We start from the raw sequence: 57671 nt of genomic DNA on the forward strand, positions 1-57671 counted from the left end.
CACCAATTATATATTCAACCCCGTCAACGGGTTTGAATTGTCGTTTAACACATCAGTGGGCAACAAGATCGTCAAACGCAATAACCAGATACTGGACCTGGAAGACCCTGCCGATCCCGGGTTTGACTTCGGTAGTTTATACGATACGGTTCTTACCAAATCATACCAGGTGCGGTCTGTGTTAGCTGCTGCGCGGTATTTCCCGATCGGCAAGGCGCAGCGCAGCACGATTAAAGCAGCCATTAACGGCGGCTATATTTCCGGCAGTAATATCTTCAGGAACGAGTTGTTCCAGATCGGTGGATACCGCTTACTTCGCGGGTTCGACGAACAAAGCCAGTTCCTTTCTCAATATGGTTTAGGCACTTTGGAGTATCGGTACCTCGTTGGAGAAAATTCTTATTTCAATGTATTCTCAGATGGTGGCTGGGGAAAGAATGCCAGCAGAGGGAACAATACCAGTTACACTTATATTTCAGGCGGACTGGGATTGGCATTCGAAACCAAAGTGGGGCTATTTAACCTGGCATGGGCAGTGGGAAAGCGAAACGACAACAACTTCAACCTCAGGCAATCCAAAATACATTTCGGCTTCGTTAATTACTTTTAAGGTCATCACTTTATTTTTGCAGCAAATTTTTGTTATTGGCCAGGATCGTTTTAGCAATATGGATTTGTTTTCTCGGCGTGCAGCACATCAGTGCACAGCCATTGGCCAGCGACAGCCTTAATGCGAACGTCGCCCGCCCCGCTGTGGCCAAGACAGACGCTTCATGGGCGCGTAACAAACTATCCAGAACGATACTCGAAAAACATCCGTATATCAGGTTGTATGAAAAACCCGGATATCCTCCTTATGTCAAAAAGCACCCTGCTCCAGGCAAAGAGCTTTATTTCTATATTATCGCAGCGCTTACATTACTTTTTGCCATTTTCAAAGCAGGTTTTGAAAAATATTTTTCTGACCTGACCAACCTTTTTTTCCGGCGGAGCTTGAAACAAAGGCAATTAAAAAAACAGGTGATTCAAAACTCGTTGCCCTCCCTGTTATTCAATATCTTTTTCGTGATCACGGCAGGGTTCTATCTGTCGCTGCTTGTTGAACGAAGTAGACCTTCGCTCGATCTGGCGTTCTGGCAGTTGTTTGCCTACGCCACCTTGCTGGTCGCTGTGGTATACCTGCTAAAGTACGCCGTACTCAAATTCATCGGCTGGGTTTTCAAGGTCAACAAATTAGCGGACGATTACACCTTTCTGATTTTCCTTGTTAATAAAATATTGTCCATATTATTATTGCCCCTTATCATCGTTATTGCATTAACGGATACCAAAGCGAGCACGATTGCCTGGACCTTGAGCTGGATCCTTATCGGTGGTTTTATTTTGTACCGCTACATATCTGCCCTGGGCTTGGTAAGGAAAGAAAAGAGTATCAGCTTTTTTCATTTCCTGTTATATATGAGCGCTTTCGAAATTCTGCCAACGATTGCTTTATATAAAGGAATCGACACGTTTTTAAAATAATAGCGTACTTTTGCAACCAATTTTAGGAATTGCTAATGTTAAATGAAGTGAATAAATCAGGAAGCAAGTCAGCAGCAGACAAAATTAAAAACATACTTATTACACAGCCCAGGCCGTCGAGTGAAAAGTCACCGTTTTTCGAATTGGAACGGAAATACGGGGTAAAGCTTGCTTTCGAACCGCTGATCAGCATCGTTCCTATTTCGGGTAAAGACTTCAGACAACAAAAGATCAATATTCCCCGCTTCACGGGCGTGATATTTACCAGCCGCAACGCTATCGATCATTTCTTCCGTACCTGCGAAGAAAGCAAGATCACAGTTTCCCAGGACACTAAATATTTCTGCATTACAGAAGCAGTAGCGCTGTATCTTCAAAAATTTATTTTATACAGGAAACGCAAAGTTTTTTACGGAGCCGATGGCACCAACAAGAGCTTGTTCGACGTGATGAATAAACACAAGGAAAACCTGAGCTTCCTCTATGTTTGTTCCGAAAACCAGCAGGATAGCGATATTGTAAACTGGCTCAAAAATCACAACTGCGATTTCGAACTGGCGTTCATGTACCGTTCGCAAAGCAACGATGTAAAAAAATCTGTGGGAGACAAACAGTTTGACGTAATATGTTTCTTTACACCCTCCGGCATCAAAAGCTGGTTCAACAACTTTCCTAAATTCAAACAAAATGGCGTGGTTGTAGGCACGTTCGGTGACAATACCAAGGCCGAAGCCGTGAAGTCGGGACTAACGCCGGAAATCGTGGCGCCCAAGCCAAAATCGCCAAGCATGATCACCGCACTGGATCATTTTTTGGCCGATCACATTAAAAATGACTGATTCTCAATCAGCTGATTTTGAGGATGCCTGGTTTAAGGGAAGGGGTTCATTCTTTACCAAAACCTTAACTATCACTTATTTATACAGGTCATAATTTTTGGCAACATTTGCCGCATTATGGTTAACTTTGCAAACTTTATGAGATTTGTAATCGCTATTTTTTTAGTAAGCTTTTTGGCGTCTTGCGGTCCGGGTATGAACAAGATCCTGAAGAGCAAGGATCCCGCCTACAAATTAAAGATGGCGGATCAGTTTTATGCTAAAAAGAAGTGGATGAAAGCGCAGACGATCTATGAAGATGTGCTGCCTTATTACAAAACCACGCCGCAGGCTGAAGATATTTATTACAAATATGCTTACTCTGCCTATAATCAGAAAGATTATATCAATGCGGAAAATCTCTTTAAGAATTTCCTGGAGGGTTACCGGAACAGCCCGCGTGCGGAAGAGATCGAATACATGCGCGCCTACACGTTCTTCCTTCAATCTCCTAAAGCAGAATTGGACCAGACCAATACTTATAAGGCGATCAGCAACCTGCAGACATTCATCAATACGCACCCCCAATCGGTACGGAATGCAGAAGCCAACCGCCTGATCGACGAGTTGAGGAAGAAGCTGGAGACCAAAGATTATAAATCGGCCATGCTGTATTATAACCTGGGAGAGTTTAGAGCTGCGGGTGTAACATTCAGCACGCTGCTGGAAAACTTCCCCGAGTCAACGGTAGCCGATGAATATAAATTCATGGCGGTAAAATCTTTTTACCGGGCGGCAGACTTAACCGTTGTTACAAAAAAAGTAGAACGTTACAGAGAGGTGATCGACTTAGCCAATGATTTCCTGGAGCGTTTTCCCGAAAGTAAATATCGTAAAGATGTAGAAGGCTACATCGCATCATCAAATACACAAATACAAAAATTTAGCAATAATGAGCAAGTTAAGACGACAACTTAGCGCCGGCATTCCCGCTAACGTGGAAACAAAGGACCTGGGAAGCATCAAAAGCAAAACGGGCAACCTTTATGAATCCATCGCCATCATCGCTAAAAGAGCGAACCAGGTAAACATCTCCATTAAAGAGGAGCTGCACAATAAGCTGGATGAATTTGCCAGCCATACCGATTCTTTAGAAGAAATTCATGAAAATAAAGAGCAGATCGAGATTTCCAGGGCATATGAAAGGATGCCTAACCCTTCCCTGTTAGCGACGCATGAGTTCCTCGACGACAAAGTGTACTTCAGGAAAGCAGAAGACGAACTGTTTAGCTAGTCGTTTTGGCGTTAAGTAATTTAAAACCACAGTAACATTTTAAATGGCTGTGGTTTTTGTGTTTTAAATATTTTTGCCGGAAGCTGCGCATGCAGGATCGTTCAGGATCGGTAGAACATTAATGATTCGCGCTCCTGATCAACGCACCAGAGCGGCTAACTATAAAACAAATGATGTTAGAAGGAAAAAAAATACTGATTGGCATTTCGGGCAGCATTGCAGCCTACAAGATCGTTCATCTCGTACGTTTACTGGTCAAACAAAGTGCAGAGGTAAAAGTCATCATGACGCCTGCGGCAAAGGACTTCGTTTCACCGCTGGTACTGTCAACGCTGTCGAAAAACGAAGTACTAAGCGATATTTTTGCGGAGAACACCTGGGCCAACCATGTGCAGCTGGGGCGCTGGGCCGATGTAATGCTGATCGCACCGCTGAGCTGTAACACCTTATCCAAAATGGCCAACGGATCCTGCGATAACCTGCTATTGTCGGTGTATCTATCCGCCACCTGCCCGGTGATCGCTGCGCCCGCCATGGACGAAGACATGTGGCACCATCCTTCAACAAAGCGAAATATTGCCCTCATTCAAAAAGACGGCGTAACGATCATCCCGCCCGGTAATGGCGAATTAGCCAGCGGCCTCTTTGGGGATGGGCGCATGGAGGAGCCGGAACATATTGTCACTTACCTGCAACGCTTTCTTCAAAAGAACCCTGACAGCCTTTCAGGCAAAAGGGTGCTGGTGACAGCAGGTCCCACCCACGAAGCTATTGACCCGGTACGGTTTATCGGCAACCACTCTTCCGGGAAGATGGGCATTGCTTTAGCCCAAGAGTGTCAGGCGCGTGGCGCAGAAGTAACGCTGGTGCTGGGCCCTGTGGCGCTGCCTGCTTCTTACGAAGGCATTACCGTAATCAAGGTGAATTCTTCCGAAGAAATGTATAATGCCTGCCATGATCATTTCAAAAATTGCGATATCGCTATCATGGCGGCGGCCGTTGCCGATTACAAACCTGAAACAGTATCAGATCAAAAAATAAAAAAGACTGAGGCCGGTAGCACACCTGATCTGAAACTGGTGAAGACAAAAGATATCCTGAAAAGCCTGGGCGCCATCAAAAGCGCCGACCAGGTGCTGCTCGGATTTGCATTGGAAACGAATAACGAAAAAACCAACGCCCTGGAGAAACTGAAAACTAAAAATGCAGACTTTATCGTGTTAAATTCTCTTAACGACGGAGTGGCTTTCGGCAGCGACACCAATAAGATCACCATTTTCACCAAAACGGGTGATGAGATACCATTTGAGGCAAAAAGCAAACGTGAAGTGGCTGCCGATATTGTCGACACCATTTCCCGATATTCTTCAACTATAACCGTTTGATATGTGGCGTTATCTAAATATTTTCTTATTGACCATCTCCTTAGCCGCTTGTTCAGGAGCCAGCGAAGACGACATCCTGCCGCCCAAAAAAATGGAAAAGGTACTGTGGGATGTGGCACAAAGCAGTGAGTTTCTCAATGGTTTCGTGTATTATAAACATCCGGAGCAGAACCGGGTACTTATCAATAATGCGATGCTGGACAGGGTATTTAAAATTCACAAAATCACGCGCGGGCAATTCGACAAAACGCTCGAATATTACCGGCAACATCCTGAAGATTTGAAAGTAATGGTTGACTCTATTACGACCCGGCAGAAACGGCTGAACCTGCCGGACACCGCATCGACGCCTCCGCCGCCTGCCGCCACACCAACGCTTTAGCAGAATCTAAAAAGCCAGTATGCACATTTGCTATAACGGACGCTTCTTCGACGAACAGGAGCCTATTTTACAAGCAAGCGATAAAAGCTATCGGTATGGAGATGGCTTTTTTGAAACGATACGTGTGAAAGACGGGAACATTCTGCTGGCGGATTACCATAGTGAACGAATCAAAAAAAGCATCCAACGGTTACAGTACACCTGGCCGTCACATCTCACTACAGAACAGGTCTTCAAAAATATTCAGGCGCTTTGCAGCAAAAATAATTGCCGGGCTTCTGCACGAATCCGGCTATCCTTCTCGGGTGGTCAGGGCGGTTTGTATGATGGCAGAAATCAACTCAACTACCTGATTGAAGCCTGGCCTTTAGATCCGGCGATAAGCCAGCTGAATGTCAACGGGATCGTTACCGGGTTCTGTCCGCTTGTCAGAAAAAGTTGCGACCAGCTGTCTGACTTAAAGTCCGCATCAGCATTGATCTATAGCGTAGCTGCGCACTATGCACAACAGCAAAAATGGAACGACTGCATCATCTGGAACCAACATGAACGAATCTGCGAGACCACCATTGCCAACCTGTTTTGGATCAAAAGAGGCGACATTTATACCATACCATTAACAGAGGGCTGTGTAGAAGGCGTCATGCGCTCCTATTTGATCAAGGCGATCGGTACCGTGATCGAAAAGCCCTGCCTCGCAGGGGATTTGCTGGAGGCCGATGAGGTTTTCATCACCAATGCGATCAGGGGTATCCGGTGGATTCAGTCGGTAGAAGAAAAGCATTACGCCAACCAGGTGACTGCCCAATTGCAAAAGCAATACATTCAGCCGCTTTCATAACCTACTGCACGTTTCTTACATGCTATCGTCCATGGTCTATAGACTATGCACTACATTCGTGGCATATTTTCTGTCTATACATCACCGATTAAAAACGACCGAAGATTGAAAAAAGAAAAGGTAAGTTTATTTTGGTTTCGCCGCGATCTGCGCCTGGATGACAACGCAGGTCTGTATCACGCGCTTAAAGGCGGCCACCCGGTTCAGCCGATCTTTATTTTTGACACCGAGATCCTCGATGAGTTATCCAATCCTAAAGATCAGCGGCTGGTGTTCATCTACGAAGCACTGGAAAAAATACAAGAACAGCTTAAAGACTCAGGCAGCACACTGGATGTCAGACACGGCAAACCGATGGAGGTCTTTCAACAACTGGAAAAAGACTACGACCTGCAGGCCATTTACCTGAACAATGACTATGAACCTTATGCCAGGAAACGGGACAACGAGGTTTACGCCTATTTCAAGAAAAAGGAAATACCAGTAAAAGGCTTCAAAGACCAGGTGATCTTTGAAAAAGGCGAGGTGGTAAAAGACGACGGCAAACCTTACACTGTGTACACGCCCTATTCTAAAAGATGGATGTCATTGCTTACCGATTTTCAGTTGAAGTCTTATCCTATCAGAAAATATGCAAAGCATTTTCATCAGCAACGGCCCATCAAAATGCCGTCCTTAAGCGAAATAGGATTTGAAAAACTGGAAGTTTCTTTTCCAACGCCCTATCCGGCCAACGACCTGCTCAAGGATTATGACAAGACAAGAGATATTCCCGGTATAAAAGGCACCAGCCGGATAAGCGTACATTTAAGATTCGGCACGACCAGTATCCGAAAGCTGGCTTCAAAAGCAAAGGAGTTAAACGCCACTTACCTCAAAGAGCTGATCTGGCGCGAGTTTTACCAGATGATCCTTTTTCATTTCCCCAAAGTGGTTGACACATCATTCAAGGAAGCCTATGATAAAATACGCTGGCGCAACAACGAGAAAGAATTCAAAGCCTGGTGTAACGGACAAACCGGTTATCCCGTTGTAGACGCGGGGATGAGAGAGCTGAACGAAACCGGTTTTATGCATAACCGCGTGAGAATGATCACGGCGTCTTTCCTGACGAAGCACTTGCTGGTGGATTGGCGATGGGGCGAAGCTTATTTTGCTGAAAAATTGCTGGACTACGACCTCGCTTCCAACAACGGGGGATGGCAATGGGCTGCGGGCAGCGGCTGCGATGCAGCTCCGTACTTCCGGATATTCAACCCTTATATCCAGACCAGGCGATTTGATCCGGACCTTACATATATTAAAAAGTGGGTACCTGAATGGGAAAGTGAAGATTACCCTGCTCCCATTGTCGACCATGCGGCGGCAAGGGAACGATGCCTTGAAGTGTATAAAAAGGCGTTGAGAAATAAGTGAGGCAATAAAGCAAAGAGTAGCGGAGAAAATACAGTTACATATAATCAGCTAGTGGTAAGTTAAAACGTAAGATCAAGTATTGTTAAATCCTTATCATAATTGTTGCCTTTCGTGTTTTAGGACAGCGTAAAATTAGATTTGAATATCTAGATTTTAACTATCCGATATCAAAAATTAAAAACTTAACGAGACGCAGATTGCACCGATTTTAAAGCAGTATGAAGGTGGCCGCTAGCCTATGGAATTATGTGAGGAATTCAGTATTTGTAGGTAATACTATACAACTGGCGTAAGAATATACTGACATGGATTCCAGTCACATCAAAGATGAGTAGAAAAGATAATGATCCCATTATAGATAGACTTACTTCATTGGCGGAACGTTGTCCTACGCGTGGTTTTAATAATATGCTCTTATTCGAAACGAAGGAAACAAATGAACCCGGGCACTGCGGCGTGCCCGTGAAATGAAGCTATCAAGACATCGAAAGCATAAGAGACGGCTTCCCGCACGCATCAGATGCCACTTGAAAAACAACTTTTTCCCAACCAAAGCTACAGGACTTATGTGTGACAGCCTAATGAGCAAAATTGTAAAAACGAAAACAAAAACTCCCGAGGCTTACGGGCATGTTACGGCATAAGTATTAGCTCTACATATTATTATACATAACATATTTGTATATATTTAATAAAAATGTTATATTCGGCTGATTGCATTACTAAAAGCTTTAATTATGAAAAAAATTCAACTGATTTTTGTTCTCCAAATTCTTTTTTTGTTTTTTGCCTTTTCGTGTAAAAAAGAGAATAACCTTTTTGAATCTGGCAAGACCTCAGAAAGAGCCGTCATTGAAAATGAACTTTCCCTAAAACTTTTTAATATGACAGATCTTAAAGGACAAAACTCTTTAATACCTAAGGTAGAACGATATAAACTTTTGGTGAAGTTTAACGCTGATTTTCTCTTAGATTTTGACGATCAGAAAAAGCCGATGTTAAAAGTCGAAAAGCTGCTGCCATTAGAGATAACGGATGCGCAGCAGGCGATTATAGACCTGATGAACACACTTCATTATAAACAAGCTATCCCATTCAGCGCTCTTGAGAAAGCTTCTCTGAGGCGAGCGGTTGTTCCTAAAGTTGCGGCCGGTAAATTTAACATCTATAAATTTAGAGGTTGGGCATACGTAGAGGAAGCATTGCAAATGAGCGGTCAAGAAGTGTTGCAACTAGCGAATGATCTTGAAAAGCTTCCTTTTGTAGAATATGCGGCGATGGAAGCTGATGTCAAAATACCACCACCAAGTACCACGCCTGATTTTATTGACTATCAAGGCTACCGTTTACCATTAAATCCAATGGGTGGGGGCGAGTTAGTGTCCAACCCTTTTTATACCTCTGCTAATAGGTTTGTGCCTGCTCAAAGGGGGATTGATGCTGAATATGCGTGGTCGATTGGTATTACAGGACAAGGGGTTCGTGTTGTTGACATGGAGTATGAAGCAAATATTGATCACGAAGACCTTTCCTCGCCGAAATTTAGGTACATAGTAGGAGAAGACACTTATAGTATCAATGCTAAATATGCTGATCATGGTACTGCCGTAATGGGCGTTTTAGGTGCAGTAGACAATGGCTTTGGAATGAAAGGAATGGTGCATGGTGCAGATAGTCTGTTTTTTGTGCAGGAAACCAGATTGGGTAGACCCGCCGGCATTGCTAAAGGACTTACTCATCTAAGACCTGGTGATGTGTTTCTGTATGAAATGCAGGAATACGGCCCTAACGGAGGTTCAAACTACGTTCCAGCAGATTACAATCAAGCGGTATGGGATATTACTAATGAAGCCAGTAATGTAGGTATTATTATCGTGCAAGCCGCTGCAAATGGGGGAGAAAACCTTGACGGCCCAGAGTTCGCAGCATACAATAACCGGGGAGATAATGGATCCATTATAGTCGGCGCAGGCAACCCTCAGCAAGAAAGAACTATTTTTTCCAATTATGGAAACCGGGTAAATCTTCAAGGGTGGGGAGACTGGACGGTGGCCTCCACAGGTTATGGATCTTTTCATGACGGAGGTACAAACAAAGACTACACTTCTACCTTTGCGGGAACTTCTTCTGCCACCCCGATTGTAGCATCAGCAGTGGTAGCCGTGCAGAGCTGGTATAAGCAAACCCATAATGGAAATGTTCTTTCTCCTTTAGCAATGCGAACTTTACTGATTAATACAGGTACTCAACCATTATCAGGTGCTGCCGATATCGGCAAAATCGGACCCTTGCCTAACATTCGTACAGCGATTGAATCGTTGAATAATACCACTGGAATCTTAGGAACTCAACTTGGAAACTAAAGGATGTGATCAAATTTTGGTGAAAACGATAAAAATTTACCACAATTAATTCGGGATGTTCAATTGAAATCAACTTCGATTGAACATCTTTTTTAACCGCATATTGGAAGTTTCATTTCGCTATTTGTATAAACTCCATCTTAACACCTTCCACCCCTACCTTAACTTGGTTTAAGTTCGCCACACTTAAGTCACCTTGTCCATCTGAGAATGTCTGTTTGATTATTGCGAAAAGTTAACTACCCTGAGTCACATTCGAAAACTTTATATGCGCTGTATGTGGGTGTTTAAACAGGAATGGTTGTTATTCTCAACTTGAGTACGCAAACGCAATAGAAGAAAAGGCCGGACCTGGATAGGAAGAGGTTAGAGCAGCAGTTTAGTTTTTATTACAATAAAAAATTTGTCTGGCCGTTGATATTTTATTTTAACGATATCAGTACTGCTATTGATAATGGAATGCGTGCTGAAACAAAAAATGGATGACGTGTAAAATATTGACACCGGAACTGGCAGACGAGCTAAGGCCTGGATACGGAATGATATATTTAAATATCATTAACCTGTAAAGCTTAACTACTTTAAACCCTGCTTCGATGCTTAATCATTATTGTCTGATATACTACTTTCCATCTTGAGCCTTAATAAGTATCCGCTTCCTTCTGCTAACACAGGTTGTAATTTTAGAACTGGCCTCTAAATACCATACCATGCATTTTTTTGAAGATGGTATGGTTAATACTTTGCCGTTATGCTCAAAATCAGCAGCCTTCGTCAGCATTTTTCCACTATTAATAGAAAAAGGATTAAGATTCATATCAGCTTTATACCATCTGTATTTTAGTAATGAATCAGGATTTACTACGGCAAGTATTATTGAATCTACATTTAGCTTTTGAATTTTAACCTGTGGTTCACTAATCTCTTTTAGCACATTTATCACCACCTTGGTTCGCATTGTTTTTTTATTACCGAAACTTGCCTCTAAATAATAGGTGGTATTCCTATCGAGTTTTGGGCTAACAAAAGTCATTCCCGTAGCAAGAGGCCTTTCGGCGGTTCTACAATCGTACCATTTATAATTGATATAGGTAAATGGATCCTTTACTGTTAAAATGGCGTTACCGTTGTAGCATGTTTGTACCGTATCTCCATATTTTAGTTTAGGAATTGATAGGTCTACATCCTTTTTACTGATAATCTTCCAGGAAGCCTGATAAAACTTAGGGTCTTTCTTCAGATAAGTGGCTGTATCACTTAGCTTAATGGTTAACGTGTTTTCGCCAACAGCTAATATACCCTGGTCTAAACGCAATGAATCAGAGTGGGTGGCAATAATTTTTTCATTTAAATACCATTTTATGTTTAAGGTATTGGGATCGGGAGCAGCCAGTTGAATGCGATAAAGCTTTGTAGAATCGGAACTTATGGGATTTTTACTTTGCGGGATCGTACGCAATATAGGGTTAGCTATAGAATATATTTTTTCGATGATAGCTTCTGAGCAAACCGCGCAAAATGGTGCCACCAAATATTGCATTTTACAATATTCGTGGGGCCTACTCCAAACCGATTCAGGGCTCGAGGCACCATAGCTGTAAACCCCTATCCCTTCGACTCCAATCCACCTTTTCCATGGCACTAAATCAGGAGAGGTAAATTGGGATCGGTTGGCACTTTCGTGCAAAAATTGTATACCCGACCAATATTCGTCGGCAAGGTTAGCAAATGAATGCCCCAATTCATGAATAGCAATATCGTTACTTGCCATATTTGTTGTTGCTGTTGGAATAAGGCCACCAGAACCACCGTAATAAGGCGAATTGACCAAAATCAATGCTTGGTTATAGTCTGGGAAATTTTTTTCCAAAACCTGCTTAACCAGGTGTTGATTTTTTTGCTCAACCAATCGGTGTATACCAAGATTATCGAAACTGCTACCGAAATAATTATTAGGATTCGATTTGGGTATGGGTACTCTTTTGTCAAGTTTATTCCCCGAAACTGCTACCGAATCATGCGGAATTCCTTTTGGACAATCAGCTGTATTATTTGCATGCTTCGCACCAGACTCCAGCGAAGTCACCCTAATTAAAAAAAAATTAAATAAGTTTTTATACCGACTAAAAGGATGCTGGCGAAAAAAAAAATTTTTAAATGCTTTTGCATCGGTAACAAATTTGGCAAGTTCGGCACTGGTATACCCATCGCCAAGGACAACGAGATTAACAATATTTTTTGTTGTGCCTTGATATTGAATGGTATCTATATCAAATTTTTGTGCTTTTAAATGATAGCTTAAGAGTGTTACCAACAACGACAGCAGGTATTTTGGATATTTATGCATCTGATAATATAAAAAATAGCAAGGAGGAAAACAATCATTTCGTTTTCAAAAAATGATCGTTTTCCTCTTTTGTGAAATTAAGGATCAGGGGTTTTGATCTTGTTCCGTCAGTGCTATATTGGCATTAATTTCTTTTTGAGGTAACTTAAATACCCACCTTGGATCATCAGGCTTGATGGTAACCTGATGCGGATGATTTCCTGACCTGGTGAAGGTTTTTCTTAAGCGCTTATAATCAAAGTACAACCCGCCGTTTTCACCGTACATTTCCTTACTTCTTTCTAACATTATTGCATTAATAACTTCCTCTTTGGTTGAGGTAGGAGGCATTTTTATTGCTAGAGGATCACGTAGACTCTGCAAATCATACAGCTTGTTAATAGCATTCCGAATCTCTGCTTTTTGGGCATAGGCCTCAGCTTCAATCAACAACAACTGAGCTGATCTGATTAAAAGGATATCTCCCTCCATATACCCCGCTGTACGTGATTTAAACTTGTTGGTGTACCTCTGGTAAGTTGGGTATGAGGTCACATCGTAGCCGGGACTTATCAAGAGCGAGCGTCTTTCGTCTGTAGCGGAATAAGAATTATATAATGCAACATTTGCGTATATATTTTTATAATATCCATTAGCCTGATCGAGATACGAATATATTGAATAAAAGGTAAGGGATTGATCAGAAGGGACCGGCAACCCCCATATCCATTCTGGATTGCTCACATCATTAAACCCGGATTTGTATTGAGTATTGCTCATTAAAGGATAGCCTTGAACAGCTTCTTTTGCATTGCTTATTACCTTATCCCATAACGCCGGCTCTGACATGGCCAGTTCCTGGTAAATCATAGAGGCAATTGCTTGAGCTACATTAAGATTTATCCTATATTTTTCAGGGCGCGATGTGGTAAGATTGCTCGAAGCAAATTCAATATCCTCTTTAATTAAGGCATACACTTCCTTTAGGCTTGCCCTTTTACTTCCTCCGGCGTCCTTATTTGCCGGCTCTACATATAATGGCACAGCAGGAGCGTCGGGATCAGCGGCATAGGTTTTTTGATAGACCCTTGCAAGCCAAAAGTAGCTGTAGGCACGTAGCGCCTTCGCTTCGGCAATAAGTTGCCTCTTTTCTGCATCACTTGCATCAGTTAAACCAGGAACATATTTAATTATGGCGTTGGCATTATTGATTACCTTAAAAAACATATCCCAAATTTGTGGTGTTCTTGCTCCATTTGCGTCCCGATTATAATAACCCTCTTTCCATGTAGCCTCGTTGCCCCAGTAGTAGGTGCCGCCGTAAACATCTAAAAGATCATTCCCTTTTACTTCAAAATGGAACATGGTGGTTTGTAGGCCTCGATTGGTAAGGTAACCCGGTCCGCCGCCAGCGTAGCCGTTATAGTTTTCGCTACGAAATATCCAGTAACACCCCGTTAAAGCGCTTATAGCCCCTGCTTTGGTAGAGAAGACAATATTATCTGTCAAGTCGCCATTTTTGGGTGTTGGTGTGTTCAGGAATTCTTTTTTACAGGCCAAAAACGACAATAGTCCAATAACGATATAAAATCTTTTAATTATTTTTTTCATGATCTTTTTTTTAAATCCCAATGTTAAATCCAAATGAAACAAATTTGTTCGGTGTGGTATTGCTATTCGATGCCTCTGCATCTATGCCTGAATCCGGGTCGGCTCCTTTAGGCGCATTTGGGAAATACGTAAAAGCATTTTGTACGTTCAAATAAACACGGGCATTTCTGAGATGGATTCTTTTAAGAAGTAGCTCCTCAAAATTATAGCCCAGTGTAATGTTTCTAATCCTCACAAATGTGTGATCAAATAAGAAACGGGTAGATGAACTATTGGCGTGGTTATCTTCTGTTTTCAAAATAGGAATGTTACCAGACCCGGGTTGAGAGGCACTTTGCCAACTATTAAGCAGGTCAGTTGAGGCATTGCTTCCCGTTCCTCTTATGCCATTCATTAATATCTGATAATTATGGTCATAAAAATCACCTCCAATTCCAAAGGAAGCCAAAAATGAAAAGTCAAAATTCTTATAGGTCATGTAAGAAGAAAGACCACCGGTATAATCCTGAAGTCTATTCCCAATGTTTATAAGGGTTGCATCGCCATATACCTTTGTTGCAATTTTAGTACCGTCAGTATTTACCTGGTACCACATTGCTTCCCCGTCTGCTGGGTCAATGCCTGCATATTCTTTGAGGTAGTAATCATACCAGGTATTCCCTTTTATTTGGGTAGTTCCTGGTGCTACTTCCAAGATTTCATTTCTGAGCTTTGTAATATTGAATATCGTTTTCCAGCTAAAATTTTTGTTCCTAACATTTATGGTAGTTATATCAAACTCCCACCCGACGTTTTTAACTCCGCCAGAATTATCTGCTACGGAACTTACGCCTGATGAACTGGGCAATGGCCTATCAAACAAAAGATTGTTTGATCTACGATCGAAATAAGCAAAAGATCCTGTAATCTTGTTTTTTATAAAACCAAAATCTAACCCTAAGTCTAGCTGCCTTTGTTTCTCCCACGATAAAAATTCATTACCAACAGAATTTATTGTTACGCCTGTATTTGTGCCAATATTAGCTCCAGATGAGTATGTGCCCAAATAAGGGAAGCTTCCGGGTAAGGCTTGATTACCCGAAGAGCCATAACTTACCTTTAACTTTAATAACGAAACCGCATCTGCATATTTCAAAAATGATTCTTCATTAATATTCCATGAGGTGCCCAAGGCATAAAAAACACCCCAACGGTGGTCCTCACTAAAACGAGTCGACCCGTCTGCACGCAAAGAAGCAGTTAAATGATATTTTTCCTTATAATCGTACCCCAATCTCGAAAAATAACTTTCCAAGCGGTTTTCATCAGTATATCCGCTGGCGCTCGCGGTTGTTCCATAACTAACCTCTGTAGGGTAAGCGAAGGTAAAGCCTGTCCGGGATGCGTTAGCCGTCTCGGTTTTTGACTTGTAAGCCTCTGAGCCAACTACCACATTTAAGTGGTGTACTTGGTTAAAGATATTATCGTAGGTTAGAGTATTTGTAAAATTTTGTGTAAGTAAATTTGTAATAAACCTACCCGAATACCCCTTACTGGTTGTGCCATCACCATAAAATGGATTCCAAAAAATATCATGTTGAATCGAATTAGCTGTTACTGCGTACATGGACTTAAATAATAGCGTTTTATGGACTTTTATATTTACATAGCCTTGTCCTGAAGCCGTAGTTCTACCATAAGAGATAGGATTGATTGAGGTGGTGCCCACTACGTTTTGACCCTCTGAATATTTTCTCCTGAATACTGTTGGCCTTAAGACACCCAACTCTGAGGTATTATTACCAAAATCGTAAATCTTATTTCCATTTTCATCCAGTATAAATTCTCCGGTGTCAAAATCTACCAGATGGATAGGATAAATGGGGGCTATATTCCTGGCAAACGAAAGTACGTTTGAAGCGCCACCATTGCCTTGATAAGGGAAGTTTTGATTAGATTTTGCCAAGCCCGAAATTACTCCGGTTTCAAACCAATCCGTAATTTGGGTATTCAGGTTCAGCCTTCCTGAGTAACGTATAAAATTAGATCCTTTAATTAATCCCTCATCTGTGAGATAGCCAAGGCCGATATAATAATTGGTTTTCTGCTCTGCATCGCTACCAGAAATATTTAGGTTATAATCGCGACGCAGGCCATTGTGCAACACAGCGTCCAACCAATGATCATCCCATCTCAATTGTGCATCAGCTAAAATCTTTCCATTTGCATCAAATGGTTGAGCTTTATCGAAAGGGTTATAAACTAAGTTTTGAAGCGTCAGTTTAGTGGCATACTCAGCGGGCGAAGCCACATTATTAGTAGTAAGTAATGTTTTGTCTAATACCGCATCATTACGCAATGCCTGCCACGTCAACTCGTAATATTGCCGCTCATTTACTGTTTCATATTCCTTTACCGCTCTGGATGAGTATCCATTAATGAAAGAGAAATCAACTTTAGGTTTGCCCTTTCCACGCCTTGAAGTAATTTGAAGGATGCCATTCGCACCACGTGAGCCATAAATTGAAGTTGACGAAGCATCTTTTAAAACAGTAATTGTCTCTATGTCAGCCGGGTTGATACTACTTAAACTTCCATTGTACGGAACCCCATCCAATAGTATTAGGGGCGAATTACTTGCATTGACAGAACCGACCCCTCTAATTCGTATCGTAGGTTCTACGCCAGGTTGTCCCGAGCTGCTAATGGCCAATACTCCGCTCGAATTACCCTGTAGAACATCGGTAATATTAGTTGCCTGTATATTCTTAAACTGCTCGCGGTTAATAGTCGTAGCCGAGCCGGTAAAGGCTTTCTTAGTGGTATTACCATATCCCGTAATTACAACCTGTTCTAGCTCATCATAGTCAACTTGCATTCTGACCAGAATCAAGGTATCACTGATTGATACTCGCTGTTTCTTATATCCAATAAAAGAAAATTCTAAAGGAGATTTTTCGGTTATAGTAAGGACAAAGGCTCCGTTCTCATCTGTTTGTGTGGCGGAATGGGTCCCTATTTGATTTACCGATACACCACGAATAGGTATCCCATCCCTATCATCGACGACATTGCCTTTTACCAGTTGCTCCTGTGCAAAAACAGATATACTGAAAAAGAAAAAAAATGTAAAAAAAAGTAATTGTTTTGGGTTCATTTTAGTTTGGTTTAATGTTGAGATTAAATGGAATCCTGTTGAACCAAACTTAAATAAAAACGCCCTTTAGCGTTTGAAGATAATTGTCTAACAATAGACAGAAATTGTCGTGTTTAATACCTTTACATTAGTTATTGGCTAAAAACTATATAAATGTAATCCAAGTACTAGTGAAAATTTAGGAAATTGCAATCATTATTCACCGCATTTTGCTTGATATTTGGTACTGAATATAGACGATCCTTATTATAGAAAAATAACACCATAACACCGATTGGATATAAATCATTCTAACTTGAGTTTATGTACTACCTATAGAATTATTTGCAATTTTTTCGTTAAATTGATGTTTTACACCAATGCCAAATAAGATTGACGTGAATTGACTTAATCTTCAATAAAAACAAGGCTGTTTAGTCCTATTACTAGCTGCATCATTACGCCGGACTTTTACAAAGCAATTTGTTTTTAAAGATCTTATCTAACTCTCCTTAGCAGTAAGTTGTGCAATATGGGTGGTATTCTGTTAACTTAATTGATGAACTGTCTTAATAAAATAAAATGAAAATAGTGCAATTTACGGTTCCACTAGCAAATCAAGGGTCGGTGGTTATACAAGAAGATATCTTACCGCACTTTTATAGCTATTTTCATCGGCATAAAGAAGTGCAAATTACTTCTATCATAAAAGGAGCGGGAACCTTAATTGTTGGTGATTATACACACCATTTTAATACAGGAGAAGTATATATAATAGGCGAGAATCAACCTCATTTATTTAAAGGAGATTCGCCAGGCTCTACAAACGAGGGAAATATCCATGCGATCCATATATTTTTTGAGGTGGAAAAGATAAGGCCTCTATTGAATTTAGCCGAGTTTAATCTGATTAATCGCTTTATACAAAAAACAAAAAGAAGCTTATTATTACCACGGAAATATACGAAAAGCGCTACCGAGGTCATTAACGAGATTTGCAACTTGGAGGGCTTTGAACGGTTAATGTCTTTTAACAAACTATTGCATTTTCTCTCTTCTGACGAGATTGAATGGAAGCCGCTGAATACCGAAACACTTTCAAAAGAATACTCCGATTTAGAAGGAATTAGAATGAACGATGTACTCCATTATACTATCGAGAATTTTTCAAAACCGATTAACTTGAGTCAAATTGCAGCAGTAGCACATTTAACGCCGCATGCATTCTGTAAATACTTTAAAAAACACGCCAGCAGAACGTACTTATCATTCTTAAATGAGATTAGAATAAATGAAGCTTGTAAATTGCTGATAAAAGGAAGGGCGGAATCAATTTCTACAATAGCATATGCGGTAGGGTTTAATGGTGCGGTTAGCTTTAACAGGGTTTTTAAAAGGATAATGAACCAAACCCCAAATCAATATCTTCGAAAACATAAGTTTCAACAACAGCATATAATCGGCCAATAAAACAGCAACCGATACCCGGTTTAGGCAGGGATAGCGCAATCAGCATTCGAAATGAGATAGGAGCTGATGCGAAAGTTTCTCCTAACGGACATTATTTAAGCCGTTGGGCGGGACTGAGCCCGGTTAATAAAGAGAGTGTGGTAAAAAACACCTCCGGTTGGCCTAACTTGAATGTGCGTGGGTACCTCCGGAAAAGAAGATTGCTTTTTAAAGGAAATACAAAAGCCTAGTAATGAAGCGCGGTAAAAGAAAGCGCTGGTGGGCGTATGCCATCAAATCATTATTGCTGCTTAGCGCATCATAAAAATAAGGAAGCCTTCAGGGGCCGCCACTAAACAACAACCCTAAGAAGAAAGCCAAAAAATAAAAGCGTATTTGGAAAAGCTCAAAGAATCAGGTGTGGAAGTGGGAGCAAAGCAGATGGTTTTAAAAAAGTTAAGGCCTTTTTTTATTGAGTATCCGTAAAGCCGGATCTCGTAACCGAACTGATCATCACAAACAGGATAAGTATCCGACATTATTACAAGCCAAAGGCAAGGCGTTGTATGGACATGAAAGTTTACACAATTAGTGAGATAGTCGTTAACCTGTTTTTAAATTGCTTAAAATCGAAAAATTATTTCACGGGCCCAAGTTGTATATACATGAAAAGCTGTCTACCTTGCGTCCGGTAATCGCCTGTGAAAAGTTGTCCTTAAAGTTTGATAAGTATTTTTTTAGCAAAAAACGTATTCGTGTTTACATTATCTATTCATGTTACCGAAAATATTCCGCAACACATCGATTGAATTTCTCCCGTCGTTCCCTAAATCCAAACTAAAATCATTCACATACAACTCAATATGCTGACGCATTACCGCTTCGCTCATCGCCTGCGCGTGCTCTTTGACATATTCACTGATGTGAGGATATTGACTGAAAGCATGCTTCAGACTTTTATGAATCAGACCATCGACTTTATTACGGACTTCGCTGCCCAAAGCTTTTTTGATCACGATGCCGCCTAAAGGTATTGGTGCATTCATTTGCGTTTCCCAGTGAGCGCCGAGGTCCAGCACCTTAAATAATCCTTTATCCTGGTAAGTGAACCTGTTTTCATGAATAATCACGCCCAGGTCTGCTTCACCATTGATCACCGCATCCTCGATTTCATGGAACACTTTGAACACTTTATTCCGGGCTTCAGGAAAAGCGAAGTTAAAAAGCAGGTGGGCGGTGGTGTGCACACCTGGCAACACGACGGTGGCCTTATTAACGTCTTCAGCTGTAAATGTCTTTGAGGTATTAGCGATCAATAGCGGTCCTACACCTTTGCCTAACGCACTGCCCGCATTGAGCAGCTCGTAAGTCCCTGCTGTTCTGAAATAAGCCGGGAAACTAAGCTTCGTAACATCGAGCTTGCCTTCGAGCGCCCACCGGTTCAGGGTTTCCACATCTTCCAATACAGGCTCGAATGTAATATCACGGGTATCAATAGCACCATTTACCAGTGCGTCAAAAATAAAAGTATCATTGGGGCAGGGAGAAAATCCTATAGTAAGGGTCATGTTTCTTTTAAATGTATAAGTAAAAAATTAGGATCTATTCCTCAGGAAGATATTATATCCCTGAACTTCTGTACGGTATCTGTCAATGTGCTGTTCAACCCTTCAATGGCCTCGCTCATGCTCCATTGCGCTTTATCTCTTACGCCCACGTAGTTGGACACCGCGCGGATTTGCAGAAACGGAACCTTTTCCATCAGCGCCACATAATGCAGGGCCGCTCCTTCCATCGATTCGAGTACCGCATCACCTTCTTTCAACAACCGTATCCGTGATTTGTTGGTACTGATCTCACTCACCGTAGTTGCGGAAACGGCTTCAAGCCCCGCTTTGGCCAGCACTTTTTTATGAGGATTGAGCAACCATCCCCCTGAAAATGGCTTTTGATCAGCACCGGTGAGCCCCAGGTCAAACACTGATTGCCAGCCGCTCTTCTCCTGCACGCCTACATCTCCGAATTGATCCCTTGACACCGCCCAGACACTGCCCAAAGGCAACTTTCTGTCAAAAGATCCGCCCACGCCGGCCTGGATCACCAGCTTCGGTCGATAACGCGCGATGGCTTTGGTAATCCCGTAAACCGATACCGCCGGTCCCACACCGGTGATGACCACCGGAATGCCCTTTTTCTTCAGCGATCGTTCAGAAGAAGCCAGTTCAAAGCGGGTCGCCGCAACAATTAAAATGTCCATAAAAAAATATTGTTGCAAATGTCGTTATTCTTGGTAAATAGTACCTTTGCGCGATGGTATATCTCACAAGACAGGAACATTTTAACGCAGCCCACCGGCTTTATAATCCGGCCTGGGACGATGCTAAAAATGAAGCAGTGTTTGGAAAATGTGCAAACCCTAACTGGCACGGTCACAATTATGACCTGCTGGTGACCGTAAAAGCAAAACCCGATATGAACACCGGGTTTGTCTTTGATGTTAAAAAATTAAGCACCATCATCCGGGAATATGTTACCGAAAAGCTGGACCATAAAAACCTCAATGAGGATGTGGATTTCATGAGAGGGAAAATGTGCAGCACCGAAAACCTGGCCATAGAAATATGGAAACAACTGGAACCGCATATTCCGGCCGGCATCCAACTCCATTGCATCAAACTATACGAAACACCCAGAATTTATGTGGAGTATTTCGGAGAATAATCTTATTAACATTAAAAAAAGATACTCCTTCCCTCTCTCCCGTTAGCTATCGGGACGGAGAGCGGCCGGAGAGTGAGGTCAAAAATGAAAGTAGCTGTATACAGACAAGAGCATTTTAATGCCGCACACCGGTTATATAATAATGATTGGGACGAAGCCACCAATGGCCGTATTTTTGGCAAATGCTCCTACCCCAACTATCATGGTCATAATTATGATCTCGTGGTAAAGGTAACCGGGGATCCTGACCCTCAAACAGGTTTCGTGATGGACATGAAGGAATTGAGTGATATGATCAGGAAAGAAGTGCTGGTCAGGTTCGATCATAAAAACCTGAACCTGGACACGCAGGAATTTAAAAACCTGAATCCCACCGCAGAAAATATAGCCATCGTTATTTATAACCTGCTAAGGCCACATATCAACAGCTCGCTCGATCTGCAGGTACGCCTGTACGAAACGCCGAGAAACTTCGTCGATTACCCCGCCAATGGATAAATTATCCCCAAACAACTGGGCCCAATCATCCGTCCTCCGTCTATCAGATTTGAGGATAAAAAATTTCATGTAAGTTTGATGTATATTGAATATAATTAATCCAAGATGTCTTATTCAAAAATCGAAACATACGATGAGTCAACCACTAACGGCCTCATCACAAATTATAAAGAAGCCCTGACGCTGCTCGGTGAAGACCCGTCCCGCGAAGGCCTGCTCAAAACGCCTGAGCGACAGGCCAAAGCGATGCAATACCTGACGCAGGGTTACCAGCTGGATGCCCACGAGATCATCAATTCTGCCAAATTCCACGAGGACATCAGTGAGATGATCGTAGTAAAAGATATTGAGCTGTACAGCATGTGCGAACACCATGTACTCCCTTTTTTCGGGAAGGCGCATGTGGCTTATATTCCCAATGGCTGGATCACCGGGCTGAGCAAGATCGCCCGCGTGGTAGATGTATTCAGCCGCCGGCTCCAGGTGCAGGAACGTTTGACCGTGCAGATCATGAACGCCATCAAAGAAACGTTAAACCCTATCGGTGTGGCCGTGGTGATCGAAGCCAAACACTTGTGTATGATGATGCGCGGTGTGCAGAAACAAAACTCAGTAACGACCACGTCCGCTTTTGACGGCGAGTTCCAGAAAAATTCAACACGAAGTGAATTTCTGAAACTGATCAGTGCTGATTTGCATTAACAAATACCTTAAAAGTACAATGCGCAAAGGTTTGTATCTTAGCTCGCTCGAAACTCAAAGAAACTATAAATAAAGATGAAGCATGCATTTGTTTTTCCCGGACAGGGATCGCAGTTTACAGGAATGGGAAAAAGCCATTACGACCAAAGCGTATTTGCAAAGAAATTATTTGAACAGGCCAACGAAATATTAGGTTTCCGGATATCAGACATCATGTTCGAAGGGACAGATGAGGAATTGAAGCAAACTAATGTTACCCAACCGGCTGTTTTCCTGCATTCGATCGTGGCCTACCGCACGATCGAAGAGGCGAAGCCCGACATGGTAGCAGGACATTCTCTGGGAGAGTTTTCCGCGCTGGTAGCCAACGGCACTTTAATATTTGAGGATGCGCTGCAATTGGTAGCCATCCGCGCGGCGGCCATGCAAAAAGCCTGTGAGCTTCAGCCTTCAACGATGGCGGCCATCATCAATCTTTCAGATGAGCAGGTAGAAGCGATTTGTGCGGAAGTGCAAAAAGAAAGCGGCGAAATGGTGGTGCCTGCCAATTACAACTGCCCCGGCCAGCTGGTGATCAGCGGCAGCCTGAAAGGCATTGAGATCGCCTGCGAAAAGATGAAGGCGGCTGGCGCCAAACGCGCGCTGGTATTGCCCGTAGGAGGCGCCTTCCATTCCCCTTTAATGGAACCTGCAAGAAAAGAACTACAGGATGCGATAGAAAAGACGACCTTCCACAACCCGGTTTGCCCCGTTTATCAGAACGTGGTTGCTAAGCCTGTGCGTGAAAAAGATGAGATCAAAGAAAATCTTATCGCGCAGCTTACCGGCGCCGTTCGCTGGACACAAAGCGTTCAGGCGATGATCGCTAACGGAGCGTCAAAATTTACAGAAGCCGGCCCCGGTAAAGTGTTGCAGGGGCTGATACAAAAGATCGACAAAACGGTAACGGCAGAAGGCGTGGGCTAAAAGATCTTTTTAAAATAGTGCAGAGGCAATATCTAACGAACAACAGGTATTGCCTCTTTTTCGTTGTAGCAATGTGATTAGTCCATATAAAACATGACAGATGAAATTTTATATAGAGACGGAGCGATTCATCCTTCGCGATATTGTACCGGCCGACGTGGATGGCATGTTTGAATTAGACGCCGACCCGGAAGTGCACCGGTACCTTGGTAACAACCCAATTAAAAAAAGGGAAGAGGCGCTGGCAATGATTCAATCCGTACAATCACAATATGAACAACATGGCATTGGCCGCTGGGCAGTGATCGAGAAAGCAAGTGGCGCTTTCATGGGTTGGTCCGGTTTGAAGTTTGTGACAGAACAGGTTCATAACTATGTGAATTATTATGATATCGGCTACAGATTCATTAAGAAATATTGGGGCCAGGGCGCCGCAACAGAGACAGCACGCGCCTCTCTACATTTTGCATTCAATAATTTACAGGTCAATACCGTATTAGGCATGGCTGATGTGAAAAATATAGCGTCTAACAAAGTATTGAGAAGAATCGGCTTACGTTTTGTAGAGACCTTTCATTACTTCGACGCAGCATGCAATATGTATCAACTCAGCAAAGAAAGTTACCAATCCTGCAGCTAAAGCCGTCTATTATTCACCGGCCAACACATAAACAAATCGTGAATAATGCTCCTTTGATATATTTGAGAGCGCATTTAATAATCAAAGAAATTAAACGAAGCTTTGATCAGACCGGAACGATCAGATCAAATACCACCACTCCCCGATAAATAAAGTTATTTTTTATTCGTGTATTCGCAGCGTAATAATCAATAAGTCCGCCTGATTTTAGGCAAAAGGAACGAATTAATCGTTTACCTTTGACCCCGCGCATTTACCAGGAGATTTTAAACCTTTCTCCTTCAAATCCGTTTTATCTTTGCACCCAATTTTATTTGAGCCGATGACAGTTACAACCTTACCGCAAGTAGATAGCGCCCTTCAGACAATAGCAGACAAAGTATACGCCGGGCAGCGAATTAGCGACCAGGACGGTCTATATCTCTTTGAACATGCAAGTCTGGCTTTTGTGGGGGCACTCGCAAATTACGTGAGGGAACAAAAACATGGCGACATCACTTACTTCAACCGCAACTTTCATATAGAACCGACGAACGCCTGCATTTACTCCTGCCATTTTTGTAGCTATAGCCGCTTATATGCCCATCGCGATGAAGCCTGGGAATTATCAGTGCAGCAGATGATGGACATCGTAAAAAAATACGATGGGGAGCCGGTTACAGAAGTGCATATCGTGGGTGGGGTACATCCCAAAATGAACCTCGACTTCTTCGCGGAGCTGTTGCGCCAGATCAAAGCGCATCGCCCGGAGTTACATATCAAAGGCTTTACGGCGGTGGAACTCGACTACATGTTTCGCAAGGCCAAGAAAACGGTATTGGAAGGCATGCAGTACCTGAAAGATGCCGGCCTGGAAAGCCTTCCCGGTGGCGGTGCTGAAATCTTTGCGCCTGAGATCCGGGAACAGATCTGTGCTGATAAGATCGACGGAGCAGGCTGGCTGAAGATCCATCAAACCGCCCATGAGCTGGGCATGCAATCCAACGCGACGATGCTGTTTGGCCACCTGGAACAATATGAACACCGTATTGATCACATGAGACAGCTTCGCGAGCTACAGGATAAAACACAAGGTTTCAACACTTTCATCCCGCTCAAGTTTCGCAATAAAGATAACGACATGAGCCATGTGGCAGAATCCTCTCTTATCGAAGACATGAAGATGTATGCCATCGCCAGGATCTATCTGGACAATTTCCCTCATATCAAAGCCTATTGGCCCATGTTGGGTCGCCAGAATGCCCAGTTATCCTTATCCTTTGGTGTTAATGATATTGACGGAACCATCGACGATACGACGAAGATTTATTCCATGGCCGGTTCTGAAGAGCAAACACCTTCCATGACCACCGAGGAATTGGTCGTCTTGATCAAGCAGGCGAAAAGAAGACCGGTTGAAAGAGGAACGCTGTACAACGTGATCAAAGACTACAGCGCTGATCTTGTTGAAACGGTTTAATCTCAACTCATTTTCAATATCACACCTGATAAAACAGGCTTCGCCGCTGCCATTTAAGCGTAGCGTCCGCACAGCTATTCTCGTCTGAAAGCTATGCATATACATTGAAGCATTGCAAGCTCACTTGCCGTTATGGTAGATTTTCGTTATATTAGCGATACATAAATCAAATCTACTATGAGCAAAGTATCCGCGATTCTTGCCAGGAAAGGAAACAATGCGATTTCTATTCAAACCGACACCAAAGTTTTCAATGCCTTAAAGATCATGGCCGAAAAAAATATCGGCTCCCTGGTTGTACTTAAGGGAGATCAGTATGCAGGCATTTTTACAGAAAGAGATTATTCCCGTAAAGTAATATTGGAAGGCAAACACTCTGACGAAATCACCGCCGGCGAGATCATGTCTGTGGACTTGCCCAGCGTGCACCCCGACGACACCGTAGAACGCTGCATGCAGCTGATGTCTGATAAAAATATCAGGTACCTGCCGGTGTTTGAAGATGGAAAACTTTCAGGTATTATATCGATCACTGATGTGGTGACAGAAACCATCCTGCAACAGAGGGAAACCATTAATCATCTGCAAAATTATATTCACGGATAAAATGTGTAAACCGTAATGCACGCGTTGCACTATGCAAGTGATTGCTGACAGGGGGGTCTTACAATGAATATGGCTTATTGCACATGGCAATTGCTTTATGCAACATGAATTGCTTTGATCAAGGCGTATAATTTACCGGGAGCATGTCTCCCACTTTTTCACTCCACGCCCAGTACCATTCGGATATGATACCCGCTGCGGGGTGCCAGCTTCCGTTAGCGTCTATGACTAATGCATCTACATTATTTAATCTTATTAACGAACGTGCAGGATACACAGACCGTTGTTCGCGGTGATAATCGAGATACCCCGTTTCTTCAATCTTATTTTTATTCACGACCTGGAGATGATCCGGCCAGTAGGCATACCTGCCCTGTTCATGGGTCAGCATCATACTGTCGGCTGTCAACAATGAAGGGCCATACTCAAGGGTAATATCTTCCTGTGCCAAAATCTTTTTATAATACGCGCTTGAGTCACCTTTCAAATCGGGCACAGCCAATAACCTGCGGTTCAGCGGGATGCCACAAACCAATCGAACGCGGTCTTTCTCTGTATTCCTGACCTTCTTGACGCGCCGTACTTCAAACTCGTCTTCCATCAACCTGCCCTGGTAAGCAGACCTGAAGAAATGCATCATGGAGCCGGTGTACGCCTCCTTTCGTTTTTCTTTCCATTTGCGAAGCGTACGCCTGCTGCCTTTCAGATCAGAAAAAAGGGTGTAGCCGGAAAAGAAATTACTATTTTCCTCAAAGTTGATCTCAAATTTTTCTAACTCATATTGTATGTGGTAGCCTAATGCTTTGTTCACAATGCGGATCGGCTCTTTAGCCACTACTTCCAGCTTATTCGATTTTTTATAATAGCGAAACATCAGCACTTCCTTGTTCTCTATGCTTGTGTGTCCTGCATTTTCAGAAAGCCCTATAAAGTACTCCAGGAAGGTCTTTCCCCACTTCTCCCAGGTTTCTCTTATATACCCCCCCACCACTACCGTTTCCATTGTCACGGCTCGCGGCCCCACCATTACCCGCAGCTTACCGGGGATCTTCCCGGTGGAAAATTCATAGGTCACTGTTTCATAGGCCACATGCGTCACCACTAATGTATAGACGCCATCAGGGATATTAGTGATCTCAAAATAGCCTTCTTTATTCGTTGTCGTGGCAAGGGAAGTATTGGTGATAAAGACTGTACTTCCCGCCACTGGCGTCTTGTTTTCTGCCTCCAGTATCTGCCCGGAAAGCACATGCTGGCCAGCAGCTGCCACAGCTGTAAAAAGCAGAAGAATGAGCGCCATATACCGCATACGTCAAATATACGACTACTAAACAACACTACGAATAAATCGTAGAAAAAGAATGTGATGCTCAGGGATCATATAGGGACTAATACGCGAGTAGTGCTTCTTAGAATCATACGGATAGTACCGAAGGCATTGCAAACAGCAACAACTCCGTTCTTTGTTTAGTGGTAGAAATAGTAGCTCAGACGAACGTCGGGCTTCAACTAATCAAGCTCTTTGAGCACTTCGTTGATAATGGTGCTGATCTCATCGGCCCGGTTCATGATCATCATATGCGTGCCACCTTTGATCACATGCGTCGGCCTGATGCCTTTAATCGGAAAGATCAGGTCGGCGTCGCCGTGAATATGCACCACGCTTTCAGGATATTCAGTATTACGCCAGTTCAGGATTTCATTCAGTGCCCAGATCATATAATCTTTATCAATGATCCTGCGATACCGGTTGGCAAACTCCTGCTCCTCTTTAGTAAAAGCACCCAGCCGTCTATTGGCGGTTGCGTAAAAGCGCTCGTTAGCTTGTATCCGTCTGATGGGAAAGATGCGGTTGAGTTTTAACCTGCCGATGAGTTTCCATTTCATCGGGAGCTCGGCTGTATTTTTAATGCTCGACACCAGGATGATCTGCTTCACCGGCCTTTGCCGGGCTATTTCAAGGGCCACCATACCGCCAAAGGAAACGCCGATAATCACCGGATCGTCATCAACGATCTTCTCAGCCATGCGGGTCACATATGCCTGGTAAGATTCCCTGGCTGAAGGCTTCAGCCAATTGATAAAAACCAGCTCTGCATGGTCCAGCTTGAGGTTGACGAAGATTTTGTCGTCGGCGCCGAAACCGGGAATGCAATAGATCCTCCGGGGTTTTTCGTTTTTCTTTCTGCCAAATATTTTCTGCAGCCAGTTCACGTTGTGCTTTTTCTTACTAAATGTAGAAAAACAAACGATATAAAACAAAAAAGTGCGGGAGAACCTGCTCCCGCACTTGGCTACTGAAATGCTTTATGGATTAGTTCAACCCGAACATGCCTTTGTTGAGCTGCTGTAACAAAACTGTTTTATGTTCTGCCGCTACCAGCAGGGAAATATTATGCCTGCTACCACCATAAGAAACCATCCGGATCGGAGTATTTCTTATAGAACCAAACAATTTCTTGATGATCGCTTCTGTTTCGTTGATATTGTGTCCCACCACAGAAATGATGGTTTGCCCTTCGTCTATCTCAACTGTGCCCAGCACTTCCAGCTCCTGAATAATCTGTTTCAGGAATTCCGGGTTGTCGATCGTCAATGATACTGCCACTTCCGAAGTGGTGATCATATCGATCGGTGTTTTATATTTTTCAAATACTTCAAATACTTTTCTCAGGAAACCGTAGGCCAGTAACATCCGGCCGCTCTTGATCTTGATGGCAATGATATTGTCTTTTGCTGCTACCGCCTTTACGCCCGCTGCAGAAGCTTCCTGTGTGATCAGGGTGCCTTTCGCTTCCGGCTCCATGGTGTTCAACAATTTTACCGGTATTTTATATTGTTGCGCGGGCCATATAGAAGCCGGGTGCAGGATCTTTGCACCGAAATAAGCCAGCTCCGCTGCTTCATCAAAGCTCAGTTGTTCGACAGGAACTGTTTTGTTAACCACACGCGGGTCGTTGTTGTGCATGCCATCGATATCTGTCCATATCTCGCACACGGAAGCGTTGATAGCCGCGGCCACTAAAGACGCCGTGTAATCACTGCCGCCACGCTTCAGATTGTCTACCTCCCCTCTGGCGTTTCTGCAGATATATCCCTGGGTTACTAAAATTTTCTTGTCTTTATGCTGGCTGATCAGCTGCGCTAACCGCGTGCGGATGCTACCGATCTGCGGCTCTTCGTTCTCATCGATGCTCATAAACTCCAGGGCTGGTAACAATGCATAAGAAGCGCCTATTTCATCCAGGTAGCAGCAGAATAACTTTGTCGACAGCAATTCTCCCTGCGCCAATACATCCTTGCTCAGCGCTTCGCTGAAGGATATTTTGAGGATGATATTTAAAAAATCAAAATGCTCTTCCACGATGGCTTTGGCTTTTTCATAAGCCGCCTCGCTTTGCAGCAGCTCGCGGATAAAACTGTTATAATGATCGCGGAGGTCATTGATGTTCTGCAACGCCGTATGCCGGTCATTGGCCGCAATATGGTTGCCGATAGCCACCAACGCGTTGGTCGTCCCGGATAATGCAGAAAGCACTACCAGCGCGGGCTCTGTTTCTTTTTGCAATAACGAGGCTATATGTTTCATGCGCTCGGGCTTACCTACACTCGTGCCGCCAAACTTCATTACTTTCATTCGTAACTATTTTATTGATTTTACCGGTTATTGTTGATCTGATTTTCTACTCTTGAGTCATGAAAAGCCGATCACACCGGTCTCATTATTTTTTTCGATTGCGGCTTCGCCGCTGATCTTTTTAATAGCCTGGGGAATGCACAAGCAGTTTTTGGTGAATCAGTCAAGCCCGTTTATGGGTAGCTTCCGTTACATTCAGCTGCTCGTCAGTTCCGTGTCTAAAAAATATCCGTTAAAGAATCATTTCTTAATTCGGGTTGCAAATATACACCGCATCCTATTATTCCGTCAAAAATCATTAGGCCGGCCAATTGACATTCAGTTTTTCCGCCAGTTGTTTCAGATCGGCTACCACCGCCGCATGTAACGGTATCCCGTTGGCCGATCTTTCGGCTTCCATTTCCCGCTCGGGATCGCCTGGCACCAGCACCTTGTCGTGCCCGGGCAGTGTTTCCGCCGTACGGAAGCCGTTGATCCAGTCGTCCATATCTTTTTTAAATGCATCTGCCGGGCGGAAAGCATCCACGCGCATGGCTCCGAAGAAGTGACCAATACCCTTTCCCGGTTGCTTTTCGGGCATGGGAACATAGGCCGGAAACGGAGGTACCCAGGGCGCATAATTGGCGCCACTCAACAAAGCTGAAAATATATCGACCATCGCGCCTAGCGCGTAACCTTTATGACTTCCGTGATCCCGGTCGCCTCCCAGGGGCAACAATGCTCCCCCTTTTTTCAGGATATTGGCATCCGTGCTGGGATTGCCTTCGGCATCCTGCACCCATCCACTGGGCGCTTCACTGTTCTTCCGCTGCAGTATTTCCAGCTTGCCGTTGGCGGCCGTTGTAGTAGCCAGGTCCATCACGAACGGTGGCTGGTTGCCTGCGGGCGCTGCCATGCAAATAGGATTGGTACCCAGCATTTTCGCAGTGGAAAAAGTCGGAGCGACGAGAGGGCTGGCATTGGTCATGGACAAGCCGATCATATCATGTTCCAGAGCCATCATCGCGTGTACAGCAGCTATTCCGTAGTGATTACTGTTTTGAACGCTCACCCAACCTGTGCCTACCTGCCTTGCCTTTTCGATCGCAATCTTCATAGCCACCGGCGCCACAACGAGGCCCAAGCCCCGGTCGCCATCTACCACGGCAGTCGAGGGTGTTTCATGGATGACCCTGATATCGGGTGTGGCATTGACTCTTTGCGCTTCCCATAGCCTGACATACCCGCTAAGGCGGGCTACCCCGTGGGAATCTACTCCCCGCAGATCTGCCGCTAATAACACTTTTGCCGCAGCCTGGGCGTCCTGTGCCGGGCAACCAATCTTTATAAACACAGCTACCACCAGGTCGTACAAGTCCTGGTAAGAAAATGTTTGCGTCTCCATACTGACAAAGAAAACGCTTTTCTGAACACCGTCTTGCTGCGTTTTAATAATCTGTTCTGTTTTGGCACCAAAATGGTTTGTACAGCTGTATTAATCAATCATTAAACTTTGTTATATGGAAATTGTATGGACGCTGATTATAGGCGCAATTGCAGGATGGTTGGGATCAGTTATTTTCCAGGGAAGCGGCCTGGGCCTGATCGGTAATATCGTAGTGGGTATCCTGGGCTTCTTTGTGGGTGGTTGGCTGTTGGGCAAGCTGGGTGTGAGCTTTGGAACGGGCACACTGGCTACCATCCTGAGCGGGGCGTTGGGAGCCATAGTGATCCTGGTCATTCTGAACCTGATCTTCCGGCGACGGGTGTAGCGATTCAGAAACCGCTCCCCGAAACTGCGCAGCAGACATTAGCTGTATGAATCATTTAGCTCCTGCGCTTAAACGATTTTTTTTATTCGTTCATCAGAGAACATCGGCCAGGCCTTTCATGAAAGCCGCATACTCAAGCACATAATTCGTTTTTCGCTCATAAGTCATTTGTGGGAAGGCTGCACCTAAGATCCGGAGCGCTTTGTACGCATCTTCTTTGGTATGGAATAGTTTCACGAACGGCTCGTCATCACCAAGTTTGTCCTTTAAGCCGATGCCTCCGTTGTAATACCGGAAGGGCATTTGAAACACCGCGGTGTTTACTACGGGCGCGGAGGCGTAATAGAGCGAGCGGATGTAAACGTTGTTATAATTCAGCACACTGCGCAACGTTGCTTTGATCTCCTCGTCGCTTTGTGGCGCTGTGGGGCGTTTCCGCCAGGAGTTGACCGACGGATCAAAAATATCTATGCCGGCAATCTCTTTCAAATCCAGCTTCACCAGGATACAACTGATCCTCGCCGCTTTCCCCTCAGTTGTCAATGCCGGCGCTACATCCAGGACCATACTGTCTTTATCCAGGTAACGGATCAACATATTCCAGTCATTCATCACCCCGGAAAAGCGAATGCTGTTGGTGGGTACAAAGTTCCATTTCGTCTGCACCAATGAGTTCCGCTCATCTCTTATGCCCATCAGAAATTGGTCCTGAGTAAACTTCAGAACATTGAGTTCCATATTTTCCTTGTGATCCTTTAACTGTTCCTCGAACTGAAGTTCGGCGCGCCGGTCTTCTGCAACGACGTCTGCGCGTACGCAAAACCAGGTACCCCGCAAATCAGCGAGCTTTTTATCATTTGGAGATTCGGCTTCAAAAGGCTCCTGATCGTTTCCAGACAGGAAACTGCCCATGCATGATGACAGGAAGGCGGCAATGATGACGATGTATATTTTTCTCATAAGCGTCAATAATGACGGCAAAAATAAACAATGCCCCGAAAACCGGGGCATTGATCACAAAATAAGCTCGTGCTACTAAAAAGGCAGATCGTCGATCGGCTCATCAAAATTACCACCTCCGGAATTGGAGCTGCCTGCAGAGCTGGTTGTATTGGAGGCCGGGCTGCCGTAGCTGCCGCCACCCTGCTGTGATCCGCTGTCTCCTTTGCTTCCCAACAACTGTACTTCTCTCACCCGAAGGGATAAAGCCGCGCCCCCTGTTCCGTCACTCTTCGTGAACGTTCTCACTTCCGGCTGTCCTTCCACAAAAACCTGCGTTCCTTTTACCAGGTAAGGCGCAACCGCCGTTCTATCGGTCCAATAGGCACAATCCACCCATATCGTCTTTTCCTGCTGATTTCCCTGGCTGTCCTTATACCTTTCGGAATGTGCTACTGTAAAGTTGATAACATTTCTACCATTTACGTTATTTACCAAACAGTCTTTGCCCAAACGGCCAATAACCTGCATTTTAATCATAGTGCTCAGTTTTATTAAAATTAAAAGAACAGGCAATTTAACGGGAAAATTCAAATAACCGATAACAATTTCCGGAAAATTCTGTTTTAGTTCGGTTAGTATGACATTTGACCGCTGCCGCCGGTTTTAAGGCGGATTCACGGCTAAATGTCGAAAATTGTATCTTTGTATTTTAATTTTTTGATATAGATGAGCAAAAAAGGGAAAGTTCTGGTGGCTATGAGTGGCGGTATCGACAGTACCGTGGTGGCCCTTATGTTGCACCATGAGGGGTATGAAGTTGTGGGCATCACCATGAAAACATGGGATTATGCGCAAAGCGGCGGCAGCAAAAAAGAAACCGGCTGCTGCAATGTGGATAGTTTTAATGATGCGCGCATGGCGGCTGTGCAACACGGATTTCCTCATTTTATCCTCGACATACGCGAAGAGTTTGGTGATTTTGTAGTGAATGATTTCGTCAGCGAATACCTGGCCGGGCGGACGCCGAATCCTTGTGTTTTATGCAACACGCATATCAAGTGGCGGGCCCTGTTGAAGCGCGCTGATGCGCTGGGCTGCGAATTTATCGCTACCGGCCACTACGCGAAGATCAGGCAACATGACAACGGAAGATACGTGATCAGCCGCGCGGTTGATCACACCAAAGATCAGAGCTATGTGCTTTGGGGACTGCAACAGGACCTGCTGAGCAGGACCTTGCTGCCGCTCGGTGGCTATCACAAATCGGAGATCCGCCAAATGGCGGTAGATTACGGCTATCCCGAGCTGGCCAAAAAAAGCGAGAGCTATGAAATCTGCTTTGTGCCGGACAATGATTACCGTGGATTCCTGAAACGCCGCGTGGATGGATTGGAAGAGAAGGTCAACGGCGGTAATTTCATCGACAAACACGGAAATATTTTAGGAAAACATAAAGGCTATCCATTTTACACCATCGGTCAGCGGAAAGGGCTGGATATTGCCCTGGGCAAACCTGCTTTTGTTACGGAAATCAATCCTGACACCAATACGGTTACCCTGGGCGACGAAACCGATCTCGATAAAAACGAAATGACGGTGGGCAAACTTAATATGATTAAGTACGACACCATTACACCCGGAATGGAGGCCATCACCAAGATCCGCTATAAAGACGCGGGGACTTTGTGCAACCTATATCCCGAAGCAAACCAGATGCGCGTCAGTTTTTACGAACACGCAAAAGGTATCGCGCCGGGCCAGAGCGCTGTTTTCTATGAAGGAGACGACGTTATCGGCGGAGGCATCATCCAGAACGGGAACAACACTTTTTTTCCATCTTAAAATACATTTTAAACAGAACAAACAAAAACCTATGTACTGCTTTCCAAAACTTCAATTCCTGATGCTGCTGTTAGGAGTGGCGCTGGTTTCCTGCTCCGACAAGAAAGAACATTTTGAAACCGAGCCTGTGAGCGACTATTTGCCGATCCAGGTAGGAAAATCGATTACCTACCGGTTAGACTCTACCCTGTTTTCCAACAGCGGGTCGGTTACAGAAACCCACAAATACCGGGTAAAACACACGGTGATCGAAGAAACCAAGGATAATAACGGCAACAAGACTTTCATCGTGCAACGGTTACTGAGTAATGAAACCGGCACTGACGCCTGGATCAACAACGGAACTTATTCCATCACGCCTTACCCCGAGCATGTAGAAGTGGTTAATAACAACCAGCGTGTCGTGGTGTTGCAGACTCCCATGAAACAGGGCTTTGAGTGGGAAGGCAATAACTATTTGCCCTCCTGGCCTTACCGGGATTTATATGGTTTCGACCTGCTTGCGCAAGGCGACGATTTAAGTAAATGGGACTTCGAGTATATTTCTTTCGGAAAGGAAAATTTTGAGGGACAGGAATACGACAGCGTGTGGACGGTTGAGCAAAACGCAGAAACCTTAAATGTCCCCCCTGCAAACGACGATGAATTCGGCCTGAATGCCACTTCAGTTGAAAAATATGCAAAGGGATTAGGGTTGATCTACAAGAACTATCAACTGTATGAATTCCAGGAACAAACTGAATCCGGCGTACGACAATACAAAGGCTTTGGCATTAAAATGTGGATCATCGACCACAACTAAGGCAACAGGTAACTGACGCCTTCCAATGCCAGATCGGTATTGGGAAACACTTCGCGGGTCTCCGACTCAAATTCATTCAACGTATCATATTTGCTACTGAAGTGACCGATGAGCAACTTCTTTACTCCTGCAAGCCGGGCAATGGTTCCGGCTTGCTTTGTAGTGGAATGAAAGCGTTCAATAGCCATATCGGCTAGTGCATCGTGGTAGGTCGTTTCGTGATAGATCAGATCGGCGTCTTTGATATGAGGTATGATCCGCTCATCATAGCGGGTGTCGGCACAGAAAGCATAAACCTTGCCTTTGGGGGCAGGCACTGTGAGCTCCCCGTTCGGTATCCGGTTACCCTTTTCATCCACATAGTCTTTCCCGCTTTGCAGACTTGCGTAAGCGGACACAGGAATCTCTTGTTGCTTCACCTTTTCAATATCGAGGCGGCGGGGGTTTCTGACTTCTTTAAAAACAAAGCCGTAACATTCTATCCGGTGATCCGTTCTGAAACAGCTCACTTCCACATCGTGCAATTGCAATAACGGGCCGCCCTCTTTGATGGTAATAAAATCCAACTTGAAGCAGAGCCTGGTATCGGCCACCTTTAACTGTAATTCTATGATCTGCTGAAGAGGTTCGGGGGCTACGATTGTAAGATCCTGTTGCCGCCCCAGCAACGCAAAAGAGTTGATGAGTCCGATCAGTCCAAAGTAATGGTCTCCGTGCAGGTGGGAAATAAAAATGTGTGAAATGCGGCTGCGGCGCACTTTATAGCGGATTAGTTGTATCTGCGTCCCTTCGCCGCAATCAATCAGAAAACTACGCGCAGGCATCGACAATACCTGGCTGGTCGGATGCCTGTCAAAGGCAGGTACCGCCGAATTATTTCCAAGTATAGTGACTGCAAACATTAAATGCTATTTACTGTGTATTCAAGTTCTCTTTTATGAAAAGGCGCTTCAACAAGGTGTCTGCGGTTACAAACAATTCAGCTTCTTCCCTCAGGATAAGTGCCGTGGAGAGCTGAATACTATATCGAACGCCCTCAATCCTTCATCGCCGTATCTGGAGATCAACATCCTGGATTGCTCCAACAAGGCATTATCAATGGTGATGAAGATATATTTTCCAAAATCCTTTTCAAAAAGGCCGATAACCTTTTCGGCAATGTCTTTCTCAATTTCCTTCACTCGAACCTTTTTCCAAAGTGCGGAGCTAAATTCAACCTTAGAAATTTCAGAAAGAAAAACCCCGGTGATTACCATTTCTGAAAATAGAGTGTCCAGAGCTTCCGCTCCGGGTTCGCTGTGATATAGCTTTAGCAAAGAAGAGGTGTCAAGAAAAATCTTCATAGATCCTGTCTTCTTTCTTCCATCACTGCTTCCGATAAAGAGCCTTTATAGTTGTCAAGCATTTTGCGGCTTTCAGAAAAAGAAAAGTCTGCAAATGATAATTTTTTTTCTGAGTGAATTGCTACTTCCTCCAGGAAAGTCACGATTACTTTAACAGGCTTATCCGATTTATACTCTTTATCGAATTTGACAAATCCGTCTTTATATGTCCCGGTAACAGCTAACATGTTCTAACAATTTTCTTAAAATTACAAAAAATTTGTTCCTGATCAGGACCGGGCTATTCCAGAACATCATCATCCATCAGCTCGCGCTCTATCTCTTCCATCTGAACGATGTCCGATGCTTCGCTTTGAGTGGGCGCAACATTTAAAAGCTCTAAAAGTTCATGGTCTGCCAAAAATGTTTCAACCGCTTCGCTTAAACAACACGTCACAAACGACCCGTTGTTCTCGTAAAAATCCTGCTGAATATGAAGCAATTGTTCTGCTGCAGCGAACTCTATGCCCGTCACATGGTGCATATCAAACACCACATTTTTTATCGTATTTTTTACATAAGGAAGCAACACTACTTTCATACTTTCTGTCATAGTAGCAGAAAGGACCTGTTCAATTGGCGCGATTACGTGAAATTTTTCTTTGGTATCTATTTTGACCTGCATGTAATTAGAAATTTGAGTAAAGGTAATTTGATCAACATCCTGCCAGTCTGCAACCACTGCACGTCTCCACAGAAAGAACAAGGTAGTTTAACTAGGACAGGTGTTTACAAATAACGTAAACCAGTACCAAATATATTTGTTAATATTGTAACTAATCACTTTATCTAAATAATATGGATAATAATTTTTCAACTCAGGTGAAAGAAATCATCTCTTACAGCAGGGAGGAAGCACTCCGGCTGGGGAATGATTTCATCGGCACGGAACATTTGCTGCTCGGTTTAATACGTGAGGGAGATAACACCGCTATACGAATCCTAAAAGGCTTTAATATAGACATCTTTGAACTGCGTAAAGAAATTGAATTAGCAATAAAAGACAAGACGGGAAAAAATATCGCTAACATTAATAGCCTTCCGCTGACAAAGCAGGCTGAGAAAGTGATACGTGTCACCGTGCTCGAAGCAAAAGCTTTGAAGAGTAACCAGGTGGAAACAGAACACCTGATGCTCTCCATTTTAAAAAACAAAGAAAATATCGCTACGCAGATATTGAACCAGTATGACCTGGATTACGATATGTTCCGCCAGGAACTGGGCATCGTGAAATCCAACGAACCTCGTGCAGAATTTGGTGAAGAAGGGGACGACGAGTTTGAAGACGAAAAGAAATATTCGCAACAGTCAAAAGGCTCGGCTTCCAAATCGAACACCAAAAGTAAAACTCCGGTGCTTGACAACTTTGGCCGCGATGTAACCAAGCTGGCAGAAAGTGGTAACCTCGATCCGATTGTTGGCCGCGAAAAAGAGATTGAACGCGTGTCGCAGATCTTGAGCCGCCGTAAAAAGAACAATCCTATCCTTATCGGCGAACCGGGCGTGGGTAAGACGGCCATCGTAGAAGGTCTGGCACTACGTATTGTACAAAGACGTGTAAGTCGCGTGCTGTTCGATAAAAGAGTGATATCGCTCGATCTGGCCTCCCTGGTGGCAGGTACCAAGTACCGCGGCCAGTTTGAGGAACGCATGAAAGCGATCATGAACGAGCTCGAAAAGAACCGCGATGTGATCCTGTTTATTGATGAGATGCACACGATCGTGGGTGCAGGTGGCGCCAGCGGATCGCTGGATGCCAGCAATATCTTCAAACCGGCATTGGCCCGTGGAGAACTGCAATGCATCGGCGCTTCAACGCTTGACGAATACCGCATGTATATCGAAAAAGATGGAGCATTAGATCGCCGTTTCCAGAAAGTAATGGTAGATCCGCCCAGCGTTGATGAAACCATGCAGATCCTCAATAATATCAAATCGAAATACGAGGACTTCCACAGTGTCACTTATACAGACGATGCTATTGAGGCATGTGTCAAGCTGAGCGACCGCTATGTGACGGATCGCTTGCTGCCCGACAAAGCCATCGACGTGATGGATGAAGTGGGTGCGCGGGTTCACTTAAAGAACATCAATGTTCCGGAGAACATTGTGGAACTGGAAAAGAAAATAGAAGACGTTAAAGAAGAAAAGAACCGCGTTGTAAAAAGCCAGAAGTTTGAAGAGGCTGCGTCGCTGCGCGACACGGAAAAGAAACTGGCGGAAGAGCTGGAGCGCGCCAAAGCCCAGTGGGAAGAAGAAAGCAAACACAAGCGCTACCCGATCACAGACGAAGATATCGCCGAAGTCATCAACATCATGACGGGTATTCCTGTCAGGAAGATGGTGGAAGCAGAAACCGAGAAGCTGCGCAAGATGACCGAAGACATGAAAGGCATGGTCATCGGCCAGGACGACGCTATCCTGAAAGTGGTGAAAGCGATCCAGAGAAACCGCGTCGGTTTAAAAGATCCTAAGAAACCCATTGGTAGCTTTATCTTCCTGGGTCCGACAGGTGTGGGTAAGACAGAATTGGCCCGCTCACTGGCACGATATCTCTTCGACTCAGAAGATTCGCTGATCCGGATCGACATGAGTGAATACATGGAAAAATTTACGGTGAGCAGGCTGATCGGTGCGCCTCCCGGATATGTGGGTTATGAAGAAGGCGGACAGCTGACGGAGAAAGTGCGCCGCAAACCGTACAGCGTTATCTTGCTGGACGAAATAGAAAAAGCGCATCCTGATATCTACAATATCCTGTTGCAGGTGCTGGACGACGGACAACTGACCGATGGACTGGGAAGAAAAGTGAACTTCAAGAATACCATCATCATCATGACGTCTAATATTGGTGTACGTCAATTGAAAGACTTCGGTTCAGGTGTAGGTTTTGCTACTCAGTCGCGTTTGCAGAATGAAGATGAAGAAAACAAGGCGGTGATCGAGAAAGCGCTGAAACGCACGTTCTCTCCTGAGTTCTTAAACCGTATTGATGATGTGGTGATCTTCAACAGCCTTACCAAAGAAAATATCTTCAGCATTATCGACATTTCGATGAAAGGCGTGCTGAAACGTATTGAGGCTTTGGGTTACGGCTTAACGTTGACAGAAGACGCGAAGACGTTCCTGGCGGATAAGGGCTACGATCAGCAATTTGGCGCACGTCCTTTACACCGCGCCATCCAGAAATACCTGGAAGACCCGCTGGCGGAAGAGATCCTGAACATGAGCGTGAAACCCGGAGATGTGCTGGAAGTGGGTTTTGACAAGGAGGCGGATAAACTAGTATTCTCCATCAAAGAGAAAGCCGACGCACAGGAAGCATAAGAAAGTTTTATTGGGTGATGTCCCATGACAATAAATTAAAGCCACTCTTAAGTAAGAGTGGCTTTTTTCTTTTGTTGAGTTAGAAGCCAACAGCGCAAGCAGTAGTTCGACCTCTGCCTGTACGTTTACACGCCAGCATGAATTGTTAATATTTCTTTAAAGTGAAATTTCGTGTGGTTAAATACGAACTATATCGTACTTTCACACTGAACAATAACTTAAAACTACTATCATGACCCCTTCTACCTCCAAACTTTTATCTTTTGCCTTAATAACAGTTGCCGCTGCTACGATAATCGTGACACTTTCTTCCTGGAGCATCCCAATGGCCCCCGGTGTCTTCGGCAAGTTCTTTTCTATATCTGATACGATTCCCGGCGATTGCAACCGGAAGCTGTCGGACCTGGATGAAGTATATGCCAGCCTGGAGCGTGCTAAAAAAGAATTGAAAGAACGTGATATTGCTAAAGAAGTGGCCGAAGCATTGAAGAGCGTTGCGATTCACGACGTTCAAAGCGATGTGAACGAAGCATTGGAAGACGCTCATCTGGCGCTGGCCAATGTCGATGCCGCATCCATTCAATCAAAGGTGGCTGCTGCGCTCTCGCAGATCGACACGGAAAAAATTACAGAAGAAGTAAAGCAGGCTACCCGCGATCTTCAGCCGCAGATTGAGAAAGCGATGAAGGAAGCCCGGCTGCAGATAGAACAAGCCCAACAGGAAGTGAATGAAGCAAAAAAATCGCTTCGCAAAAAAAGCCTGTAAGACCTGTGTTAAAGTATAAACTTACGTCCCGCCAAGCGCAACGATACTAAAAAAAAATGGTGGATCCGCTCCACCATTTTTTATTGCACTACAATAGTTATCCTAGCCCGGTATCTCTAAGATAGCATTTACCGTTAGCCTAATCAATCTTCAACAGGCTCATCAAAAGATGAACAGCGCTCCTCACATATCAGTTCCTCTTCCCTATCCCCAATCGACTACGCACTAATCCAACCCGCCCCTTCTTGTCGGCGATACTGGCTTCGGCCACTCGCGTGGTTTTCCGGTTCGCGGATCTACGGGCAAGACCACCTGTTCTCTCGAGGCCTTCTGCGGATCTTCGCTCGCCGCGTAGGCCATAACAGCAGTCAGGATCGCGTTGTTGCGCAGGTCATCAAATACAATTTTATCGTAAGTATCCCGGTTGGTATGCCAGGTGATTGTTCCATAATCCCAGCTCAGAGAGCTCAATGAAAACGCGGGCGCGCCCGCCATTACAAAAGAGGCAAAATCCGAGCCGCCGGTACCTGGTTGGCCCGGAAAGCTGGTTTCAACATACTTGCGAACGTCCTGCGGCACTTTGGACAACCACCGGCCCAGGTAATCGTAGGAATGCAAAAAGCCCATTCCCTGCAGGCTGGTGACGCGGCCCGTACCGTTGTCCTGGTTGAACACGGCCTGTATATTAGCAACGATCTCCGGATGATCTTCCACAAAAGCACGCGAGCCATTCAGTCCTTGTTCCTCACTACCCCAATGCCCCACGAGGATCGTCCGCTTCGGATTAGGATACACTTTTTTCAGGATACGCATTGCTTCCATCATCGTCAATGTCCCGGTGCCGTTGTCTGTCGCACCGGTAGCGCCGTCCCAGGAATCAAAGTGAGCTGAAAGGATCACATACTCGTTTGGCTTTTCAACGCCTTTGAGTTCAGCAATGATATTAAAAGTGGGCGCCGGCGGTAACATTTTGGAAGTTACGGTCATATTCATTTTAGGTTTCTGACCAGATTGCGCCAGCCGGTACACCAATCCGTAATCCTCCAGCGACAAATCAATGGTAGGTACTTTCTTGGTGTAAGCACCAAAGATTTTATCCGCACCAACAGCCTTAGACCAATAGTTGGTAATCACTCCCAGTGCGCCCGCCTTTTCGAGGGCGGCCGGTAGCGCTCGTGAAGCGTAGCCCGTATTTCTCATACGAGCGGCCCAGGCCTCGGAGGCACTGTCGCGCTCACGATTCATCTTTGCGATGGATTCCTTTGTACCAAATTCTTCCCAGTTCTTATCAGGACGACCGGTAGGTTGAAGCATGGAGATCATCACGAACTTTCCTTTCACCGCGGGTAACCATTTCTCAAACTCAGCGCTGTTGGCCACTGCCGGCAACAGGATCACTTCTGCAGTCACTGTTTTGCCATTGGTACCAGGGCTCCAGGCCAGCTGCATGCCTTCGAGGGACTTCATTCGCGGATGCACCAGTTCGAAATGAGCAGGACCTCTTTGCCAGCCGCGCCATTCGCCCCACTTTTCGCTATGCGCAGGAATGCCCCAGCTCCTGTATTTTTCAATAGCCCAGTCGCCCGCCTGTTTCATCTCAGGTGTACCCACTAACCGCGGACCAATGCCGTCCAGCAATTCATGTCCTAACACTTCTAATTTAGAGTTATCGGTCGCTTCTTTCACAATAGCTTCCACTACCGGATCTGCCGGTATATCGGACTGTGCTATTACCAGCGAGACTGAAAATAATAACGGGAAAAACAGGGATCTTTTGATATAATGCATGCTCAGTAGTTTAAACATCGAATATAGATCAAAATACCTTGAGTTTCCGAAGGAAGAACCCGGAAAAAGTAAAGGATGACCGGACATCCATATTGCCAGACTGTACAAATACTAACAGGCATCCGCAATGTTCGCTGCCATTAACCCATCTATTGGATTAATTTACTATATATTCGTGTAAACATTTCTTCCACATGAAGTCTGGCGATATTGCACTGATTGTTCACACCTGCGACCGTTATGCTTTTTTGTATAAAGGTTTTGAGATCTTCTTCAGTAAAAACTGGGACTTCAACATTCAATGCAATTATTACTTCGCCACCGAAGAGCAACCTTTTGCCTTTGGTCCCTTTCAAAATATACAATCCGGCAAAGGTGAATGGGCGGACCGTTTGGCGCTGTTGTTAAGAGAAACCATAAAGGAAAAATATATCCTGTACTTCCAGGAAGACATGTGGCTCACCAGCCCGGTAAACGGCGCATTTTTCAATACCCTTTTTTCATTGACCGGGGATCATGGCTGGAAGCAGGTGAAGCTTCATAGCTCTGATGCTTACGTCACTAAAGAGACTGACGTTTTTATCGAAGGCTTCAACGTCGCCGAACTGGATAACGGTCAGTCTTCGTTCCTGATGTCGCACCAGGTCACTTTGTGGGAAAAAGATTTTTTATTGTCGCAGCTGCATCAAAAAGAACATCCCTGGCGGAATGAAAGGCGGGGCACGAAAAGACTTAAAAAGCTGGATCCACGGATTTTTCAGATCGATTATTTTGCTGAGAACGGCCAGCCGGAAAACAATCTCAATCGCCATCCTCATTTAAGAAGTGGCTATTATACCGTATCCGTCAACGGGACATTAGGCAACACCGTCGAACCCTATATTACGCAATTGCTCCGCGAAGACGCGCCTGCTGACCACCGGTCTTACGGGCTACAGTTACAAGAACATTATACGCAGCAACTCACACACGACGGTCTGGCCAAACCGCGGAAGGTAGATATTTTCAAAAGAACGAAAAACTGGCTGCTGGGTAAATAATCCTGCCTCAAAACGAACAATGGCTTTGAAGCAGGATTCATCTTCTATTTTTAAAAGTTTTGATCATCAGCTGAAGGGCCATAACTTCCGGGCAACTTAATATCATTCAAACGGTAATAAACTCCGAGTTGCGCGCGGTGATGGGTCACCTGGTTCAGCGAATGCCTTATTGCATTGTATTTCGTCCATTCCGCCAGCGTGTTGCCACCATACTTAAGGCTCCACATCGGTTCCAAATCCGCTTCTGTAGCGGCTTCCAGGGCTTTCAACGAATCGTTGTAATTCTTTTCCAGGGCATCCAGCAGTTGTTGCCTGCTTTCATACAAGGCGGGCCTGTCGCCCTCTGCGAGGTCGAGGTATTCGGTTTTGAGCATAAAAGAGGCCCAGCCAAACACTTCCGTGATATGCTGCGCCAGGTGCATCAGCTTCATGCTTTTTTCATGCGGAGCATAATCGTTTTTCCCTTCGGGAAATACTTCCAGGAATTTCTTTGTTGTGTTGTACTCCTCGGTTAATTCATTTCTTAATTGTAATAAAGTATCCATAGTTTTCGATTAATTATTGGACGGAAGTTACAAACTATTTGAGGTACCCGACGATGAAAATTTTGTAAATAATTACCGCGTCATTGCCTGTCCGGATATTGACTTTTCCCCGATCGCATTGGTCTTATAACCAAACCCGTTACCCCATTTCACGACCTTCACTTATTTTTGAAGCCAAAATATTAAGTATATGCAGCTCCATCAATATATCGATCATACGATCCTGAAACCCACTACGCTGATCAGCGATATTGAAAAAGTATGTTCGGAAGCAATACAGTACCAGTTTGCGTCGGCATGCGTGCCACCGCCTTTTGTGAAAAAGACAGCAGCGCTGTTGCAGGGTAGCTCTGTGAAAACCTGCACCGTGATAGGGTTCCCGTTTGGCTATTCGGCCATCGAAGCCAAACTGGCGGAAACCCTGCTGGCGATCGTAGACGGGGCAGACGAACTGGACATTGTGATCAACCTGATTGCGCTTAAGAACAACGACTGGCAGTACCTGGCGAATGAAGCGAATCATCTGATTCCGATCATCAGGGAAAAAGGCAAAACCGTAAAGATCATCATTGAAAGTGGTGTGTTGACGGACGATGAAATGATCAAATGTTGTGAGCTATATGGTGCCGCCGGAATTGATTATTTAAAGACTTCCACAGGGTATGCGGAAAAAGGCGCGAGCATTCATGCTGTTGAGCTGTTTAAAAAACATTTGCCCCAAGGCACCGGCATCAAAGCCAGCGGCGGCATCCGCGATCACGCTTTTGCCCAACAACTGATCGAGGCCGGAGCGACCAGATTAGGATGCAGCGCCAGTGTGGCGATCGTGGAAGGCGGGAAAAGTGAGGGGAATTATTGAATTGAAATGTCCGGGGCGAACGGATCTTTTTTGTTGAGATTCCTCCGCGTGCGTACCGTCCGGACGCCAGGTTCCACTTCGGTCGAAACCACAACCCATAACGATCGTCATGGTGAGCGCCTGCCCGGCCCCAAGGGGACGGGGAACATAGCGCAGTCGAACCATCTTATGTTATTGAATGAGATTCCTCGGCTTCGCTGCGCTGCGGTCGGAACGACGAACAACAATGGCCTCTATTTTACCGTCATGGTGAGCGCCTGCCCGGCCCCAAGGGGACGGGGAACATAGCGCAGCCGAACCATCTCATGTTATTGAGCGAGATTTCTCCCCGTCCGTGCCGTCCGGGGCGGGGCTCCGGTCGGAGTGACGGAAAATAATGGTTCGGTTTCCAACGGTCAGACGGGGACCGTCAGACCGGGTCGCGGAACTCCATCATTTCAACGGTCAGACGGAGACCGTCGGACCGGGGTCGCGGAACTCCCATCGTGCTGTCCTAGCAATTCATCCATTTCCTTAAAAACTTGGCCTACCCACCTCTGACCTCGGTGGGCGAAGGTTTTTCCTAAGTTGGCGAAGCCTGGAGCTGGATGGAGATACCTCTTTAGGTACACAGGGGGGATCTCAAACCTCGGCGTACGAAGCTCCGGAGCTCGGCTTTTTCGGCTACAACACTCCCCCAGGCGTGCTGTTGAGGTAGGCACCCCCACCCCCGGACCTGAATCGGCGAAGGTTTGAGGCTTCGCCAACCCGGGAAAAAGGTGCGACGACCCACCTGAGAGCCGGGCCGGGGTACCTTCGAGGTAGATTTACTTAGTGTGGAGGTGCCTTGGCGGGGTTTTGTCCCTGTTTGTAATGGAGAATGCCATTTGTTAGTCTTGATGCGAAGCGAAAGCGATCTTATGTCATTGAAAAGAGATTCCTCCGCGTGCGTACCGTCCGGACGCCAGGTTCCACTTCGGTCGAAACCACAACCCATAACGATCGTCATGGTGAGCGCAACGCAGTGGAGCCGAACCATCTCATGCTATTGAAATGAGATTCCTCCCCGTCCGTGTCGTCCGGGCGGGGCTCCGGTCCGAGCGACGGGAAACAATGGTTCGGTTTCCAACGGTCAGACGGGGACCGTCGGACCGGGGTCGCGGAACTCCCATCGTGCTGCCATAGCAATTCATCCATTTCCTTAAAAACTTAGCCTACCCACCTCTGACCTCGGCGGGCGAAGGTTTTTCCTAAGCTGACCGTCAGACCGGGTCGCGAAAGCCTGACCCGTCTTTCTTATCCCCTGCCGCTACGCTCCACATATCCCTTCAGCTCTTCGTTAAAAGCTGTTTCTTTTAACAGCTGCTCCAGGGCAATATGCATCCGGTACCTCCAGTAATGTTGCGGGTTGGCGGGGATATTAATACGTTCATCATCCGGATTGTCGCGGCGCAGTTCGGGGCTCATTCCCAGGAGATCCTGGAGTTGAAAGATACTCCACATGGCGGGCGAATACAGATGCTGCAACACGATCGCACGGTTGATCCAGGGTTCGCAAAAAAGAGGTGCGGCCCCACTCTGACCCAATTCGTTATTGTAAAACTGCTGGATCAAGGGTCTGTTTTCCTGCCACCAGCCCCGGATCGTACTCATGTCGTGAGTGGATGGCGTGACAACGGACAGGTAAGGCGCCTGAGCCGGATGAAAGAAGGTAATGCCCGGCTGCTTCGGCATTCTCTGGATTTCCAGGCTCAAGATACCGAGCTGTTTCATCACACCGGGAACCGTTTCGGGCACCATGCCCAGGTCTTCGCCGCAGATAAGCATGTTGGTGGCTTCCTTCAGCCTGGGCAGCTTTTTCAGGGCTTCCTTTCGCCAGAATTCATTCTGCCGCCGGTAAAAATAGTCGACATACATCTCCCATATCTTTTCCCGCACCTGCGGCTGCAAATGCCGGAAAGAAGTAGTCTGGTCGATCGCTATCCGGAAATGAAAGGCCGTCTTGCCGGAACCTTCCTGCTCCAACAAAATCACGTTACTGATCAGTTCATACAATCCGTCGCGCAACAAAACAGTTTCGCTGTCTGACCCATTTTTGAAAAACGCTTCGACTTTACGCTGCGTATCGAACTCAGGGAGCAACACATATTGACCGGGACCCCGCTTCTGCAGAAAACGTCCTTTCACCTGGTCTGCATGATCATGAAAGACCTCGCGCAGCACGTCGTCCGTAATATAAGGCAGGCAAAAGCGTTCGTAATCCAGCCAGACACCTTTTTCGCCAAACTCGTTGGCCTGAACAGGAATGCAGGGATCGAACCGGCCCATAATGCCCTGAACGGCATCGAGCGGAATGCTCCAGATGCGAAAAAAGCCCAGGATATGATCGATACGGAACGCATCAAAATAATGGCCCATTTGCTGAAAACGCTTGTGCCACCAGTCGAAGCCATCATCCTGCATCTTCTTCCAGTTATACGTGGGAAAGCCCCAGTTCTGGCCTTTGACGGCGAAATCATCCGGGGGCGCACCGGCCTGCAATTCCATATGATAGAGATCGGGTGCCGTCCAGGCATCACAGCCAAAGCGGTAAACGCCGATCGGGATATCGCCTTTGATGATCACGCCTTTGCTGCGCGCATAGGCGACCGCATCGCTGAGCTGCAGGTGTAGCTGGTATTGTACATAGCAATGAAATAACACCTCTTGCTGCGCTTCGTGCGCGGCATCAAAGAACGCTTCTATTGCTGCTTCCTGATAAACGCTGTTGACCGGCCATTTGCCGGAGTCCGGTGAGCCAAACTGGTCTCTCAGGTAACAAAAGGCGGCGTAGGGTTTCAGCCAGTGGCTATTTTCCCTGAAAAAAGACTGATAGCTTGACTCCTTCCGGAACGTTTGGGCAGCAGTTTGAAAAAGCTCTTGCAACACGGAGCGCTTCAGCTTCATTACGGCCTCGTAGTCCACCTGCGCCAGTTCGTTGAGTTGTTGCCGCTTGTTGCGGAGCATCTCCTTCATCTTTTTATCTTGCCTGACGTCTATGTCTTCGAGATGAATATAAAGCGGATGCAACGCAAAGGCCGAAATGGCGGCGTAGGGATAAGAATCAAGCCAGGTGCCCGTCGCCGTGGTGTCGTTTACAGGAAGGATCTGGATCAGCTTCAGGCCGGTGGCGGCCGCCCAGTCTGCCAGCAGCTTGAGGTCCTTAAACTCACCCACACCGAGGCCGCTCTTGCTCCGCAAACTGAACACGGGAATGGAGACGCCCGCCCCGCGCCAGGTCTGATCAGGCATGTTTAAAAATCCATCCTGGAGGACGGTTTGCTGTTTAGGGACGGCTTGTTCAAAACAAACGCGGTTTCCGCCCTCTTCAAAGGCGACGAACGTTTTTTCCTGGTGATCGAAAATCCCGTATTTGTAAGCAAAAGGAGATTGAGTTGTCGTCAGGTCGAGGCCCAGCGTCCACTGCTCGCCGTCAAATGTCATCGGCAGCGGACTCCCTGTATCCCACGCACCCAGGGCGTCCACTTCACCCAGCAGGCAAACCGAATGCTCGCCGCCGATGAGCGGTGCTTTCACTTTGAAGATATGCGTGTGAGCGTGTCCTGTCGGCAATGCGTCAGGCGCACGCGCGGGTAACAATACCTGCTGAAACGGAGCCGTGTAAAACGCGTTGGCGATAGCGCCGGCAAAGTTCCAGGTGTCGTAAACGGTAACCTTCTGTAGCTTGCCGTTATCTATCGATAGCGTCCGCGCCTGGTGAAACTCATCCACCTGCGCCCCTTCTTCATCTTTGAGGATATACCGGTAGGAAAAATGTTGACCGGTTTGAACTTCTGCAAGGTTTATTTCCAAACGCCAGTATTCATCGTTGAAATAGCGCATAGGTACAGGGTCCTGGCCGGATCCCAGCTCTGGCAGGTTGCCGGTGATATACAGGCGTTCGCCAAAACGGGTGTGATATTTTAGAAAGAAGATCAGTTTCATGAATTAGTCACTACTTTTATAGTGTGTACAATATACACACAATAAGATCATTTGCGCGTTAGACTTTGGATTTTTATTTCAATCAAAAGGCCAATCAGACTCCGATCACTGTGCCGTGTTGTTTCAAAAATAAAGGTTGCAAAGCACTTATTTATCAGCTGCATCGCCTAAATTTGCAGCAAAACGATATACAATATGGCTTCTGTTACAAAAAATAAAGGGTTGATGTGGGTTTTATTCCTGATCTCTACGTTTGCATTCATATTTGCCTGCTTTACGCACTGGCCGTGGCTGACGCTGATATTGCCTTTCGTTACTACTTTCTTCGTGAAAGCGATGGATATTATTTAAGTTGAAGCTCAACAATCATATTTGACCCGCCTATCGGCGGGTTTTTCTTTTATCGGCTTTTCAGGAAAACACCATGTTATACAACATTCGAAAAAAAAAGCCACGCCTATCGCGTAGCTTACCGGTCATTTCATTTACTGACTATTATTTTGTTGTCCTGATCACACCACGTATATAGCCGATCGACTCTGCTATACCGGCGAACGGATTTTTCATGTTTCGTTCATGTTCCAGGCTCAGGATGCCCGTGTAGCCTACCTTACGCATCATCTTCACGAAGGCGGGAAAGTCAATGATCCCCCGTCCTACTTCTACTGAATAGCCCTGCTTGGTAGGAGCGGTTACATCTTTCAGGTGCATATCGAACACACGCGTGTGATATTTTTTAAGATCTTCTACCGGGTCTTTTCCATTGCGGGTGTCGTGGCCAATGTCTAAACACATGCCCATACGCGGATCAAGATCTTTCACGTGCTTCCATACATCGTCGGCATCAGGGTACAGCTTGATATCCGGACCATGTAGATGTATGGCGTATTTCATATCGTACTCCTTCACCTTCTTATTGACATAGGGCAATAGCTCATAGTTAGGAACGCCTACAATCAGTTTAACCCCTACCCTTTTGGCGTACTCAAAAGCCTCATCGACTTCTTTCTCGGTCTTCATATAAATAGGTCCTACGGCATAACCGGTAACTCCTTTTGCCTTCAGCTTTTCATGAAAAGCCGCAATCTGAGCGGCATTGGCGTCTAAGGGCAAATGAAAGCTTTTGATGCACAAATAGTGTACATCGCTTTTTTCCATCGTTTCTAAAGTCGTATCAATGCCAAAATTGATAAACGTGTAGCCGGCCATGCCTACCTTAAATTTTTCGTAGGTATCGATAGGCGGCTGTGGATCGGGCCGCTTTTCCTGGGCGCTGCCCGCCAGGCTGAGTAATAAACTACAGGCAATAATCAGATTGAATTTTTTCATCCTTTATTATACTTTTTAAATGGTAATGTGCTTTATCATCATCAAAAATGCCTGATCGGATGGCAAATCGTTGTTCAATTGGCCGGAAAAATATTATGATCCGCTTATGCCTATCTTCTTTTCCTGTCTTCTTCCGCAAAGCTTTTGACAGGGAGAAAGATAATAAATATTTTGGCTTTCTCATTGCGTGCATAACATTTTTATCCTGGCGTTGTTTAAACCTTTTTCACTCTGCGAAAGGGATGGAGCCGGATGATGTGTGCCATAAGAGCGATATTTCATGCCGGTCTTTATGGCTTCAGCGGCCCCGCACTAATTCCTGGCGCTGGTAGCGCTTTCTGATCCGATGATTTGATGGGTGCTTGCGTACAGAAACGGTCAGACGGAGGCCGTCAGACCGGGTCAGGCGGGATTCCTTCCCGTCCGTCCCGGCACGGGCGGGCGCTTCGGTTCGCTTTGAAAGAGGATATTATTTTGAAATGTTCTGCTGAAAATATCGAAAGGTTAAACGACTTCCTACTCTGCGTGCTCTGCGAACAAATCTTTGCGCGCTTCGCGGTAAAAAAATCACATAAAAAGAGAAAATGTTAGGCACCCGTCTCATTTCATATGCAAGAACTTGTTGGACATTTTCGTAAACCCTGTCCGGCTCATTCTCCGTTCACCTGCGCTGACACCCTGTTCTGAAGGCTTCCTGTACGGCAGACTGGATCGGCCGGGACAGGCATACCGGCGCAAAGAATCGCCTTCTGTCCCCTCCTGAAAAACACAGCCCGAACCGGTTCGGGCAAAAAAATACCACCAGCAAAGCGGGTGGTATCTATACAATAGTATGCGTTTATTTTTTTTTAGCTGCGGCTTTGGGAGCAATCATCGCCAGCATGCGCCGCCCTTCGAGCTTGGGCATGTTTTCAAGCGTTCCAAACTCTGCCAGCCGCTCAGCAAACTTGAGCAATAACAACTGTCCACGATCCTGAAACTGGATCGCACGTCCTTTAAATTGCACATAGGCTTTTACTTTATTGCCATCTTTGAGAAAACCTTCGGCGTGCTTTGCTTTAAAGTCAAAGTCATGATCGTCCGTGTTAGGTGTAAAGCGGATTTCCTTGATCTCGGTCGCTTTACTTTTAGCCTTCATCTCCTTTTCCTTCTTCTTCTTATCGTAAAGGAATTTATTATAATCGATGATCTTGCACACGGGGGGATCTGCGGTTGGTGAAATTTCGACCAGATCCAATTCCTGCTGCTGCGCGATCTTCAGCGCTTCTTGTGTAGAATAAATGCCCACCTCTACATTGTCGCCCACGAGTCTTACCTGTGGTACCCTGATGTGATGATTGATTCGGTGTTCAGCTTCTTTCTGTGGAAAGCGTCCTCTAAAGTTGCCTCTGTTTGGTTTATTGCCTCCCGGCCTATAAGGACCACCCGCGCCAGGCGGACGGTTAAAAGTTGGTTTCTGCGGTACTGCCATCTAAAATTGATTCGTTATGCTTCTTCCCGTTCAGAAGCATTAATTATTTTTTGAATTTTAACGCCATACGGGTGTGGCATGTTAAAAAATTTTTACAAAGATGGGAATTAAACTTAGTATTCCCATCTTTTATTTTAACACTTAAACAGCGGCAATTATCTTACCAAAAATAGTGGACTGCCACCCTGTCGGCAACAAAATAGCCGAAGCTGACGCCCCGGCTATCGCTTAATATCATGACACTGTTTTAGGTCGTTTTGGGCTTTTTCTTACCGTAACTGATCTTGGTAATTAATACATACAGCACCGGTACGATGAAAATCGCCAGGGACGTGGCCGCCAACATTCCGCCAAATACCGTCCATCCGATGGTTTGCCGGCTCACAGAAGCCGCACCAGACGCGATCATCAGCGGAACCACCCCTAATATAAAGGCGAGCGAGGTCATGATGATCGGGCGGAGCCGCAGCCGCACGGCCTGCAGCGTGGCCTGTACCACATCCATTCCTTTGTCCACCCGCTCCTTGGCAAACTCTACGATCAGGATAGCGTTTTTCGCTGCCAGACCGATCAGGGTGATCAAGCCAATCTGCGCGTAGATATTGTTAGATAACTTGGGCAATAATGTCAACGCCAGGATCGATCCGAAAGCGCCCACGGGCACGGCCAGTAACACGGAGAATGGCACCGACCAGCTTTCGTACAGGGCTGCAAGGAACAGGAATACGAACACGATCGAGATAGCGAAAATCGTGGTCTGCTGATCACCCGCTGCGATCTCTTCCCGGCTCATCCCTGAAAACTCATACCCATATCCTGCCGGTAACGTCTTCGCCGCTTCGCGCAACGCCTCGATGGCTTCGCCGCTACTCGCGCCGTCTTTGGGTGCACCATTGATCTCTACCGACCGGTAGATGTTGTAGTGGGAAATTACGGCAGGCGCTTCGATCATCCTGGTCGTGATCAGCATATTAAGCGGCACCATGGCTCCCTGACTATTGCGCACGTAGTAATCTCTCAGGTCATCGAGAGATCCACGGTACAGGTAATCAGCCTGGGTCATCACCCGGAAATTCCGTCCGTAAATATTGAAGTCATTGACATAGCTACTTCCGAGGAAGTTGGAAAGCGTGCTGTACACTTCGGCCACATTCACGCCCATCTTCTTGGCCAGTTCTTTATTGACATCTACCTGGTAGCTCGGGGTTCTTGCATTGAAGAAGGTGAATGCCCTTCCAATGGCGGGCTGCGAGTTCACGGTTTGCAGGAACTTTTGCGCCACCGCCTCAAACTGTTTCACATCATCTGTAGATCCTACCTGCTGCAACTGGAAGGAGAAGCCGGCCGTAGCTCCCAGACCGGGGATCGCGGGAGGCGCAATCGGCATGACCCGGGCTTCCTTGATATCCTGCGTGGATGCGATCACTTTGGCGATCACCGCGTTCACGTGGTGCTCCGCACCTTTGCGGTCGTCCCATGCTTTCAGCTTAACGAACATGGTACCTACGTTGGATTTGGAGCTGAAGCTCACAATATTTAAACCAGCGAGACCCCCGACTACATCTACTTCGGGAAGACTTTCCACGCGCGCCATGATCTTTTTGATCATCTCGATACTTCTCGTGGTGCTGGTTCCCTCGGGCAACTCGTAGGTAACATACATCCGGCCTTCATCTTCTGTAGGGATAAATCCGGTGGCCTTTGTTTTGAACAGGAAGATCATCACAACGATGATGGCGATGAGCAAAGTCACCACATAGGGCGTTTTACGGATCCACTTTCCTACACTTTTGGTATAGCCCAGGGTCACTTTATTGAACCAGCGGTTAAACCGGTCAAAAAAGCGGGTCAGGAGGTTGCTGCTTTTTCCGCTGGTATCAGTAGGCTTCAACAGTAACATACTCAAGGCGGGCGTCAGTGACAAGGCCACAAACGCAGAGAGCAGCACCGATACCGCAATAGTAATGGCGAACTGCTGGTAGAGACGCCCTACGATACCGGGTATAAATCCAACAGGAATAAATACTGCAGCCAGGATCAGCGCGATTGCGATTACCGGCGCAGAAATTTCTTTCATGGCCTTCACCGTCGCGTCTTTGGGCGACATACCCCTGCTATCGATATTATGCTGAATGGCTTCCACTACCACGATCGCATCATCCACCACAATACCAATGGCCAACACAAATGCGAACAGGGTCAACGTGTTGATGGTAAAGCCTAACAGGTTGAAGAAGATAAAGGTTCCGATCAAAGACACAGGGATCGCAAGTACGGGAATCAACGTCGCGCGCCAGTTCTGCAGGAACAGGAACACCACCAATACCACGAGCACCAAGGCTTCGACCAGCGTGTGCATTACCTCGCTGATGGACACCTGCACCACGGTCGCTGTTTCTAAAGGCACTTTGAAATCTATGTCTTTAGGAAAAGTAGGCCGCAGCTTTTCCAAAGCCTCATTGATCCCTTCGTAGGTGTCGAGCGCGTTGGCTCCAGGCGCCTGGTAGATCAGCAGGAAAGCGGCAGGCTTACCACTTACAAATGCATTGGCTGTGTAATCAAATTTGCCTAACTGCACTTTGGCAATATCTTTCAGGTATACCACACTCCCGTCGGTGGGCCTTGTGCGAACAATAATATTTTCAAACTGCTCCGGTGTATTGATCCGGCTGTTGGTCAATAAGCTGTATTCGAATACCTGCTGATCGGCCTGCGGATTGCCACCAATGGTACCGGCTGCAGACTGCAGGTTTTGCTCCTGCAAGGCGGCGTTCACTTCGGCGGGAGCGATACCCAGCGCTGCCATTTTGGAAGGATTGAGCCACACCCGCATACTGAAGTCATCAGCACGGGAGAAGATATCGCCCACACCTTTCACACGCGCGAGGGCATCCTTTACATACAGGTTGACATAGTTTCCGATAAAGGTAGCATCGTGGGTGCCGTTGGGAGAATAGAAAGCCAGCGCGGTCATGATGCTCGGATTTCTTTTACGAACGGTCAGACCCAGTCTCTTTACCGCATCCGGCAAGGTAGGTTCTGCTACGCTTACCCGGTTCTGCACATCGAGCGTGGCAATATTAATATCTGTGCCTACTTCAAAATTGACCGTGATACTGCTCTGGCCGCTGCTGGTACTGTTACTCGTCATGTAGGTCATGCCGGGCGTACCATTGATCTGCGTTTCCATAGCAGTAGTAGTGGTTTGCTCCACCGTCTGGGCATCGGCACCGGTGAAGTTACCGGAGATCTGCACCGTGGGCGGCGAGATGTCCGGGTATTGGGCAACAGGGAGCGTGAGCATGGAAATAATACCCACTAACACAATAACGATCGAAACAACGATTGCTGTTACCGGCCTCTTTATAAATACATCTGCGATCATTAATTTTATTTTAGATGACAGGTGACAGTTCACAGATGACAGTTGTGATCATCTTCAAATTGTCAAGCGTCAACAATTTCGGTTTATTGTATCAATTTCTGGGATGACCGTTGAGCGTCACGGCCATCTGTCAACTCACAACTATCAACTCATCTTTTAACTTTAGATGTGTCTGTTGTTATCTTCGCCCCTTCTCTCAGGTTTTGCACCCCTTCGACAACAATGGTCTCTCCCGCCTGCAAACCGTCTTTGATCAATACGTTCGGGCCGATCTGCGTACCTAAGGACACTTTGCGTTGTGTCACTTTACTGCTGTCTGCCAATACATATACAAAGAAGTCGCCGAGCTGCTCTACTACTGCTTTGTAAGGGATCATGGTTGAACGGGAAGACGCAGCATTGAGTACACGCACTGTTCCGCTCATACCTGCTTTTAACAGCTGGTTATTGTTGGGAAAGACCAGGCGTACTTTGATGGCGCCGGTTTGCGGATCGACCGCGCGGTCAATGATCTGCAACTTACCATGCTGAGGATATACGTCATCGCCGAAGGCCAGCGAAAAAGTAGAGTCAACGGTATTCTGCGCATTCTGAAGTTTAGAGAAGCGGTAGATCTCGCTCTGATCGATTACGAAATCGGCTGCCATCGGATTGTCGGTAGAGATGGTATTTAAGATAGACTGGCCCGCTACAACCGAGGTTCCCATTCTCACCTGGGAGATGCCAATGGTTCCGCTGAACGGCGCGTAGATCGTCGCAAAATTTACATTGGCACGAACCGCGTTGGCCGATGCCCTCGCTGCTGCCAGTTGCTTTTTAGCTGCGGCCAGCGCTGCATCTGCATAGTCTACCTGCTGTTTCGCTACGGCATCCTGTTTGTCCAGCGCGTGATAGCGCTCCGCATCTTTCTGAGCTTTTACAAGGTTGGTTTCCTGCACGGCCACTTCGGCCAGCGCTGCCTGGTAATTCGCCTGGTAGGTCTGCTGATCGATGGTATATAATTTCTGACCCTTTACGACTTTGGCACCATCCTTAAAATGGATACCGGTTATATAACCTGTCACCTGCGGCCGGATCTCTGATTGATTTAATGGAACTAATGTGGCAGGGTATTCATCATAATAAACAGCGTTACCGCTTTCAGATACCTGAACCACCGCAACCGGCACCGGGGCATTGGCGGGAGGCGCCTGCTGCTGTTTTCCTTTGCAGGCAACGAGAGTTAACAGTAAAGCAGGAACTATGGACACCTTTGTGATATTCATCCGTAAGTATTTAATATTTTTAATGGCCGGATAGAGCTCCGCAGTGAAAATATTGCTGGTTGCGACACTTGTCATGCTTCGTTTCATCCGTAAGTATTTGATATTTCTAATGGTTCGGTTCGTGCCTGGAAAATGACGCCATTGCCGAATGTTGTCAATGACTTCTTCCCGGTAGGCCTTATCCCTGGTTTGTTTTTTATTATTTCTGATCTACATCGATTGAACCTTCAGCCTTCTGTACATCGATCTTGGCACTTAGTAAGCCATACACTGCATTGAAATAATTGATCTGGGCAGCACGGAGATCGGTTTGCGCAGTGATGAGCTCCAGGTAGGTCTTGATCCCCTCACGATATTGCAGTTCGATGATGCGGTGCACGTCGGCGGCCAGTTCCATGTTTTCTTTCAACGCAACGTAGTTGGCCAGGTTGGCTTTGTATTGAGACATAGCCGTCTTGTACTCACTGCTGGCCTGGTTGGCGAAATCAACTAGATCCAGTTCGGTCTGCTCCACCTGCCTTTCTGCAATGATGATATTGTTCTTTCTTTTGCCTCCCTGGAAAATGGGGAAGCCCAGTGTCAGACCTGCATAGGAGTTAGGAAAACCCTGGTTGTACAACCTTGCAAAATCGTCATTGAGGAAATTCCTGATATAAGCTCCGTTGGCCGATAACGTAGGAATGTAGCTCCACTTGTTGTACCGCACATTGGCCTGTTGCAGTCTCAGCTGCGCCTGCAACTGCTGATATTCTACCCTTCTGGTATAACCAGCATTGGCCAGTGTATCGAGATAGATCTCGCCTTCCAGCGTAGTGCTGTCATACTCCAGCGCCAGGTCTCTTTCTGACGGATAGTTCATCAGGTATTTCAGATTAGCGATCTTGGCCTTCAGCGCTTCTTCTATTTCTTTCTTAGAAGCAAGGGCATTATTGAGGGCAATAGTGGCGCGCTGATAATCGGTTTTATCTGTAACACCTGCGTCGTAGCGGGCCCGCGCATCTTTAAGGCTGCGCGACAGCATGACAATATTCTCTTCAGTGATCTTTAGCTGCTGCTCGGTTGCCAGAAGATCGTAAAAGTTCTTAGAAACATTTACGACCAGGTTGATCCGGGCATTTTCCGTTTGCCTGGCAGCTACTTGTCTTACATCTTCTTTTGTTCGGCTGGCCAGCAACGCATCTCTGTTGAAGATGTTTTGAGTGGCGGAAAGCTGCAGTGCAGAAGTATTGTAAACACCGAAACGAACCTGGTTACCCCCGATGATATTTACGGGCAACTGGAAGTTTCTTTGATAAGTATAATTGAAGTTGAGCTGAGGGTACCAGTCTGCCAGGCGGTTTTTGATCTGAAGATCGGTGATCTCCTGGTTGATCTGGGCTTGCTTGACGGCGGGCTGATTGGCCAGGGCATAGTCGATGATCCCGTCGAGGGTCGCACGCTCCAGCGGCAGGCTGTCTGCGG

Annotated in this window: 50 protein-coding genes (2 of these 50 only partly in view); 27 read left to right on the top strand and 23 right to left on the bottom strand. The window is 45.7% G+C overall.

Translation table 11 applies throughout. From position 1 onward, the window contains the following. From ACU37H_RS06160 to ACU37H_RS06205, 10 genes are all read left to right on the top strand, one after another. Nucleotides 1-610, top strand: partial view of a POTRA domain-containing protein gene (locus ACU37H_RS06160; RefSeq protein ID WP_472705580.1) — the 3' end only. 1121 nt of this gene lie to the left of the window's left edge; 610 of the gene's 1731 nt are visible here — the last part of the coding sequence; the start codon falls outside the window, past its left edge; its stop codon occupies nucleotides 608-610. A gap of 35 nt (nucleotides 611-645) precedes the next feature. After that, nucleotides 646-1524: a DUF4271 domain-containing protein gene (locus ACU37H_RS06165; protein ID WP_472705579.1), complete on the top strand. Its 879-nt coding sequence runs from the start codon at nucleotides 646-648 to the stop codon at nucleotides 1522-1524. A 143-nt stretch (nucleotides 1525-1667) separates the two neighbouring features. Continuing rightward, complete coding sequence (locus tag ACU37H_RS06170; RefSeq protein WP_472705577.1) at nucleotides 1668-2363, top strand: uroporphyrinogen-III synthase; 696 nt, start codon at nucleotides 1668-1670, stop codon at nucleotides 2361-2363. Between the two features lie 138 nt (nucleotides 2364-2501). Continuing rightward, nucleotides 2502-3320 carry an outer membrane protein assembly factor BamD gene (locus tag ACU37H_RS06175; RefSeq protein WP_472705576.1) on the top strand — a complete coding sequence of 273 codons (819 nt, stop codon included), beginning with the start codon at nucleotides 2502-2504 and terminating at the stop codon, nucleotides 3318-3320. After that, on the top strand, nucleotides 3295-3636 hold the full coding sequence (locus ACU37H_RS06180) for a DNA-directed RNA polymerase subunit omega (RefSeq protein ID WP_472705574.1): 342 nt from the start codon (nucleotides 3295-3297) through the stop codon (nucleotides 3634-3636). The genes ACU37H_RS06175 and ACU37H_RS06180 overlap by 26 nt, the downstream gene beginning before the upstream one ends. A gap of 170 nt (nucleotides 3637-3806) precedes the next feature. Continuing rightward, a complete protein-coding gene (gene coaBC / locus ACU37H_RS06185; protein WP_472705572.1) occupies nucleotides 3807-5021 on the top strand; it encodes a bifunctional phosphopantothenoylcysteine decarboxylase/phosphopantothenate--cysteine ligase CoaBC in 1215 nt (404 codons plus the stop codon). A 1-nt stretch (nucleotide 5022) separates the two neighbouring features. Next, a complete protein-coding gene (locus tag ACU37H_RS06190) occupies nucleotides 5023-5403 on the top strand; it encodes a DUF4296 domain-containing protein (RefSeq protein ID WP_472705570.1) in 381 nt (126 codons plus the stop codon). A 19-nt stretch (nucleotides 5404-5422) separates the two neighbouring features. Continuing rightward, nucleotides 5423-6244 carry an aminotransferase class IV gene (locus tag ACU37H_RS06195; protein ID WP_472705568.1) on the top strand — a complete coding sequence of 274 codons (822 nt, stop codon included), beginning with the start codon at nucleotides 5423-5425 and terminating at the stop codon, nucleotides 6242-6244. 105 nt (nucleotides 6245-6349) lie between these two features. Beyond that, a complete protein-coding gene (locus tag ACU37H_RS06200; protein ID WP_472705566.1) occupies nucleotides 6350-7660 on the top strand; it encodes a cryptochrome/photolyase family protein in 1311 nt (436 codons plus the stop codon). A gap of 737 nt (nucleotides 7661-8397) precedes the next feature. Continuing rightward, the gene (locus ACU37H_RS06205) at nucleotides 8398-10023 is read left to right on the top strand and encodes a S8 family serine peptidase (RefSeq protein WP_472705564.1); all 1626 of its coding nucleotides are present in this window, start codon (nucleotides 8398-8400) and stop codon (nucleotides 10021-10023) included. A 622-nt stretch (nucleotides 10024-10645) separates the two neighbouring features. Here ACU37H_RS06205 and ACU37H_RS06210 read toward each other — a convergent pair. The 3 genes from ACU37H_RS06210 to ACU37H_RS06220 form a co-directional block, all read right to left on the bottom strand. Then, nucleotides 10646-12370 carry a M64 family metallopeptidase gene (locus tag ACU37H_RS06210; RefSeq protein ID WP_472705562.1) on the bottom strand — a complete coding sequence of 575 codons (1725 nt, stop codon included), beginning with the start codon at nucleotides 12368-12370 and terminating at the stop codon, nucleotides 10646-10648. 84 nt (nucleotides 12371-12454) lie between these two features. Beyond that, a complete protein-coding gene (locus tag ACU37H_RS06215; protein WP_472705560.1) occupies nucleotides 12455-13960 on the bottom strand; it encodes a RagB/SusD family nutrient uptake outer membrane protein in 1506 nt (501 codons plus the stop codon). 10 nt (nucleotides 13961-13970) lie between these two features. Next, the gene (locus tag ACU37H_RS06220; protein ID WP_472705558.1) at nucleotides 13971-17096 is read right to left on the bottom strand and encodes a SusC/RagA family TonB-linked outer membrane protein; all 3126 of its coding nucleotides are present in this window, start codon (nucleotides 17094-17096) and stop codon (nucleotides 13971-13973) included. Nucleotides 17097-17657: 561 nt separating this feature from the next. Between ACU37H_RS06220 and ACU37H_RS06225 the strand changes: the two genes are divergently transcribed. Then, nucleotides 17658-18545 carry a helix-turn-helix domain-containing protein gene (locus ACU37H_RS06225; RefSeq protein ID WP_472705556.1) on the top strand — a complete coding sequence of 296 codons (888 nt, stop codon included), beginning with the start codon at nucleotides 17658-17660 and terminating at the stop codon, nucleotides 18543-18545. A gap of 56 nt (nucleotides 18546-18601) precedes the next feature. Further along, nucleotides 18602-18775 (top strand): hypothetical protein, encoded by a 174-nt coding sequence (locus tag ACU37H_RS06230; RefSeq protein WP_494407606.1) that lies wholly within the window; start codon nucleotides 18602-18604, stop codon nucleotides 18773-18775. Between the two features lie 513 nt (nucleotides 18776-19288). Here the strand turns inward: ACU37H_RS06230 and ACU37H_RS06235 are convergent. Together ACU37H_RS06235 and mqnB are read right to left on the bottom strand one after the other, a co-directional pair. Further along, nucleotides 19289-20092, bottom strand: a complete 804-nt coding sequence (locus tag ACU37H_RS06235) for a 1,4-dihydroxy-6-naphtoate synthase (RefSeq protein WP_472705554.1) — start codon at nucleotides 20090-20092, stop codon at nucleotides 19289-19291. A 41-nt stretch (nucleotides 20093-20133) separates the two neighbouring features. Next, on the bottom strand, nucleotides 20134-20781 hold the full coding sequence (mqnB, locus tag ACU37H_RS06240) for a futalosine hydrolase (RefSeq protein ID WP_472705552.1): 648 nt from the start codon (nucleotides 20779-20781) through the stop codon (nucleotides 20134-20136). 53 nt (nucleotides 20782-20834) lie between these two features. On the opposite strand from mqnB, the gene ACU37H_RS06245 reads away from it, so the two are divergent. The 7 genes from ACU37H_RS06245 to ACU37H_RS06275 all read left to right on the top strand — a co-directional run bounded on the left by ACU37H_RS06245 (nucleotide 20835) and on the right by ACU37H_RS06275 (nucleotide 26116). After that, a complete protein-coding gene (locus tag ACU37H_RS06245; protein WP_472705550.1) occupies nucleotides 20835-21245 on the top strand; it encodes a 6-pyruvoyl trahydropterin synthase family protein in 411 nt (136 codons plus the stop codon). Between the two features lie 84 nt (nucleotides 21246-21329). Continuing rightward, on the top strand, nucleotides 21330-21743 hold the full coding sequence (locus ACU37H_RS06250) for a 6-pyruvoyl trahydropterin synthase family protein (RefSeq protein ID WP_472705548.1): 414 nt from the start codon (nucleotides 21330-21332) through the stop codon (nucleotides 21741-21743). A gap of 105 nt (nucleotides 21744-21848) precedes the next feature. Continuing rightward, complete coding sequence (gene folE, locus ACU37H_RS06255; RefSeq protein ID WP_472705546.1) at nucleotides 21849-22445, top strand: GTP cyclohydrolase I FolE; 597 nt, start codon at nucleotides 21849-21851, stop codon at nucleotides 22443-22445. A 75-nt stretch (nucleotides 22446-22520) separates the two neighbouring features. After that, entirely contained in the window at nucleotides 22521-23411 is an 891-nt protein-coding gene (gene fabD, locus ACU37H_RS06260) for an ACP S-malonyltransferase (RefSeq protein WP_472705544.1), read from the top strand. A 100-nt stretch (nucleotides 23412-23511) separates the two neighbouring features. After that, complete coding sequence (locus ACU37H_RS06265) at nucleotides 23512-24051, top strand: GNAT family N-acetyltransferase (protein ID WP_472705542.1); 540 nt, start codon at nucleotides 23512-23514, stop codon at nucleotides 24049-24051. A gap of 322 nt (nucleotides 24052-24373) precedes the next feature. Then, nucleotides 24374-25510 (top strand): aminofutalosine synthase MqnE, encoded by a 1137-nt coding sequence (gene mqnE / locus ACU37H_RS06270; RefSeq protein WP_472705541.1) that lies wholly within the window; start codon nucleotides 24374-24376, stop codon nucleotides 25508-25510. Nucleotides 25511-25687: 177 nt separating this feature from the next. Then, the gene (locus tag ACU37H_RS06275) at nucleotides 25688-26116 is read left to right on the top strand and encodes a CBS domain-containing protein (RefSeq protein WP_472705539.1); all 429 of its coding nucleotides are present in this window, start codon (nucleotides 25688-25690) and stop codon (nucleotides 26114-26116) included. Between the two features lie 118 nt (nucleotides 26117-26234). Here ACU37H_RS06275 and ACU37H_RS06280 read toward each other — a convergent pair whose 3' ends face one another. The 4 genes from ACU37H_RS06280 to ACU37H_RS06295 all read right to left on the bottom strand — a co-directional run bounded on the left by ACU37H_RS06280 (nucleotide 26235) and on the right by ACU37H_RS06295 (nucleotide 31137). After that, nucleotides 26235-27416, bottom strand: a complete 1182-nt coding sequence (locus tag ACU37H_RS06280; protein ID WP_472705537.1) for a carboxypeptidase-like regulatory domain-containing protein — start codon at nucleotides 27414-27416, stop codon at nucleotides 26235-26237. Between the two features lie 209 nt (nucleotides 27417-27625). Continuing rightward, nucleotides 27626-28330 (bottom strand): alpha/beta fold hydrolase, encoded by a 705-nt coding sequence (locus ACU37H_RS06285; protein WP_472705535.1) that lies wholly within the window; start codon nucleotides 28328-28330, stop codon nucleotides 27626-27628. Between the two features lie 100 nt (nucleotides 28331-28430). Further along, nucleotides 28431-29753, bottom strand: a complete 1323-nt coding sequence (locus tag ACU37H_RS06290; protein ID WP_472705533.1) for an aspartate kinase — start codon at nucleotides 29751-29753, stop codon at nucleotides 28431-28433. 298 nt (nucleotides 29754-30051) lie between these two features. Next, nucleotides 30052-31137 carry an Ldh family oxidoreductase gene (locus tag ACU37H_RS06295; RefSeq protein ID WP_472705531.1) on the bottom strand — a complete coding sequence of 362 codons (1086 nt, stop codon included), beginning with the start codon at nucleotides 31135-31137 and terminating at the stop codon, nucleotides 30052-30054. Between the two features lie 115 nt (nucleotides 31138-31252). Here ACU37H_RS06295 and ACU37H_RS06300 point away from each other — a divergent pair, with 115 nt between their 5' ends. After that, nucleotides 31253-31504 carry a GlsB/YeaQ/YmgE family stress response membrane protein gene (locus ACU37H_RS06300; RefSeq protein WP_472705529.1) on the top strand — a complete coding sequence of 84 codons (252 nt, stop codon included), beginning with the start codon at nucleotides 31253-31255 and terminating at the stop codon, nucleotides 31502-31504. Between the two features lie 93 nt (nucleotides 31505-31597). On the opposite strand, the gene ACU37H_RS06305 is transcribed toward ACU37H_RS06300, so the two are convergent. Further along, complete coding sequence (locus ACU37H_RS06305) at nucleotides 31598-32464, bottom strand: hypothetical protein (protein ID WP_472705527.1); 867 nt, start codon at nucleotides 32462-32464, stop codon at nucleotides 31598-31600. Nucleotides 32465-32539: 75 nt separating this feature from the next. Continuing rightward, on the bottom strand, nucleotides 32540-32983 hold the full coding sequence (locus ACU37H_RS06310; RefSeq protein ID WP_472705525.1) for a single-stranded DNA-binding protein: 444 nt from the start codon (nucleotides 32981-32983) through the stop codon (nucleotides 32540-32542). Nucleotides 32984-33172: 189 nt separating this feature from the next. Here ACU37H_RS06310 and mnmA point away from each other — a divergent pair, with 189 nt between their 5' ends. Together mnmA and ACU37H_RS06320 are read left to right on the top strand one after the other, a co-directional pair. Continuing rightward, nucleotides 33173-34288: a tRNA 2-thiouridine(34) synthase MnmA gene (mnmA, locus tag ACU37H_RS06315; RefSeq protein ID WP_472705523.1), complete on the top strand. Its 1116-nt coding sequence runs from the start codon at nucleotides 33173-33175 to the stop codon at nucleotides 34286-34288. A gap of 31 nt (nucleotides 34289-34319) precedes the next feature. After that, nucleotides 34320-35090 (top strand): hypothetical protein, encoded by a 771-nt coding sequence (locus ACU37H_RS06320; RefSeq protein ID WP_472705521.1) that lies wholly within the window; start codon nucleotides 34320-34322, stop codon nucleotides 35088-35090. Here the strand turns inward: ACU37H_RS06320 and ACU37H_RS06325 are convergent. From ACU37H_RS06325 to ACU37H_RS06340, 4 genes are all read right to left on the bottom strand, one after another. Next, on the bottom strand, nucleotides 35087-35992 hold the full coding sequence (locus ACU37H_RS06325) for a ribonuclease Z (protein ID WP_472705519.1): 906 nt from the start codon (nucleotides 35990-35992) through the stop codon (nucleotides 35087-35089). The genes ACU37H_RS06320 and ACU37H_RS06325 overlap by 4 nt on opposite strands. Nucleotides 35993-36082: 90 nt before the next feature. Then, nucleotides 36083-36433: a type II toxin-antitoxin system VapC family toxin gene (locus tag ACU37H_RS06330; RefSeq protein ID WP_472705517.1), complete on the bottom strand. Its 351-nt coding sequence runs from the start codon at nucleotides 36431-36433 to the stop codon at nucleotides 36083-36085. Then, nucleotides 36430-36660, bottom strand: a complete 231-nt coding sequence (locus ACU37H_RS06335; RefSeq protein WP_472705515.1) for a hypothetical protein — start codon at nucleotides 36658-36660, stop codon at nucleotides 36430-36432. The genes ACU37H_RS06330 and ACU37H_RS06335 overlap by 4 nt, the downstream gene beginning before the upstream one ends. A gap of 53 nt (nucleotides 36661-36713) precedes the next feature. Further along, a complete protein-coding gene (locus ACU37H_RS06340) occupies nucleotides 36714-37097 on the bottom strand; it encodes an STAS domain-containing protein (RefSeq protein ID WP_472705513.1) in 384 nt (127 codons plus the stop codon). Nucleotides 37098-37270: 173 nt separating this feature from the next. Between ACU37H_RS06340 and ACU37H_RS06345 the strand changes: the two genes are divergently transcribed. After that, nucleotides 37271-39799 carry an ATP-dependent Clp protease ATP-binding subunit gene (locus tag ACU37H_RS06345; RefSeq protein ID WP_472705511.1) on the top strand — a complete coding sequence of 843 codons (2529 nt, stop codon included), beginning with the start codon at nucleotides 37271-37273 and terminating at the stop codon, nucleotides 39797-39799. A 232-nt stretch (nucleotides 39800-40031) separates the two neighbouring features. Beyond that, nucleotides 40032-40565: a hypothetical protein gene (locus tag ACU37H_RS06350; RefSeq protein ID WP_472705509.1), complete on the top strand. Its 534-nt coding sequence runs from the start codon at nucleotides 40032-40034 to the stop codon at nucleotides 40563-40565. 225 nt (nucleotides 40566-40790) lie between these two features. On the opposite strand, the gene ACU37H_RS06355 is transcribed toward ACU37H_RS06350, so the two are convergent. Continuing rightward, nucleotides 40791-42353 carry a M20/M25/M40 family metallo-hydrolase gene (locus ACU37H_RS06355; RefSeq protein WP_472705507.1) on the bottom strand — a complete coding sequence of 521 codons (1563 nt, stop codon included), beginning with the start codon at nucleotides 42351-42353 and terminating at the stop codon, nucleotides 40791-40793. 194 nt (nucleotides 42354-42547) lie between these two features. Here ACU37H_RS06355 and ACU37H_RS06360 point away from each other — a divergent pair, with 194 nt between their 5' ends. Then, nucleotides 42548-43393 carry a hypothetical protein gene (locus ACU37H_RS06360; protein WP_472705505.1) on the top strand — a complete coding sequence of 282 codons (846 nt, stop codon included), beginning with the start codon at nucleotides 42548-42550 and terminating at the stop codon, nucleotides 43391-43393. Between the two features lie 50 nt (nucleotides 43394-43443). Here ACU37H_RS06360 and ACU37H_RS06365 read toward each other — a convergent pair whose 3' ends face one another. Continuing rightward, nucleotides 43444-43938 carry a DinB family protein gene (locus ACU37H_RS06365; protein WP_472705503.1) on the bottom strand — a complete coding sequence of 165 codons (495 nt, stop codon included), beginning with the start codon at nucleotides 43936-43938 and terminating at the stop codon, nucleotides 43444-43446. Nucleotides 43939-44128: 190 nt separating this feature from the next. Here ACU37H_RS06365 and deoC point away from each other — a divergent pair, with 190 nt between their 5' ends. Next, nucleotides 44129-44797, top strand: a complete 669-nt coding sequence (gene deoC, locus ACU37H_RS06370; protein ID WP_472705501.1) for a deoxyribose-phosphate aldolase — start codon at nucleotides 44129-44131, stop codon at nucleotides 44795-44797. 1275 nt (nucleotides 44798-46072) lie between these two features. On the opposite strand, the gene ACU37H_RS06375 is transcribed toward deoC, so the two are convergent. Then, the gene (locus tag ACU37H_RS06375) at nucleotides 46073-48760 is read right to left on the bottom strand and encodes a 4-alpha-glucanotransferase (protein ID WP_472705499.1); all 2688 of its coding nucleotides are present in this window, start codon (nucleotides 48758-48760) and stop codon (nucleotides 46073-46075) included. A 195-nt stretch (nucleotides 48761-48955) separates the two neighbouring features. Here ACU37H_RS06375 and ACU37H_RS06380 point away from each other — a divergent pair, with 195 nt between their 5' ends. Continuing rightward, on the top strand, nucleotides 48956-49111 hold the full coding sequence (locus ACU37H_RS06380) for a hypothetical protein (protein ID WP_472705497.1): 156 nt from the start codon (nucleotides 48956-48958) through the stop codon (nucleotides 49109-49111). Nucleotides 49112-49255: 144 nt separating this feature from the next. Here ACU37H_RS06380 and ACU37H_RS06385 read toward each other — a convergent pair whose 3' ends face one another. From ACU37H_RS06385 to ACU37H_RS06405, 5 genes are all read right to left on the bottom strand, one after another. Further along, nucleotides 49256-50089 carry a sugar phosphate isomerase/epimerase family protein gene (locus ACU37H_RS06385; protein ID WP_472705495.1) on the bottom strand — a complete coding sequence of 278 codons (834 nt, stop codon included), beginning with the start codon at nucleotides 50087-50089 and terminating at the stop codon, nucleotides 49256-49258. Nucleotides 50090-50927: 838 nt separating this feature from the next. Further along, nucleotides 50928-51560 carry a translation initiation factor IF-3 gene (infC, locus tag ACU37H_RS06390; RefSeq protein ID WP_472705493.1) on the bottom strand — a complete coding sequence of 211 codons (633 nt, stop codon included), beginning with the start codon at nucleotides 51558-51560 and terminating at the stop codon, nucleotides 50928-50930. Nucleotides 51561-51807: 247 nt separating this feature from the next. Continuing rightward, nucleotides 51808-54945: an efflux RND transporter permease subunit gene (locus ACU37H_RS06395; protein ID WP_472705492.1), complete on the bottom strand. Its 3138-nt coding sequence runs from the start codon at nucleotides 54943-54945 to the stop codon at nucleotides 51808-51810. Between the two features lie 149 nt (nucleotides 54946-55094). Further along, entirely contained in the window at nucleotides 55095-56297 is a 1203-nt protein-coding gene (locus ACU37H_RS06400; protein WP_472705490.1) for an efflux RND transporter periplasmic adaptor subunit, read from the bottom strand. 112 nt (nucleotides 56298-56409) lie between these two features. Beyond that, nucleotides 56410-57671, bottom strand: partial view of a TolC family protein gene (locus tag ACU37H_RS06405; protein ID WP_472705488.1) — the 3' portion only. 94 nt of this gene lie beyond the right edge of the window; the window shows 1262 of its 1356 coding nt (coding positions 95-1356); its start codon lies off the right edge, out of view; its stop codon occupies nucleotides 56410-56412.

Source organism: Niabella sp. ZPM-14 (assembly GCF_055693045.2).

Excerpts from the sequence above, each read along its gene's own strand:
- folE (WP_472705546.1), top strand. The coding sequence starts at position 21,849 with ATGTCTTATTCAAAAATCGAAACATACGATGAGTCAACCACTAACGGC.
- ACU37H_RS06265 (WP_472705542.1), top strand. The coding sequence starts at position 23,512 with ATGAAATTTTATATAGAGACGGAGCGATTCATCCTTCGCGATATTGTA.
- mqnB (WP_472705552.1), bottom strand. The coding sequence starts at position 20,781 with ATGGACATTTTAATTGTTGCGGCGACCCGCTTTGAACTGGCTTCTTCT.
- ACU37H_RS06250 (WP_472705548.1), top strand. The coding sequence starts at position 21,330 with ATGAAAGTAGCTGTATACAGACAAGAGCATTTTAATGCCGCACACCGG.
- ACU37H_RS06190 (WP_472705570.1), top strand. The coding sequence starts at position 5,023 with ATGTGGCGTTATCTAAATATTTTCTTATTGACCATCTCCTTAGCCGCT.
- ACU37H_RS06310 (WP_472705525.1), bottom strand. The coding sequence starts at position 32,983 with ATGATTAAAATGCAGGTTATTGGCCGTTTGGGCAAAGACTGTTTGGTA.
- fabD (WP_472705544.1), top strand. The coding sequence starts at position 22,521 with ATGAAGCATGCATTTGTTTTTCCCGGACAGGGATCGCAGTTTACAGGA.
- ACU37H_RS06195 (WP_472705568.1), top strand. The coding sequence starts at position 5,423 with ATGCACATTTGCTATAACGGACGCTTCTTCGACGAACAGGAGCCTATT.
- ACU37H_RS06295 (WP_472705531.1), bottom strand. The coding sequence starts at position 31,137 with ATGGAGACGCAAACATTTTCTTACCAGGACTTGTACGACCTGGTGGTA.
- ACU37H_RS06280 (WP_472705537.1), bottom strand. The coding sequence starts at position 27,416 with ATGGCGCTCATTCTTCTGCTTTTTACAGCTGTGGCAGCTGCTGGCCAG.
- ACU37H_RS06235 (WP_472705554.1), bottom strand. The coding sequence starts at position 20,092 with ATGACCCTTACTATAGGATTTTCTCCCTGCCCCAATGATACTTTTATT.
- ACU37H_RS06320 (WP_472705521.1), top strand. The coding sequence starts at position 34,320 with ATGTACTGCTTTCCAAAACTTCAATTCCTGATGCTGCTGTTAGGAGTG.
- ACU37H_RS06325 (WP_472705519.1), bottom strand. The coding sequence starts at position 35,992 with ATGTTTGCAGTCACTATACTTGGAAATAATTCGGCGGTACCTGCCTTT.
- deoC (WP_472705501.1), top strand. The coding sequence starts at position 44,129 with ATGCAGCTCCATCAATATATCGATCATACGATCCTGAAACCCACTACG.
- ACU37H_RS06335 (WP_472705515.1), bottom strand. The coding sequence starts at position 36,660 with ATGTTAGCTGTTACCGGGACATATAAAGACGGATTTGTCAAATTCGAT.
- ACU37H_RS06345 (WP_472705511.1), top strand. The coding sequence starts at position 37,271 with ATGGATAATAATTTTTCAACTCAGGTGAAAGAAATCATCTCTTACAGC.
- ACU37H_RS06305 (WP_472705527.1), bottom strand. The coding sequence starts at position 32,464 with ATGAGAAAAATATACATCGTCATCATTGCCGCCTTCCTGTCATCATGC.
- mqnE (WP_472705541.1), top strand. The coding sequence starts at position 24,374 with ATGACAGTTACAACCTTACCGCAAGTAGATAGCGCCCTTCAGACAATA.
- ACU37H_RS06300 (WP_472705529.1), top strand. The coding sequence starts at position 31,253 with ATGGAAATTGTATGGACGCTGATTATAGGCGCAATTGCAGGATGGTTG.
- ACU37H_RS06375 (WP_472705499.1), bottom strand. The coding sequence starts at position 48,760 with ATGAAACTGATCTTCTTTCTAAAATATCACACCCGTTTTGGCGAACGC.
- ACU37H_RS06175 (WP_472705576.1), top strand. The coding sequence starts at position 2,502 with ATGAGATTTGTAATCGCTATTTTTTTAGTAAGCTTTTTGGCGTCTTGC.
- ACU37H_RS06355 (WP_472705507.1), bottom strand. The coding sequence starts at position 42,353 with ATGCATTATATCAAAAGATCCCTGTTTTTCCCGTTATTATTTTCAGTC.
- infC (WP_472705493.1), bottom strand. The coding sequence starts at position 51,560 with ATGGCAGTACCGCAGAAACCAACTTTTAACCGTCCGCCTGGCGCGGGT.
- ACU37H_RS06340 (WP_472705513.1), bottom strand. The coding sequence starts at position 37,097 with ATGCAGGTCAAAATAGATACCAAAGAAAAATTTCACGTAATCGCGCCA.
- ACU37H_RS06365 (WP_472705503.1), bottom strand. The coding sequence starts at position 43,938 with ATGGATACTTTATTACAATTAAGAAATGAATTAACCGAGGAGTACAAC.
- mnmA (WP_472705523.1), top strand. The coding sequence starts at position 33,173 with ATGAGCAAAAAAGGGAAAGTTCTGGTGGCTATGAGTGGCGGTATCGAC.
- coaBC (WP_472705572.1), top strand. The coding sequence starts at position 3,807 with ATGATGTTAGAAGGAAAAAAAATACTGATTGGCATTTCGGGCAGCATT.
- ACU37H_RS06210 (WP_472705562.1), bottom strand. The coding sequence starts at position 12,370 with ATGCATAAATATCCAAAATACCTGCTGTCGTTGTTGGTAACACTCTTA.
- ACU37H_RS06395 (WP_472705492.1), bottom strand. The coding sequence starts at position 54,945 with ATGATCGCAGATGTATTTATAAAGAGGCCGGTAACAGCAATCGTTGTT.
- ACU37H_RS06290 (WP_472705533.1), bottom strand. The coding sequence starts at position 29,753 with ATGAAAGTAATGAAGTTTGGCGGCACGAGTGTAGGTAAGCCCGAGCGC.
- ACU37H_RS06180 (WP_472705574.1), top strand. The coding sequence starts at position 3,295 with ATGAGCAAGTTAAGACGACAACTTAGCGCCGGCATTCCCGCTAACGTG.
- ACU37H_RS06220 (WP_472705558.1), bottom strand. The coding sequence starts at position 17,096 with ATGAACCCAAAACAATTACTTTTTTTTACATTTTTTTTCTTTTTCAGT.
- ACU37H_RS06275 (WP_472705539.1), top strand. The coding sequence starts at position 25,688 with ATGAGCAAAGTATCCGCGATTCTTGCCAGGAAAGGAAACAATGCGATT.
- ACU37H_RS06350 (WP_472705509.1), top strand. The coding sequence starts at position 40,032 with ATGACCCCTTCTACCTCCAAACTTTTATCTTTTGCCTTAATAACAGTT.
- ACU37H_RS06385 (WP_472705495.1), bottom strand. The coding sequence starts at position 50,089 with ATGAAAAAATTCAATCTGATTATTGCCTGTAGTTTATTACTCAGCCTG.
- ACU37H_RS06215 (WP_472705560.1), bottom strand. The coding sequence starts at position 13,960 with ATGAAAAAAATAATTAAAAGATTTTATATCGTTATTGGACTATTGTCG.
- ACU37H_RS06245 (WP_472705550.1), top strand. The coding sequence starts at position 20,835 with ATGGTATATCTCACAAGACAGGAACATTTTAACGCAGCCCACCGGCTT.
- ACU37H_RS06330 (WP_472705517.1), bottom strand. The coding sequence starts at position 36,433 with ATGAAGATTTTTCTTGACACCTCTTCTTTGCTAAAGCTATATCACAGC.
- ACU37H_RS06225 (WP_472705556.1), top strand. The coding sequence starts at position 17,658 with ATGAAAATAGTGCAATTTACGGTTCCACTAGCAAATCAAGGGTCGGTG.
- ACU37H_RS06400 (WP_472705490.1), bottom strand. The coding sequence starts at position 56,297 with ATGAAACGAAGCATGACAAGTGTCGCAACCAGCAATATTTTCACTGCG.
- ACU37H_RS06380 (WP_472705497.1), top strand. The coding sequence starts at position 48,956 with ATGGCTTCTGTTACAAAAAATAAAGGGTTGATGTGGGTTTTATTCCTG.
- ACU37H_RS06205 (WP_472705564.1), top strand. The coding sequence starts at position 8,398 with ATGAAAAAAATTCAACTGATTTTTGTTCTCCAAATTCTTTTTTTGTTT.
- ACU37H_RS06360 (WP_472705505.1), top strand. The coding sequence starts at position 42,548 with ATGAAGTCTGGCGATATTGCACTGATTGTTCACACCTGCGACCGTTAT.